This window comes from Nakamurella sp. UYEF19, from assembly GCF_040546275.1.
In the GTDB taxonomy this organism is placed as follows: Bacteria; Actinomycetota; Actinomycetes; order Mycobacteriales; family Nakamurellaceae; genus Nakamurella.
Genome location: NZ_JBEPNO010000003.1, coordinates 57672 through 115342, shown reverse-complemented (window position 1 = coordinate 115342; position 57671 = coordinate 57672). Strand labels below are relative to the sequence as shown.

45 protein-coding genes and 1 pseudogene (2 of these 46 cut by a window edge) are annotated in these 57671 nt (G+C 68.2%); 32 read left to right on the top strand and 14 right to left on the bottom strand.

Annotated elements, in window-relative coordinates; translation table 11 throughout:
• Positions 1-577: the 5' portion of a phosphatidylserine decarboxylase gene (locus ABIB25_RS06705; protein WP_354527655.1), read on the bottom strand. Its footprint begins 173 nt before the window's first position; 577 of the gene's 750 nt are visible here — the first part of the coding sequence; the start codon lies at positions 575-577; its stop codon lies off the left edge, out of view.
• A 171-nt stretch (positions 578-748) separates the two neighbouring features.
• On the opposite strand from ABIB25_RS06705, the pseudogene ABIB25_RS06700 reads away from it, so the two are divergent.
• A pseudogene (locus tag ABIB25_RS06700) lies at positions 749-841 on the top strand (SAM-dependent methyltransferase); the annotation flags it as partial.
• A gap of 177 nt (positions 842-1018) precedes the next feature.
• Here the strand turns inward: ABIB25_RS06700 and ABIB25_RS06695 are convergent.
• Positions 1019-1594 (bottom strand): TerD family protein, encoded by a 576-nt coding sequence (locus tag ABIB25_RS06695; protein ID WP_354527654.1) that lies wholly within the window; start codon positions 1592-1594, stop codon positions 1019-1021.
• A 142-nt stretch (positions 1595-1736) separates the two neighbouring features.
• Here ABIB25_RS06695 and ABIB25_RS06690 point away from each other — a divergent pair, with 142 nt between their 5' ends.
• From ABIB25_RS06690 to ABIB25_RS06680, 3 genes are all read left to right on the top strand, one after another.
• Positions 1737-2705, top strand: a complete 969-nt coding sequence (locus ABIB25_RS06690; RefSeq protein WP_354527653.1) for a cyanophycinase — start codon at positions 1737-1739, stop codon at positions 2703-2705.
• 118 nt (positions 2706-2823) lie between these two features.
• Positions 2824-5604: a cyanophycin synthetase gene (gene cphA / locus ABIB25_RS06685; RefSeq protein WP_354527652.1), complete on the top strand. Its 2781-nt coding sequence runs from the start codon at positions 2824-2826 to the stop codon at positions 5602-5604.
• Between the two features lie 3 nt (positions 5605-5607).
• Entirely contained in the window at positions 5608-7011 is a 1404-nt protein-coding gene (locus ABIB25_RS06680) for a serine hydrolase domain-containing protein (protein WP_354527651.1), read from the top strand.
• Between the two features lie 28 nt (positions 7012-7039).
• Here the strand turns inward: ABIB25_RS06680 and ABIB25_RS06675 are convergent, their stop codons facing one another.
• Both ABIB25_RS06675 and moeA read right to left on the bottom strand, forming a co-directional pair.
• Positions 7040-7297: a DUF6457 domain-containing protein gene (locus ABIB25_RS06675; protein WP_354527650.1), complete on the bottom strand. Its 258-nt coding sequence runs from the start codon at positions 7295-7297 to the stop codon at positions 7040-7042.
• 20 nt (positions 7298-7317) lie between these two features.
• Complete coding sequence (gene moeA, locus ABIB25_RS06670; protein ID WP_354527649.1) at positions 7318-8502, bottom strand: molybdopterin molybdotransferase MoeA; 1185 nt, start codon at positions 8500-8502, stop codon at positions 7318-7320.
• A 363-nt stretch (positions 8503-8865) separates the two neighbouring features.
• Between moeA and ABIB25_RS06665 the strand changes: the two genes are divergently transcribed.
• Complete coding sequence (locus ABIB25_RS06665; RefSeq protein ID WP_354527648.1) at positions 8866-10011, top strand: glycoside hydrolase family 16 protein; 1146 nt, start codon at positions 8866-8868, stop codon at positions 10009-10011.
• Between the two features lie 64 nt (positions 10012-10075).
• Here ABIB25_RS06665 and ABIB25_RS06660 read toward each other — a convergent pair whose 3' ends face one another.
• Positions 10076-11179, bottom strand: a complete 1104-nt coding sequence (locus ABIB25_RS06660) for a glycoside hydrolase family 16 protein (protein ID WP_354527647.1) — start codon at positions 11177-11179, stop codon at positions 10076-10078.
• Between the two features lie 835 nt (positions 11180-12014).
• Here ABIB25_RS06660 and ABIB25_RS06655 point away from each other — a divergent pair.
• From ABIB25_RS06655 to ABIB25_RS06630, 6 genes are read left to right on the top strand one after another with little or no spacing between them, the layout of a single operon-like run.
• Complete coding sequence (locus ABIB25_RS06655; protein WP_354527646.1) at positions 12015-12845, top strand: glycosyltransferase family 2 protein; 831 nt, start codon at positions 12015-12017, stop codon at positions 12843-12845.
• The gene (locus ABIB25_RS06650) at positions 12842-15238 is read left to right on the top strand and encodes a glycosyltransferase (protein ID WP_354527645.1); all 2397 of its coding nucleotides are present in this window, start codon (positions 12842-12844) and stop codon (positions 15236-15238) included. Before ABIB25_RS06655 ends, ABIB25_RS06650 begins: the two co-directional genes overlap by 4 nt.
• Positions 15235-16419, top strand: coding sequence for a glycosyltransferase family 4 protein (locus ABIB25_RS06645; RefSeq protein WP_354527644.1), 1185 nt, complete (start codon positions 15235-15237; stop codon positions 16417-16419). The genes ABIB25_RS06650 and ABIB25_RS06645 overlap by 4 nt, the downstream gene beginning before the upstream one ends.
• The gene (locus ABIB25_RS06640; RefSeq protein WP_354527643.1) at positions 16416-18572 is read left to right on the top strand and encodes a hypothetical protein; all 2157 of its coding nucleotides are present in this window, start codon (positions 16416-16418) and stop codon (positions 18570-18572) included. Before ABIB25_RS06645 ends, ABIB25_RS06640 begins: the two co-directional genes overlap by 4 nt.
• A complete protein-coding gene (locus ABIB25_RS06635; protein WP_354527642.1) occupies positions 18569-18874 on the top strand; it encodes a hypothetical protein in 306 nt (101 codons plus the stop codon). Before ABIB25_RS06640 ends, ABIB25_RS06635 begins: the two co-directional genes overlap by 4 nt.
• Positions 18875-18882: 8 nt before the next feature.
• Positions 18883-20391 carry a lipopolysaccharide biosynthesis protein gene (locus tag ABIB25_RS06630; RefSeq protein ID WP_354527641.1) on the top strand — a complete coding sequence of 503 codons (1509 nt, stop codon included), beginning with the start codon at positions 18883-18885 and terminating at the stop codon, positions 20389-20391.
• A gap of 25 nt (positions 20392-20416) precedes the next feature.
• Here ABIB25_RS06630 and ABIB25_RS06625 read toward each other — a convergent pair whose 3' ends face one another.
• Positions 20417-21532, bottom strand: a complete 1116-nt coding sequence (locus ABIB25_RS06625) for a glycoside hydrolase family 16 protein (protein ID WP_354527640.1) — start codon at positions 21530-21532, stop codon at positions 20417-20419.
• Positions 21533-21939: 407 nt separating this feature from the next.
• The gene (locus tag ABIB25_RS06620) at positions 21940-23787 is read right to left on the bottom strand and encodes a Mur ligase family protein (RefSeq protein ID WP_354527639.1); all 1848 of its coding nucleotides are present in this window, start codon (positions 23785-23787) and stop codon (positions 21940-21942) included.
• Between the two features lie 136 nt (positions 23788-23923).
• Here ABIB25_RS06620 and ABIB25_RS06615 point away from each other — a divergent pair, with 136 nt between their 5' ends.
• Together ABIB25_RS06615 and groL are read left to right on the top strand one after the other, a co-directional pair.
• Positions 23924-25576 carry a serine/threonine-protein kinase gene (locus tag ABIB25_RS06615; RefSeq protein WP_354527638.1) on the top strand — a complete coding sequence of 551 codons (1653 nt, stop codon included), beginning with the start codon at positions 23924-23926 and terminating at the stop codon, positions 25574-25576.
• 270 nt (positions 25577-25846) lie between these two features.
• Positions 25847-27469: a chaperonin GroEL gene (gene groL, locus ABIB25_RS06610; protein WP_354527637.1), complete on the top strand. Its 1623-nt coding sequence runs from the start codon at positions 25847-25849 to the stop codon at positions 27467-27469.
• Between the two features lie 210 nt (positions 27470-27679).
• Here the strand turns inward: groL and ABIB25_RS06605 are convergent, their stop codons facing one another.
• Positions 27680-28474, bottom strand: coding sequence for a helix-turn-helix domain-containing protein (locus ABIB25_RS06605; RefSeq protein ID WP_354527636.1), 795 nt, complete (start codon positions 28472-28474; stop codon positions 27680-27682).
• Between the two features lie 108 nt (positions 28475-28582).
• On the opposite strand from ABIB25_RS06605, the gene ABIB25_RS06600 reads away from it, so the two are divergent.
• On the top strand, positions 28583-29140 hold the full coding sequence (locus ABIB25_RS06600; RefSeq protein WP_354527635.1) for a TIGR03086 family metal-binding protein: 558 nt from the start codon (positions 28583-28585) through the stop codon (positions 29138-29140).
• 302 nt (positions 29141-29442) lie between these two features.
• Positions 29443-29679 (top strand): hypothetical protein, encoded by a 237-nt coding sequence (locus ABIB25_RS06595; protein WP_354527634.1) that lies wholly within the window; start codon positions 29443-29445, stop codon positions 29677-29679.
• Positions 29680-29752: 73 nt separating this feature from the next.
• Here the strand turns inward: ABIB25_RS06595 and ABIB25_RS06590 are convergent, their stop codons facing one another.
• Entirely contained in the window at positions 29753-30271 is a 519-nt protein-coding gene (locus ABIB25_RS06590) for a hypothetical protein (RefSeq protein WP_354527633.1), read from the bottom strand.
• Between the two features lie 107 nt (positions 30272-30378).
• Here ABIB25_RS06590 and ABIB25_RS06585 point away from each other — a divergent pair, with 107 nt between their 5' ends.
• Positions 30379-31773 carry an MFS transporter gene (locus ABIB25_RS06585; RefSeq protein WP_354527969.1) on the top strand — a complete coding sequence of 465 codons (1395 nt, stop codon included), beginning with the start codon at positions 30379-30381 and terminating at the stop codon, positions 31771-31773.
• Between the two features lie 99 nt (positions 31774-31872).
• Here the strand turns inward: ABIB25_RS06585 and ABIB25_RS06580 are convergent, their stop codons facing one another.
• Both ABIB25_RS06580 and ABIB25_RS06575 read right to left on the bottom strand, forming a co-directional pair.
• Positions 31873-33165 (bottom strand): type 1 periplasmic-binding domain-containing protein, encoded by a 1293-nt coding sequence (locus ABIB25_RS06580; RefSeq protein WP_354527632.1) that lies wholly within the window; start codon positions 33163-33165, stop codon positions 31873-31875.
• A gap of 69 nt (positions 33166-33234) precedes the next feature.
• Positions 33235-33876, bottom strand: coding sequence for a helix-turn-helix domain-containing protein (locus ABIB25_RS06575; protein WP_354527631.1), 642 nt, complete (start codon positions 33874-33876; stop codon positions 33235-33237).
• Positions 33877-34019: 143 nt separating this feature from the next.
• On the opposite strand from ABIB25_RS06575, the gene ABIB25_RS06570 reads away from it, so the two are divergent.
• The 8 genes from ABIB25_RS06570 (at position 34020) to ABIB25_RS06535 (ending at position 41925) form a co-directional block, all read left to right on the top strand.
• Positions 34020-34862 carry an ABC transporter ATP-binding protein gene (locus ABIB25_RS06570; RefSeq protein ID WP_354527630.1) on the top strand — a complete coding sequence of 281 codons (843 nt, stop codon included), beginning with the start codon at positions 34020-34022 and terminating at the stop codon, positions 34860-34862.
• Complete coding sequence (locus ABIB25_RS06565; RefSeq protein WP_354527629.1) at positions 34859-35722, top strand: ABC transporter permease; 864 nt, start codon at positions 34859-34861, stop codon at positions 35720-35722. Before ABIB25_RS06570 ends, ABIB25_RS06565 begins: the two co-directional genes overlap by 4 nt.
• 56 nt (positions 35723-35778) lie before the next feature.
• Positions 35779-37086, top strand: coding sequence for a substrate-binding domain-containing protein (locus ABIB25_RS06560; protein ID WP_354527628.1), 1308 nt, complete (start codon positions 35779-35781; stop codon positions 37084-37086).
• Positions 37087-37202: 116 nt separating this feature from the next.
• Positions 37203-37943: an SDR family NAD(P)-dependent oxidoreductase gene (locus tag ABIB25_RS06555; protein WP_354527627.1), complete on the top strand. Its 741-nt coding sequence runs from the start codon at positions 37203-37205 to the stop codon at positions 37941-37943.
• A gap of 19 nt (positions 37944-37962) precedes the next feature.
• The gene (locus tag ABIB25_RS06550; RefSeq protein WP_354527626.1) at positions 37963-39300 is read left to right on the top strand and encodes an FAD-binding oxidoreductase; all 1338 of its coding nucleotides are present in this window, start codon (positions 37963-37965) and stop codon (positions 39298-39300) included.
• A complete protein-coding gene (locus tag ABIB25_RS06545; protein ID WP_354527625.1) occupies positions 39297-40070 on the top strand; it encodes a creatininase family protein in 774 nt (257 codons plus the stop codon). Before ABIB25_RS06550 ends, ABIB25_RS06545 begins: the two co-directional genes overlap by 4 nt.
• Positions 40070-41353: an amidohydrolase family protein gene (locus ABIB25_RS06540; RefSeq protein WP_354527624.1), complete on the top strand. Its 1284-nt coding sequence runs from the start codon at positions 40070-40072 to the stop codon at positions 41351-41353. The genes ABIB25_RS06545 and ABIB25_RS06540 overlap by 1 nt, the downstream gene beginning before the upstream one ends.
• Complete coding sequence (locus ABIB25_RS06535) at positions 41350-41925, top strand: pyridoxine/pyridoxamine 5'-phosphate oxidase (protein WP_354527623.1); 576 nt, start codon at positions 41350-41352, stop codon at positions 41923-41925. Before ABIB25_RS06540 ends, ABIB25_RS06535 begins: the two co-directional genes overlap by 4 nt.
• Positions 41926-41976: 51 nt before the next feature.
• Here the strand turns inward: ABIB25_RS06535 and ABIB25_RS06530 are convergent, their stop codons facing one another.
• Both ABIB25_RS06530 and ABIB25_RS06525 read right to left on the bottom strand, forming a co-directional pair.
• Positions 41977-43158: a methylenetetrahydrofolate reductase C-terminal domain-containing protein gene (locus ABIB25_RS06530; protein ID WP_354527622.1), complete on the bottom strand. Its 1182-nt coding sequence runs from the start codon at positions 43156-43158 to the stop codon at positions 41977-41979.
• Between the two features lie 135 nt (positions 43159-43293).
• Positions 43294-44955 (bottom strand): DNA repair helicase XPB, encoded by a 1662-nt coding sequence (locus ABIB25_RS06525; protein ID WP_354527968.1) that lies wholly within the window; start codon positions 44953-44955, stop codon positions 43294-43296.
• Positions 44956-45121: 166 nt separating this feature from the next.
• On the opposite strand from ABIB25_RS06525, the gene ABIB25_RS06520 reads away from it, so the two are divergent.
• Together ABIB25_RS06520 and ABIB25_RS06515 are read left to right on the top strand one after the other, a co-directional pair.
• On the top strand, positions 45122-45925 hold the full coding sequence (locus ABIB25_RS06520; RefSeq protein WP_502919765.1) for a putative protein N(5)-glutamine methyltransferase: 804 nt from the start codon (positions 45122-45124) through the stop codon (positions 45923-45925).
• A gap of 184 nt (positions 45926-46109) precedes the next feature.
• On the top strand, positions 46110-47336 hold the full coding sequence (locus ABIB25_RS06515; protein WP_354527620.1) for an MFS transporter: 1227 nt from the start codon (positions 46110-46112) through the stop codon (positions 47334-47336).
• A 142-nt stretch (positions 47337-47478) separates the two neighbouring features.
• On the opposite strand, the gene ABIB25_RS06510 is transcribed toward ABIB25_RS06515, so the two are convergent.
• A complete protein-coding gene (locus ABIB25_RS06510; protein ID WP_354527619.1) occupies positions 47479-48921 on the bottom strand; it encodes a helix-turn-helix domain-containing protein in 1443 nt (480 codons plus the stop codon).
• 131 nt (positions 48922-49052) lie between these two features.
• Between ABIB25_RS06510 and aceA the strand changes: the two genes are divergently transcribed.
• The 6 genes from aceA to ABIB25_RS06480 form a co-directional block, all read left to right on the top strand.
• Positions 49053-50393: an isocitrate lyase gene (gene aceA / locus ABIB25_RS06505; protein ID WP_354527618.1), complete on the top strand. Its 1341-nt coding sequence runs from the start codon at positions 49053-49055 to the stop codon at positions 50391-50393.
• A 104-nt stretch (positions 50394-50497) separates the two neighbouring features.
• Complete coding sequence (gene aceB / locus ABIB25_RS06500; protein ID WP_354527617.1) at positions 50498-52168, top strand: malate synthase A; 1671 nt, start codon at positions 50498-50500, stop codon at positions 52166-52168.
• A 130-nt stretch (positions 52169-52298) separates the two neighbouring features.
• Complete coding sequence (locus tag ABIB25_RS06495; protein ID WP_354527616.1) at positions 52299-53198, top strand: LLM class F420-dependent oxidoreductase; 900 nt, start codon at positions 52299-52301, stop codon at positions 53196-53198.
• A 240-nt stretch (positions 53199-53438) separates the two neighbouring features.
• Positions 53439-54383: a DUF559 domain-containing protein gene (locus ABIB25_RS06490; RefSeq protein ID WP_354527615.1), complete on the top strand. Its 945-nt coding sequence runs from the start codon at positions 53439-53441 to the stop codon at positions 54381-54383.
• A 30-nt stretch (positions 54384-54413) separates the two neighbouring features.
• Positions 54414-56951 carry a DEAD/DEAH box helicase gene (locus ABIB25_RS06485; RefSeq protein ID WP_354527614.1) on the top strand — a complete coding sequence of 846 codons (2538 nt, stop codon included), beginning with the start codon at positions 54414-54416 and terminating at the stop codon, positions 56949-56951.
• Positions 56952-57080: 129 nt separating this feature from the next.
• Positions 57081-57671: the 5' portion of an LppU/SCO3897 family protein gene (locus ABIB25_RS06480; protein ID WP_354527613.1), read on the top strand. 222 nt of this gene lie beyond the right edge of the window; only the first 591 of its 813 coding nucleotides appear in the window; the start codon lies at positions 57081-57083; the stop codon falls past the right edge of the window.

The following is a 57671-nucleotide window of genomic DNA, read 5'->3' as shown; positions in this document are numbered from 1 at the left end:
ACACGATGCGGCGCGCGATCAGCCCGGCGATCTGCGTGACGATGACCTGCTCGCCATGGGTCGACGAGATCACCAGAGAGTTCCGCTCGTTCACCTCGGACGCCTTGTCGAGGTCGGCCGACAGGAACTTGCCCGGCCGGTAGGCGGCCTTGGTGATGACGCCGCTCACCGGGATTCGCTGGACGTGCACGTCGAAGACGGACAGGAAGATCGACACCCGGGTCAGCGTCTGGTCACCGAGACCCAGTTCGGGTGGCGGGACGGCGTCCTCGATCAGCGAGATCAACCCGTCGGCCGGCGCCACCACGAGAGCGGTGTCGAGTGGCGTGACCCGCTTCGGTGCACGGAAGAAAAGTGCACTCGCAGCCGTTCCGGTCAGGCCGATGCGACCGACCGTCGAGCCGAACCTACGCAGCCCGACGGTCCGCAGGAGGAACCGGAGCCCGAGCGAGCCGGCCAGCGCGCCGAGCACGATCGGACGTCCACCAGGGTGGATCGGTGGGACCGAACTCCGGATCAGCTGGACCAGGTGCGAGCCGCCGGCGGACTCGCCTTGGGTCGAGGAACCGGACGCCATGGGTGAACTCGCCTGCGCTCTCTGCTTCGGCACGGCCGGGGTCGCCGGACCGTGCACGGGTGTTCAAGACAGGGACACGGTATCGGAGTTGCCTGTTGATCAGCCGGTTCACCCGCAGCAACGGCCGTGACGACCGACACGACCTCGACCTATGCCCCTGAAAATCCGCTGGTCGCGGGGTTCGAACTGGAAACCCGACACGCGGACTGGGAGGGGGCGGAGTTCACCGCGCAGTCCCGGTCGCACGTGTCGGTCTATCACCTTGCCGTCGTCCCAACAGGTCGGACGGCCCGGTGGGACCGCCCGACAGGTCGGACGGCCCGGTGGGACCGCCCGACAGGTCGGACGGCCCGGTGGGACCGCCCAACAGGTCGGACGGCCCGGTGGGACCGCCCAACAGGTCGGACGGCCCGGTGGGACCGCCCCGACCGAACGGCGACCTCAGACGGTGACGCCGAAGTCCTGGGCGATCCCGGACAGGCCCGAGGCGTAGCCCTGGCCGATGGCCCTGAACTTCCACTCCGCGCCGCTGCGATACAGCTCGCCGAACACCATCGCCGTCTCCGTCGAGGCGTCCTCGGACAGGTCGTAGCGGGCCAGTTCGACGCTGTCGGCCTGGTTGACGACCCGGATGTAGGCGTTGCGGACCTGCCCGAACGACAGACCCTTGGTGTCGGCCTCGTAGATGGACACGGCCACGGTGACCTTGTCGATCTCCGGCGGAACGGCCGCGACGTTCACCGTGATGACCTCGTCGTCGCCGGAGCCCTCACCGGTCAGGTTGTCGCCGCCGTGCTCGATCGATCCGTCAGGGGAGCGCTTGTTGTTGTAGAAGACGAAATGCTCGTTGGTGAGGACCTTTCCGTCTGCACCGAGGCCGATCGCGCTGGCGTCGAGATCGAAGCTGCCCCCGTCGGTGGTCCTGGCATCCCAGCCGAGTCCCAGGGTCACCACGGTGAGGCCGGGTGCCGCCTTGGTCAGCGAGACGTTGCCGCCTTTGGTGAGATTCACGCCCATCTTCTTCTGCCCTCTTCCATCGTTCGCGGTGCGGCGGGAGGTGCCGACCGGTCAGTTCAACCACCTTGGCCGATCCGGACCCGGATCGCAGGAAAACCCAGGATTGCAATGCGCAGGCCGTCGGGCGATAGCGTGGTCTTCCATGACGCAGGTACGAGACATCCGGTCGGAATCTGGGCCGGGCATCGTCATGCCGATCGGCGGTGCCGAGGACAAGATCGGCCGGATGACGATCCTGCGCGAGGTGATCCGTCTGGCCGGTGGCCCGGCGGCCCGGATCGTGGTGATCTCGACGGCCTCCTCGCTCGGTGACGAGATCACCCACGCCTACCTCCAGCTCTTCGCCGGGCTCGGCGTCGAAGATGTCGTCGGGATCCGTCCGGAGAGTCGGCAGCAGGCGCAGGAGGAATCCCTGGTGGCAGCGATCGACCGCTGCACTGCCGTCTTCATGACTGGCGGCAACCAGACGAAACTGGCGACCGTCGTGGTGGGCACGGCGGTGGGCGATGCGATCCGGGCCGCCCACCTCCGTGGCGCCGTGGTCGCCGGCACGTCGGCCGGCGCGAGCATCTGCTCCGAGCACATGGTCTCGTTCGGCAGTGGCGGCTCGACGCCGAAGTTCCGGGTGGGTCAGGTCTCGCAGGGGCTGGGGCTGCTGGCCGGCGTGATCGTCGATCAGCACTTCACCCAGCGGAACCGCTTCGGCCGGCTCCTCGCACTGGTGGCCGCCAACCCTGGCCAGCTCGGGGTCGGCGTCGACGAGGACACGGCCGCGATCATCTCGGCCGACGGCCAGCTGGAGGTCAAGGGCCGTGGTGTCGTCACCGTCATCGACGGGGCGGAGGTGATCACCACCGCCTACACCGCCACCGGTACCCAGCCGCTGATGATGTCGGGGCTGAAACTGCACACCCTGCCGCGCGGATCGGTCTTCGATCTCGTTGGCCGCCAGCTGATCTCGGCCCCCGGCCTGACGCCGGAAGAAGGGCGTCCCGTGGTGGCCACGCTCTCCGACGTCCCCAGTGACAGTCGTCCGCGCAGCCGCCGTATCGCCGCCGAGGGCGCCCACACCACCACGGCCGAGCTCCGCCGCCGACCCGCGTCCTCCTGAACGCCCGCCGGCATCGGTTCCATCGGCGCCAGCCGGGTGCGGCCTTCTGTCTGCAGGGGCGGTACGCAATGATCAGAGAGACAGCTGCCGCACCCGGACGTACCGCGAAAGGCCCACGATGACCTCCTCCGAGTCAACTGATCAGCAGCCGTCGACCGATGCCCAGCGAGCCGTCACCATCAAGGAACTCCGGGTGTACCGGGGGCCGAACTACTACTCCTACGAGCCGTCGATCCACATGGTGGTCGACATCGGGGCGCTGGAGGACTCGCCGACCGACCTGCTCCCCGGGTTCACCGAGCAACTGATGGCGCTGCTGCCGGGTCTCCACGACCACCAGTGCTCGCGCGGCCACGACGGTGGCTTCGTCGAACGGCTGGTCGAGGGAACGTGGACGGGGCACGTCAGCGAGCACGTCGCGCTGGAGCTGCAGCGGACCGCCGGGCACGAGATCACCCGAGGCAAGACCAGATCGACGGGCGAACGGGGTGTCTACAACGTCATCTACGGATACCTGGACGAGACCGTCGCAACCCTGGCCGGCCGGCTGGCCGTCAAGCTGGTCAACCATCTGATCACCCTCGTCGACGATCTCGAGCAGACTCCGGGTCGCTCGACCATCGACACGGATTTCGAATTCAAAGCCGAGCACGAGGCGTTCCTGCGGACCAGTCAGCGGGTGGCCTTCGGGCCGTCGACCCAGGCCATCCTGGAGGAGGCCATCTCCCGCGACATCCCTTGGCAGCGGCTGAACTCCGGTTCGCTGGTGCAGCTCGGTCATGGCGTCCTGCAGCAGCGGATCAGAGCCACGATGACCTCGATGACGGGCTCCCTGGCCGTCGACATCGCCTCGGACAAGGAGCTGACCAACCGCCTGCTCGCGGCGGCCGGCCTCCCCGTTCCCACGTCGGAGGTGGTCCGCAACGACGACGACGCCGTGCGGATGGCACGTCGGATCGGTTACCCGGTGGTGCTGAAACCCCTGGACGGGAATCACGGCCGCGGCGTGGCCATCAACCTGAATTCCGAGGAGGAGGTCAGGGCGGCGTTCGTCGAGGCGTACGACCAGTCACGCCAGGGCTACGTCCTGGTCGAGTCGTTCATCACCGGCAAGGACTACCGGGTGCTCGTCATCGGCGGCAACATGGTCGCCATCGCCGAACGGGTTCCGGCCCAAGTGATCGGCGACGGCAGCAGTTCCGTGACCCAGCTGGTCGAGATCACCAACTCAGATCCGAGGCGCGGGGTCGGGCACGAGAAGGTGTTGACCCGCATCGAGGTCAACACCGCGGCGGTGGAACTGGTGCGGGCCCAGGGTTTCGAGATGGACGACGTCCCGCCCGCTGGGGAGATGGTCAAGCTGGCGCTGACCGGGAACATGTCCACCGGCGGCATCTCGATCGACCGGACCTTCGAGGCGCACCCGGACAACATCGACATCGCAGAGGAGGCAGCGCGTGTCGTCGGACTGGACATCGCCGGGATCGACTTCCTCTGCCCCGACATCACCCAGCCGGTCCGCGAGACCGGCGGCGCGATCTGCGAGGTGAACGCAGCGCCCGGCTTCCGCATGCACACCCATCCGACAATCGGTGAACCGCAGTTCGTGGCAAAGCCCGTGGTGGATCTGATGTTTCCGCCCGGGACCGCCTCCCGCATCCCGATCGTCGCCGTCACCGGGACGAATGGCAAGACCACCACCAGCCGGATGATCGCGCACATCTTCAAGGGCATCGGCCGCAAGGTGGGCATGACCTCCACCGACGGCGTCGTCATCGACGACCGGCTGGTGATCCGGTCCGACGCCTCCGGTCCGCGGTCGGCCAGGATGGTGCTGCAGAACCCGCGGGTCGACTTCGCCGTCTTCGAGGTCGCGCGCGGCGGGATCCTACGAGAAGGTCTGGGCTACACCAGGAACGACGTAGCCGTGGTGCTGAACGTGGCCCCCGACCACCTCGGGCTCCGAGGCATCAATTCGGTCGAGCAACTGGCGAAGGTGAAGCAGGTGATCGTCGAGGCGGTCCCGAAGAACGGCGCCGCGGTGCTGAACGCCGACGACGAACTGGTCGCGGCGATGCGCCGGGCCTGCTCGGGTGAGATCGTCTGGTTCTCGATCAAGCCCCACAACCGGATGATCGCCGATCACTGCCGCCGCGGTGGGAAGGCCATCATCCTGGAGAAGGGGGAGCTCGGCGATCAGCTGGTCCTGGTCCACGGTCGCCGTCGGATGCCTCTGGCCTACACGCATCTGCTGCCGGTCACCTTCGGCGGCAAGGCCATGTTCAACGTGCAGAACGCGATGGCGGCTGCGGCCGCCGCCTATTGCGCCGGTGCGCACCTGCACGACATCCGTGCTGGACTGCGGTCTTTCACCTCGTCGTTCTACCAGGCACCGGGCCGGATGAACCTGACCGAGGTCCGCGGGGTCAAGGTGATCGTCGACTACTGCCACAATGCGCCGGCGATGATCGCCCTCGGCGACTTCGTCGACCGCTTCTTCGAGGACACCACCGGCATCGAGAAGCCCCAGCGCATCGGCGTCGTCGCCACCGCGGGCGATCGTCGCGACCAGGACATGGTCGATCTCGGTTACCAGGCGGGCAAGCACTTCGATCGGATCATCGTGCGCGAGGACGAACGGCTCCGCGGCCGCAAACCCGGTGAGACGGCCGCCCTGATCGTCGAGGGCGTCCACCGCGCCCAGGCCGAGGGTGCCAGGGTGAAGGAGGTCGAGGTCGTATTGGACGAGATCGACGCCACCGCCGCCAGCATCGAGCGGGCCAACCCCGGCGATCTGGTCGTCCTCTGCGTCGATCGCGCCCGTGCCGTCTGGGACCAGCTCCAGACGATCGGCAACGTGGCCCAGGCCGGTGCTGCCGACGAGTTCATGCAGGATTGACTGATGTCCGACGACGATTTCATACCTCTTCCCGACGCCGACTCGATCGGTGAGGCGCTGGGACACTTCGACCGCTACCTACAGTTCCGGCAGCGTGACGAACGGATCCCCGGGGTACAGGCCGCGGTGTACGCGGCCGGCTCGGTCCGTTTGTCGACCGCCCACGGGCTGGCCGACATCGAGTCCGGTGTGCCGCTGGAACCCCGGCACCTGTTCCGGATCGCCTCGCACTCCAAGACGTTCACCGCGACCGCCGTCCTGCAACTGGTCGAGTCGGGCGAGCTGCGGCTGGACGACACGGCCGGTCGGTGGGTCGACTACCTTGCCGGCACCGAGGTCGGGGCGGTCACCGTCCGCGAACTGCTGTCGCATGCCTCCGGTCTGTTCCGGGACAGCCGGGACGGGGACTTCTGGCAGCTGAGCCGTCCGTTTCCCGACCGGGCGACCTTGCGGGAGCTGCTTCTTGATCCCGCGGCGTCGGTGCTGGGCCGCAACGACCGCTTCAAGTACTCCAACATCGGCTACTCGCTCCTCGGTCTGATCATCGAGCAGGTCACCGGTGTGTCGTTCGCCGAGCGGGTCAGGTCGGCGATCATCGACCGGCTGGGACTGGCCGACCTCGGACCGGAGCTCGACGCCGCCCGTGCCGCCGATTACGCGACCGGCTACAGTTCGCTGGCCTACGCGGATCGACGGGTCCCGATCGAGCACATCGATACGAAAGCCATGGCCTCCGCCACCGGTTTCTACTCCACCGCCAGCGATCTCGTGCAATACTTCGCGGCGCACTTCTTCGGTGACGAACGCCTGCTGACCGATTCAGCGAAGCGGGAGATGCAGCACCCGTGGTGGAGCGTGCGGTCCGGGGACCGGCAGTACGGTCTCGGCCTGTCCGTCGCCACCGTCGGCGAGCGGCAGCTGATCGGGCACGGCGGGGGATACCCGGGTCACATCACCAATTCGGTCGCCGACACCGGGGCCGGGTTGGCGATCTCGGTGCTGACCAATGCCATCGACGGCCCGGCCGAGTCCTTGGCCCACGCGGGCGTCAAACTTCTCGATCTCGCGGGCAGCAAGCCGCGGCCGACCGACGGGCTCGACCGCACGCGCTACTGCGGTCGGTTCGCGAGTCTCTGGGGCGCGCTCGACATCGCCGTGCTCGGCGGCCGCCTCTACCGACTGCACCTTCCCGGCGCCGATCCGGTCGAGGACGCCGCAGAGCTCGAGGTGGTCGACGGGTCCACGTTGCGGATCCAGGGCGGATCGGGGTACGGCTCCTACGGCGAACTGCTCAGCTTCACCTATTCCGGGGACGGGTCGATCTCCTCGGTCCGCGGCGAGAGTGGTTCGACATTGCTCCCGTTCGAGGGCTTCTCGCTCCCGGACCGGGTGGTCGTCGGCGGCTGACACCGAAGGCACGGGAAGCCGGCTCTGGTCAGGATTCGGGCTGATCGACCGGTGTCCGGGCCGCGACGAGGTCCTTCAAGGTGCTGACGGCCGTCGAGGGCGCCATCCCGTTGGCGATCGCCAGGCCGACCAGATAGCAGGTCAATGGAGCCGCGACCCTGGCCACGCCGTGGGCGACGTCCCTCGTCAGGTCGAGCAGATCGTCCCGCAGATCGACCGGCAGGGGAGCCGGCGGCAGGGAAAGTGCTCTGGAAGCATCGGCGATCCAATCATCCAAGGTGCTCATGTCCGAAACGGTACCGAACCTCAGCCCAGCAGCCAGACCTCGACGAGGGCCCCGGTGTCCAGGCTGGTGACGGCCGCCTCCACCACGATCATCGCGTCGGCGCCGGCCAACCACGACAGCAGATGCGAGCCGGGGCCGCCCCACGGCGCGACGGTGCCGGCCTCGGGGTCGAGAACGCCACGACGGAACTGGCGCTTGCCGGCCGGGGACTCGATCGGCGCTGCCAGCGGTAGGCGCAGGGCCGGCCGGGTCAGCTGGCGGTAGCCCATCGCGGCCCTGATCGCCGGACGCAGGAAGACCTCGAAGGACACGTACGAGCTGACCGGATTGCCCGGCAGCGTCACCATCGGGACGTTCTCGAAATGGCCTGCACCCTGGGGCATCCCGGGCTGCATGGCCACCTTGGCGAACTCGACGCCCTGGCCGGTGAGGGCGTCCTTGACCACCTCGTATGCCCCGGCGGAGACCCCGCCGGAAGTAACGACCAGGTCGATCCCCCCGACCTGCGCCCGCAGTGCGGCGCGGAAGGCGTCCACGTCGTCGGCGACGAAGTGGGCGATCGTCGCGTGGCCGCCGGCCGCGGTGATGGCCGCGGCCAGCATCGCAGAGTTCGACTCGTAGATCTGTCCGGGTCCCAACGGCAGTCCGGGCGCCACGAGTTCGGTCCCGGTGGAGAGCACCAGCACCTCCACCGGCCGGCGCACCGGCAGTTCGGCGAATCCCAGGGCCGCGGCGACGCCGATCTGCGGTCCGGCGATCACCGTCCCGGCCTTCAGCACCACCGACCCGGCGGTGACGTCCTCGCCGGCGGTCCGTACGTGCACCCCGGCCGGCGGGGCGCCGTCGATCCGGACCTGCTCGGTTCCGCCGTCGGTGCGCTCGACCTGGATGACGGTGTCCGCGCCGTCCGGCATCGGCGCGCCGGTCATGATCCGCGCCGCCGTCCCCGGTTCGAGCGGCCCGGTGTCCTGGCGGCCTGCCGGGATGTCCTGCGACACCGGCAGGGTGATCGGGAACCCGGTGAGATCCGCGGCCCGCGCGGCGTAGCCGTCCATCGCCGAGTTGGCGAACGGCGGCAGGTCGATGGTGGCCACGAGATCACGGGCGAGCACGAGCCCGGCGGCCTCGGCCAGCGGGACGTTCACCACGGGACTGGGGGACAGCAGATCGGAGACGACCCTGGCATGTTCTTCGACGGAGCGCATGCCCCTATCCTGCCCCTGGTCGCGGATGCCGGCCGGACCCCCCCGGGATGCCCGAACGGATCGTCGCGACCACCCGGCCGGCGTCGGGTGTGATGGCCGCCGCAGTCAAAAGCAGTGACATCGCGCCGCACGGCAGAGTGACCGTCCCGTCCCGGCGACTGCGGTCGTGACGCAGCGGCCAACATCTGGCCGGCCGGGTCGACACCGAAGGATGGACCGTCCTCGAACGTCTGAAATCTACTTGCTACACAGCGTTAGAATCAGCTACTTCTGGTAGTCTTAGCTGTTCAGGGCATCTTCAAGGACGATTCCGGCCTGCGCATTCCCCCCAGTTCATCATTCTTGCAGCGTCTGGAGCCCTTCGTGCCGATCCTGTCCTCCCGTGCCCGTCGGGTTGCCTGCGTCGCCCTGGCTGCCGTCACCCTGGCGATGCTCGCGCTGCCCGAGACGTCGGCTGCTGCCGGTCCGGTGCGGTACGCCGCACCGAAGCTCGCCACCTCGGTGTCGGGTCTGCTGGCCACTGCCACCGCCACCATCACCGCCTCCGTACCGGTGACGGCCTCGATGGCCGGTGTCTGTGTACGCAACAGTGCCGGTGCCGTCCGCGACTTCCCGTTCCGGGCGGTCGCACTGAAGCCGGCCGGCACGGTCCTGACAGCCACCCGTCAGCTCTACCCGGGCCGGTACACCGTGTGGGCCTGCGCCAAGGTCGACGGCGGCTGGAACGACATCGGGGCCAAGCGGACCCTGGTGGTCGCCGATCCCGGTGCGACCCGCTCGTACCCGAAGCCGGTGGCCAGGCCGGGCGCGGCCTACCCGAGCGGCGTACCGATGCCGGTGGGCAACCTCCCGGGCTGGAAGCAGGTCTTCTCCGACGACTTCACCACGCCGGTCGTACTGGGCGGCTTCCCTGGCCCCTACAAGTCGAAGTGGCTGAGCTACAACGGTTTTGCCGATACCTCGGGCAACGGTCGGTACAACCAGAAGATCATCTCGATGCACAACGGCCAGATGGATCTCTACCTGCACAGCGAGAAGGGCGTTCCCCAGGGCGCCGCCCCGGTCCCACTCGTCGGCGGCAGGTGGGGCGGTCAGAAGTACGGACGGTTCACCGTCCGCTACCGCGCCGACTGGACGCCCGGCTACGGCGCCGGGTGGTTGCTCTGGCCCGACAGCGGCCACTGGAACGACGGCGAGATCGATTTCCCGGAGGGCGGCCTGTCGCAGACCCAGGAGGCGTTCAACCACTGCGTCGGCCACGCCAGGGACAACTGCCTGGTGGTCAACACCGGTGTCACCTTCGTCGACTGGCACACCGCCACCATCGAATGGAGTCCACGCGGGGTGTTCTACATCCTCGACGGGAAGACGGTGGCCTCTGACACCCGCAACATCCCGGTCAAGGCCCTGCACTGGGTGCTGCAGACCGGGACCTCGGGGAACAAGCCGGCCGCGTCGACGACGGGACATGTGCTGATCGACTGGGTCAGCATCTACACCAGGGCCTGAAATGCGCCCCTGGGCAATCGATCTGCACGAGGCCCGGGGGTCGGTACCGCCGGCCGCCTGATCGTCAGCCGGTGTAGCCGTAGATCGTCGCCCAGTCGATGAGCACGTGTCCGGCGGTGGTGGCCTTCGGCTTCCCGCCGTTGGTCGCTGTCTGCAGGACCCAGTGCAGCAGACTCTTCGGAACGGCGTTGGTATTGGTGATCATGTTGTGGCCGTCCAGGTAGAACGTCACGCTGGTTGGCTTCCATTCGATGGTCGCGGTGTGCCAGGACGAGGCGAACAGCACCGAGGAGAACAGCCAGGCGCAGTTGTCCTGGGCGTGTCCGATGCAGTGCACGAATCCGGCGATGGTGTTGTCCAGACTTCCTTCGGGGAAGTCGATCTCGCCCTCGTTCCAGTCGTTGCTGTCTGGCCAGAGCACCCAGCCGGTACCGAAGTAGCCCAGTGAGTCTGCCTTGAAGCGGACGCTGTAGCGACCGTAGACCTGACCCTGCCAGACCCCGGTGACGAGCGGAACCGGTGCAGCACCCAGCACCACGCCGTTCTCGGTGTGCAGGTACATGTCGAGCATGCCATCGTGCGTGGAGATGATCTTCTTGGAGAACTGGGCGTTCCCGGAAGAGTCCGGGAATCCGTCGTAGGCATCCCACTTGGGTGCGTACGGGCCGGGGAACCCGCCCACGGCGACGTTGGCGTTGAAGTCCTCGGTGAAGATCTGCTTCCAACTCGGCAGGTTCCCCACCGGCATGGCCTCGCCACTGGCGGTCGAGGACACCGAGAAGGTCGACTTCGCGCTGATGTCGTTCCACTTCCCGTTGACCTTGGCGCAGGCCCAGAAGCTGTAGGTACCCGGGTTGAGGGTCCGCGACTTCACGATCGTCGTGCCGGCAGGGAGTAGATCGACGGCCGCAGCGAAGGGGAAGTCGACGTTGCCGCCGGTCGCGTTGCGAGCGCAGATGCCGGCCATGGTCGCGTTGACCTTGGTGGTGGCCTTGATCGTCACCTGGGTGGTGACGGTCCTGGCGCTGACCGAGGCAATGACCCCGGGGCTGGAGTACGGGCCGGCCGCTGCTATCGACGGGGCGGCGACCGCCAGAGAGACGACCACGGTGCCGGTCATGACGGTCGCGAGGCGACGGGTGATCCGGTGAGACGTCCAGCTGGGCATCGCAGACCATCTTTCCTGTTCCTTGGCGGGCACTGCGGGTTGGCGGGCACTGCGGGTTGGCGGGCACTGCGGGTGGACGGGCGCTGCGGGGTGTGGCGCTGCGAAGCGAATCGATGGCGGAGCGTGACGGTGATGGAGTAGGGCTCAGTGCAGTTCCTGATGCTGCCGGGGGGACGCGAGAAATTGCACTTCGGGCGTGGAACGTGGTCCTGGAACACCCGACGCTGGGACGATTCGTTGCGCGCGTCTCGCATGTGTCGGCCGCGAGGCAGGACGGTGTCACTGCAGTCTCGACCGGTGCCGAGGATGGTAGCAGCCGTGCCTCCGACCAACTCTGTCTCGCGGATCACGCCACCACCGGATATTCGCCGTTGCGGTACCGAACTCCAAAGTGCCGTCCAATGATGACCAACAAATAAAATCTTGGTGAAGATTGGTCGGTAGGGCCGATCGCCGGCGCGTGATGTCGGCCACCCGATACTCGGGCCCGCCTCAGTCGGGGCAGAGCCGTTGGGGCACCAGACCCGAACGCATCAGTTCGAGTGATCACTCGAATGGACGCAACCCCGATGCCGACCCCGATTGATCGATGACGGTGGGTCCGGGTTCCTGGGATTGCCGCAGGCCGTTCACTCGCTGGTGAGAACACAAGTCTCCTTCGTGTGAACATCTTCACGGCGATTGTGACCGTCCGTGCCCAGGGCGGTATGGTTCCGCTGTCGACGACGGAGTTGGCACCATCGCAGCCAAACTAATTCCGGCAGTCGTCCGGTAGTCGTGGATCGTAAAATTCACGGCTTCCTTCCGGATGCTCCGGAAGAAAGCACGGTCTTGAATGCCTCCGTACCGCTCGAACCGCCGACCGACCGTTTCCGTCGTAGTCCCCGCCCGTAATGAAGAGAAGAATATTCCCTTCGTCCTGGACGGCCTGCCGGAGGGAATCGACGAGGTGATCCTCGTCGATGGTAATTCGAAGGACGGGACCATCGAAGCCGCCCGTCGCGCTCGCCCCGACATCGTCGTACTCCAGCAGAGCCGCAAGGGCAAGGGCAATGCGCTGGCCGCCGGCTTCGCCGCGGCCACCGGCGACTACATCGTGATGATCGACGCGGACGGGTCCATGGACCCGGGCGAGATCCCGGCGTTCGTCAAGGCTCTCGACGATGGCGCGCACTACGCCAAGGGCACCCGGTTCGCCCTCGGTGGTGGCAGCGATGACATCAGCCTGCTGCGCGATGTGGGCAACAAGTTCCTGAACGGAACGACCAACCTGCTGTTCCGTACCGGCTACTCGGACCTCTGCTACGGATACAACGCGTTCCGGCGCGAGTGCCTGCTGGCCTTCGCCCTGCCCAACCCGCACGACACCTCCGTCGATACCCACTGGGGCGACGGGTTCGAGATCGAGACCATGATCAACGTCCGGGTCGCCAAGGCCAAGAAGCTGATCCAGGAGGTTCCGAGCTTCGAGCATCCGCGTCGCTCCGGCGAGAGCAACCTGCGGACCTTCCGGGACGGCACCCGAGTGCTCATGACGATCCTGCGCGAGCGCGCGACCCGCGTGCGTCCGGCACTTCCGGGCCACGCGGGGGTGGTCGATTTCGGTGCGCGTACCCACGCACACCAGGGCTTCGACGGACGCGGGCAGCAGTCGGAGGCAGTGTGAGGACGTCGGCCAGTGTGGCCGTCGTGATGTGTGCCTACACCGAAAAGCGTTGGCACGACGTACTCGCGGCCTATAGATCCATCCTCGAGCAGTCGGTTCCCGCTGACGAGGTGGTGATCGTCGTCGATCACAACGAAGAATTGCTGGTGCGGCTGCGTGCCGAGCTGCCGCAGGCCACGATCATCGCGAACAGCAACAAGCGTGGGTTGTCCGGTGCCCGGAACACCGGCATCGCACAATCGGTCTCGGATCTGGTGCTGTTCCTGGACGACGACGCCGTGGCCGAGCCCGACTGGGCCCGCCACATGGTCGAGCCGATGCAGGACGACCTCGTCGTCGGTGTGGGCGGGTGGGCCGTCCCGGCCTGGGACGCTCCCGGCCGGCCGTCGTGGTTCCCGGATTCCTTCCTCTGGGTGGTCGGCAGCAGCTACGAGGGTCAATCGCGGGAGGTCGGCCCCATCCGCAATCCGCTGGGCTGCTCGATGGCGTTCCGACGTAGCGCCCTTGCGACGACGGACGGTTTCTCCGACGGCATCGGACGGGTCGGCACCCACCCGTTGGGCTGCGAAGAGACCGAGCTCTCGATCCGGATCGGCCGCGCGAACCCCGGCACGACGATCATGGGACAGCCGAAAGCCGTTGTCTCGCACCGGGTGACGGATGGCCGCATGACAGTCGGATACTTCGTCAGCCGGTGCTTCTGGGAGGGCGTCTCCAAGGCGGTCGTTGCCTCGCACGTCGGCGCGGGCGCAGCCCTTGCCTCGGAACGCGTCTACACGACGCGCACCCTGCCCCGGGCGTTCTTCCGCGGTCTGGGACAGGGCCTTCGTGGTGACGCCTCCGGCCCGGCCCGTTCGGCGGCTGTCGCTCTTGGGCTCGTCGTCACCTCGGCCGGCTACCTCCGTGGCCGCCGGAGCGTGCGGTCGGGCAACACGAGCGGCGTCCACACCACACCCGTCACGGCAGCCGGGGGTACCGGCACAGCACCTGCCGCGGTCGGTGCGCCCGCTCGCGACGCGATCGTCGCCGTGTCGCCGGACACCGAGCAGGTCGCACTGTCGAGTTCCGCGGTCTGGTGCACCGAGTTCGAGATCTCCAGCGGCGACACCATGCTGGAAGTCCCCGGAGGTCGCCCCTTCCAGCGCGCCCGGATCCTCGTGCGCTCGGCCGGAGAGCCCATCCAGTTCGTGGAGCTACCACTGACCGGGGGACTCGTCAGCAGCTCCGAGATCAGGGGTGCACTCTCCGAGAGATCGACCCGCAGACTCGAGTCCGCCGCGTTGCCCGACGTCCTTTCGGCCCCCGCCGTGCCCAAGGTCCCCGCAGTGCCCAAGGTCCCCGCAGTGCCCAAGGTCCCCGCCGTGCCCAAGGTCCCCGCCGTGCCCAAGGTCCCCGCCGTGCCCAAGGTCAGTGTCGTCGTCTGCACCCGCGACCGTGCCCCCGAGCTCGGCAACTGCCTGCGCCGACTGCAGAACCTGCAGTACGCCGACCTCGAGATCGTCATCGTGGACAACGCTCCCAGCTCCGACTCCGGTCGCGTGGCCTTCGACGCGCAGGTCGGCACCGACCCCCGGTTCCGCTACGTGGTGGAGCCGATGGCCGGTCTGTCCTACGCGAGGAACCGCGGTCTGGCCGAGGCGACCGGCGATATCCTCGCCTACACCGACGACGACGTCGCGGTGGATCAGCACTGGATCACCGCACTGGTCGCCGGGTTCGCCCGCCGTGCCGACGTCGGCTGCGTGACCGGTCTGGTCTGCACCGCGACACTGGAGACACCGGCCGAGCACTACTTCGACCAGCGGGTCTCCTGGGGCGACAGCTGCGAACCGCAGTTGTTCGACCTGCGCTCGCACGCCACGGATCCGCTGTATCCCTACGCCGCAGGGCTTTTCGGCACCGGCGCCTCGATGGCGTTCGATACCCGGCTGCTCCGGGACCTCGGCGGTTTCGACGTTGCGCTCGGCGCCGGCACCAGAGCAAAAGGTGGAGAAGATCTGGACATGTTCGTCCGGGTACTCCTGGAGGACCGGGCGATCGCCTACGAGCCGGCCGCCATCGTCTGGCATCACCACCGCTCCGACCTCGACGGGCTCCGTCGCCAGATCTTCGGATACGGAACAGGACTGTCGGCCTTCATCACCAAGCACCTGCTGGACAGCGACACCCGCCCGCAGCTGCTCCGCAAGATTCCACCGGGCATCGCCAAGGCGGTGACCGTCCCCCGGGGACAGCAGAGCCGACCCGCAGTCGCGAGCCCTGCGGTGGGTTCGAAGAGGGCCCTCATCGTCCGTGAGTTCGCCGGCATGGCGATGGGACCGGCGCTCTACGCGATGGGAAGGCGCAACAACCGCGTCAAGGCCGGCGCGGCGCCGAAATCCCCGGCGTCATGAGGATCCTGGTCAATCCGGGTGTGCTGGCCCCGGTCGGGGGCGTCGAACTCAACACGTTGCAGGTGACCAGGGAGCTGCACGCCCGTGGCCACCGGATCAGCGCGCTGTACAACGAGTCCGGGGCGTTGCACTCCGACTGGGAAGCGATGACGGAGGAGTTGCGGCAGGTGCCGAGCTTCGACGCCGTCAAGTCGACCCTGCTCCGTGATGTCCCGCGTCTGCTGCCCGCCGTCAGGGCGGCCGCGGCCATGAAGCCGGACGTCGTCTACCTCAACCGGTGCGAGCAGCTGATCTGGGGCGTGCTGGCCTCCCGGCTGGCCGGGGCCCGGCTGGTCGTCCACCTGCACAACCGGCCGACGATGCCCGGCATCTCGATCTTCGGCAAGCTGACCGCCGGCTTCGCCGCCGTGTCGGCCGACATCCGCCAGGAGTGGTTGCGCGCCGGGCTGCCCAGCGAGCGCGTGAGCGTCGTGCACAACGGGATCGACCAGGCCGACTACCCGGCTGCCGGACGACCCGAGATGCTCGAGGCCAGAAATGCTCTCGGTATCGACCCCGACGAGTACGTCGTCCTCTACTACGGCAGGGCGGCACCGGAGAAGGGCGTCGACGTCCTGCTGGACGCGTGGCGGCGGACGGACCAGGTCGGTGCCCGCCTGCTGCTGGTGGCCGACGGGCTGCCCGCCGACACCGGGTACGTTCGCCGGCTTCGCGCCGACCTGCCCGCTTCGGTGACCTGGCTGCCGATGCGCAAGGACGTCCTGTCGTTGCTGAATGCGGCCGACGTCGTGGTCCTGCCCGCGCAGTGGCAGGAACCCTTCGGGCGGGTGGTGATCGAGGCGATGGCCACCGGCCGACCGGTGCTGGCTTCCCGCGTCGGCGGGATTCCCGAGATCCTCACCGGGGAGTTCGAGGACATGCTGTTCGAACCAACGGATTCCGCTGCCCTGGCCGGGAAGCTGCAGTCCCTGCGGTCCTGGCGCACCGATGATCCCGCATTGGCCTCGCGCTGCACCCAGCACGTGTTGGACCACTTCTCGCTGAAATCCTCCGTCGATCAGGTGGAGAGCATCCTGCAGACGGCCGCCGATGGCGGACGTCGGCGCCGGCCGGTGGAGGATGGGCGCGCGGCACCGGCGAACCTCGAGGCGACAGCCGGAAATGGTGGAACTGCCCGATGAGCACAGAGAGCATGGAACGGTTGTCCGACGACGCAGGACCCAGTGCCCGCAGGTCCGGGAAGGTCAGGTACCGCGATCTGCGCCCTCTGGCGGCGATCACCTCTTCCCCGCCGATGACGGCTACCTACCGCCTGATCGCCGCCGCCTACCTCGTCGTGGTGCTGCTAATTGCCGTAATCGGCGAGATCTTCTCGATCGGTGACCTGCGCACGACGGGCGTCGCCCTGTTCCTGCTGACCGGATGGGGCATCGCGCCGACCCTGCTCGTCGGGTCCATGTCGGTCTCGGCGTTCGTCCTGGCCTCCGGCGCGATCAGTTTCAGCGCTACCACCGTCGTCGGCTTCGCCATGGCCCGCACCGGCATGTGGCACCCGGGCATCGCCTTGTTGTTCGCCGTCGTCAGCGCGGTCGCGATGTTGGCCTTCGCAGTGCCCGCGGACCTGAGAAGTGTTCGCTTCATGGTGATCCGGACCACCACGCCGTTTCGGACCGGTGTCCGCTGGTGGGTGCTGACCGTCCTCGGATGCGTCCTGATGGTGGTCGATTCGTTCGACCACCGCGGCCTGCCCGAGGAGGGCGGCCTGCTCGCCAGGGTCGGTCCGCTGTGGTTCGTCGGCGCTGCGGTCCTCATCGCCGCGGTCGTCCTGGCCTGGATCACCGACGCCAGCCCGGCGTTGCCCCTGCTGACCCTGATCACGGCCGTCATCGCCGCGCAGGCCATCCTCTACGGCGCTCCCGCCGTCATGTCGGCCGGCAAGCACGTCGGTGTCCTGGAGTACATCCGGGACAACGGCCTCGGCGCCGACAGCGCCGACATCTACCAGGCCTGGCCGGGACTCTTCGCCTCGGGCGCCTGGGTCACCGACGCCGCCGGTATCGCCGATCCGATGACGCTGGCCACCTGGTTCCCCGTGGCGCTGACCGTCTACACCGCCCTTGCCATCCGCAACCTGGCCGGACGCTTTCTGCAGACCGCGGCCCAGGCCTGGACGGCAGCCGCCATCGCCACCCTCGGCGCGACGGTCAACATCGTCTACTTCTCGCCGCAGTCGGTGGGCTACACGCTCTGCCTGGTCATCGCCGCGCTGCTGATCGGTGCCCGCCCCGACTCCGCCGGCCGTCTGTGGATGCGCTACGGCTTCGTGGCCGTGCTGACGTGCGTCGTCACCATCACCCACCAGATCTCGCCGTACCTGATGGTTGCCGAGCTCACCGTGCTCGTCGTCTTCCGGCTGATCAGGCCCTGGTGGATCCCGCTCGCCGTACTGGTGCCGGCGGTCGGCTGGGCACTGCTGCACAAGTCGTCGCTCGGCGGATTCGTGTCCCTGGACGCCATCGGTCAGATCTTCACCAACATCGCCCCCCCGGTGCACGGCGGGACCACCCTGCCGCAGCCTCTGGTCACCAGGCTGGCCTTCGACATCCCGGCCGCCGTCCTGGTTGTCGTCGGCATCCTGGCGATCGTGGCGGTGCTGCGCAAACGGGACCGGACCCGGTTCGCCCTGCTGCTTGCCGGTGCCAGCTCCGGCTCCCTCTTCGCCGTGACCAACTACGGGTCGGAGGGGATCTTCCGGGTCGTCCTGTTCGCCGTGCCGTGGCTGGCCATCCTCGCCGTCATGGCCTTCGAAGGTGTCCGCACCGACCGGGCCGTCATGAAGGTGGCCGTCGGGCTCGCGTTGGTCGGCTTGTTCATGGTCAACACCTTCGGCCAGACCGGTCTTGACTGGGCGCGCGTGGTCCGGCCCGACTCGACCACTGCGATCCGCGAGTTCGAGACCACCGCCAAGAAGGGTGCGGTGCTCCTCGTCGTCGGCACCGGCAATGCCACGCCCGGCCATGTCACCGCCAGGTACAACGACGTCCAGTACGCCTCGCGGGAATCGCTGAACGACTACCCGCTCGTGACGTCGGCCTACGACCCGGTGCAGGATCTCGCGCAGCTGACGACCGAACTGCAGACCCAGGTCCCGGGTGTCCAGCACTGGGCGCTGATGTCCGACTCCGTCGGAGCCTGGGACGACCGGTACGGCATGCAGACCTACGCCGACTACCTGCGTCTCGAACAGGCGATGGCGACTTCGCCGTCCTGGACCCTGGTCTCCAGCGGTGTGACCACCAAGCTCTACCGGATGACCGGGGTCGGCGGCTCGTGACCACGGCGGTCGTCCCGTCCATACTGAACATGCCGACCTTCGTCCCCGAGGGGACAGTGGCCGACGTCGACGCCGATCCGAGGCTCATCGATCGTCGTGGCGGCGGGAGGAAGAGTCAGGAATGGTTGACCAGTACCCGTCTGCCGGTGCTCGCGGGACATCCGCGGATGCTCGCCGAACGCAGCCGCCGAACGGAGAGCCGGCCGACACCTTCCGCCCGGAAGCCGTCCGGCTCCCGGGGAGCAGCGGCCCGGGACGTCATCGACGTGTCGCTCCGAGTCGTCGGGGCAGCATCGGAGTGAGCGGGCCGGTGGCCTCGGTCCCACGGCTGGAGAAGGAGGAAGCGGCGGCCGTCCTGGCCGGGCCCGGCCGGTCCGTGACCACGCTCGACGCTCCGGACGACCAAGCTGCGGGCATGGGCCGGCTTTTCGGTCGGGACCTGATCTACGTGGTGATCTGGTCACTCCAGCTCGTGACGGCCGTGGTCGTCTCGCCGGTGCTCGCCTACATCCTGGGCCCGTCCGAGTTCGGCAGCATGGCCACGGGTATCGCGATCTACCAGGTGCTGATGGTGCTGGCCGTGATCGGTTTCGACCGGGCCATCACGCTGCAGATGGCGGACGATCCCTCCGGCCGCAGTGCCCGCTCCCTCCTGGCCGTCGGCATGGTCATCGCGGTGTCGTTCACAGTGCTGGCGGGCACCACTGCCGGCTTCTGGGGCCCGTTCGTCGGGCTGGGCTCCGAGCGGTCGCTGGTCATCGCAATCGTCCTGTGGACCGGTCCCGGTGCCGTCGTGCAGCTCTCGCTCGCGCTGCTGATGGCGCAGGACCGGTTGAAGCCGTTCGCTGCGGTGAGCTGCCTGTCCGCGCTCGGCGGTCCGGTCTTCGGCATCGCGCTGGTCTTCCGGGTGGCCAAGAATGCCAGCACCTACGCCTGGGGCGGGGTGATCAGCCAGTTCGCCGGTCTTCTGATCGCTCTGCTGCTGTGCAAACCGTTGCTGGCCGGTCTTCTCGACCGCCCGCTGATCAGAAGTGCATTCTCGCTGGGGGTTCCGATCATGCTGAGTGGGCTGTCGGTGTTCGTCCTGACGGCGAGCGACCGGGTGGTGATCTCCCGGCTGCTCGGATCGGCGGAGGTCGGGCGGTACCAGATCGCCTACACCGTCGGCTACGTGGTGGTGCTCGGGCTCTCGTCCGTCAGCCAGGCCTGGACGCCTCGGCTGGCCGCGGTCCGCGACAAGGTGTTGCGGCGCAAGCTGACCGGGCGCTCCCGCGACGAGTTGTACCGACTGTGCGTACCGATCATCCTGGGCATCACGCTGGCCGCACCGATCTTGCTGCGCATCGTTGCTCCGCCCAGTTTCGATCCGGCGTCCTTGCTGATCGTGTCGGTCCTGGTGGCCGCGGCGGCGTTCCCGGTCGCCGCCTCCGGTGCGACCAGCCGTGAACTGCTCATCCTGCGCCGCACCCGCCCGCTCGCCGTGGTGGCCTTCGTGGCCGGCGCGTTGAACGTCGGGCTGAACCTGCTGCTCGTTCCGCTGTGGGGGATCTCCGGCGCCGCGGCGTCGACTCTCGTGGCCTTCTCGGTTCAGGCCCTGCTGCAGCGTCGCGCCCTGGACGACTCGGCCGGGTGGCCTCGCACCCCGCGGCCGCTGCTGGCCCTGATCGGCCTGGCCTGCCTCATCAGCGCCGGGTCCTCGCTGCTCCCGCAGACCACCGCATGGAACCTGATCCGGCTGAGCCTGGCGATCGCCTGCCTGCCCTGGTTGCTGCTGCAGTTGCGTGCTTCTCGGAAGAACGACCTGGCCGTTCCCGCCTGACGTGCATCGCCGTCGCCGACCGGCGTCAGCCGACCCACCTGTAGACGGTGACCCAGTCGATCAGCACATGTCCGGCGGTGGTGGACTTGGGCAGCGGACCGGAGGTGGCGGTCTGCAGGATCCAGTGGAGCGCCTTCCTGGGGATGCTCCGAGTGTCGGTGCCGAGGTTGACGCCGTCGAGGATGAAGGACACCCCGGTCGGCTTCCACTCGATGCTTGCAGTGTGCCAGTTCCCCCATGACACCTTCGGGCTGACGATCAGACTGTTCGATCTGGCGTTGCCGACCATGTGGTTGAAGCCTTGCATGTTGGCGCTGAGATAGCCCTCGGGGAAGTCGATCTCGCCGTCGTTCCAGTCGCCGCTGTCCGGCCAGAGCAACCAGCCGGCGCCGTACCCGGCGAGCGGGTCGGACCTGAAGCGGACGGTGAACTTGCCGTAGATCTGGCCGCCCCATTTGCCGTTGTTGACCAGCGGAACCGGCGCAGCGCCCTGCGGCCGGCCGTTCTCGCTGTGCAGGTAGAGGTCGAGCACGCCGTCGTGCGCGGAGATGATCTTCTGGTTGTAGGTGCCGTGGCCCGAGGAGTCGTTGAAACCGTTGTAGCTCATCCACTTCCCGGTGTACGTACCGGGAAAGCCGCCCATGGCAACATTTTTCGTGAAGTCTTCGGTGAAGGTCTGTTGCCAGCCCGGCAGGTTTCCGACGGGCATGGCCTGCCCGCTGGGGGCGGAGGCGGAGGCCACGCCACCAACCGTCACGGTCTTCTTGCTGCCGATGTCGTGCCAGGTGCCGTTGACCTTCGCGCAGGCCCAGTAGGTGTAGGTCCCCGCGTTGAGGCTGCGCACCTTGACCAGTTTGACTCCCGCCGTGGTGATGGTGGTTGTCGCCAGCGGGAAGTCGACGTTTCCGCCGCTCGAGTTGCGTGCACAGATACCGGCCAGCGAGGCCGACACGGTGGCTGAGGATTTGACGGTGGCCGTCGCGGTGACGGTGGTTCCGCTGGTCGTCGCAGACAGGGCGGTCGTGGTGTACGTGGTGGTGGCGGCAAGGGCAGGAGCGGCGAACGCCAGCAGCACCACCCCGACCACTCCGGCAATCGCTGCGGTTCGGCGCGGGTGCCACGGTCGGTATCGGTGAGCCATGGGTGAGGTTCCCTCTCGTGCCTTCGGGGGACTGTGCCATCGAGGATCGGGCCATCGAACACTGTGCCACCGGGGGACTGTGTCATCGGGGGATCGGGCCATCGAGGGCGTGCCATCTGGGACTGGAACTGGGTCGGTGCACCTGTTCGGCGGGCGGGCGGGCACGACGATGGCTGCACCCAGGACCGCGTTTCGACCGCGGAACCGCTCTGATGATCAATTGTCACGGAACGATATCAGCCGTTTTTCACGGCAGGACCGACCTCGGCGATTTGCCCGATTCCGTGTGGTCGCACCGCATTCGGAGCGGCCCTCAACTCGAAGGAGGGGTCTGCGTCACACCCGCTTGCTCCAAAATTCAGCCACTGTGGGTGGGTTGAGACCACCGATGCCGAACCGTTACAGGGCTATTCAGGCACTATCTGGGAGCTTGTGCCCGAGCCTGACCGCTGAGCTGCCACCCGCTCGGCGATCTGGTCCGCAGAAGCCTCCGAACCGCCTCTCCGCAGGATCTCGGTGGCCATCTCGGCGCGCTGCTCCAGTGCGCACACCGCGATTGCCGAACCGTCGGGCAGGGCAGCGTCCAGCAACTGGATCAGGGCGGAGAGCTCGTCCGGGGTGTCAACGACGTTCAGCACTCCCGCCTCGGCCGCGCCGGAACGCCACAGTTCTTCCATCGTCCCCGGTTCCCGTCCGCGCAGGTACTTGTGCCGGCCCGCGATGATCATCTCGTCCGTTGCTGCTGCGGCCATCTCGCCCATGGCGTGGATCGCCTCGTCGGTGCGGTCACCCGCGGTACCGACCACCACGGCGAACCGGCCCCCTGGCAGGCGCAGGGCCGCCGTGACCTCGAGCAGCGATTCCAGCGACGCCTCGTTGTGTGCCAGATCCAGCACCACCGCGAGGCTGTCGAGCAGGTAGACGTTCAGCCGACCGGCATTGTGGTCGGCGCCGGCGGTGAAGGATCTCAGCCCGCACCGGACGGCCTCGAGCGTTGCGCCGACGCCGAGCGCTGCTGCCGTCGCGGCCAGGGTGTTCGAGACGTTCACCCTCGAGGTGCCGGCGAGGGTGAGCGGGACATCCTGCACGGGAAGGACTGTCGTCGGATCCAGCCCCCGGCTGAGCACCACGATGTCGCCGTCGATCACCGTGATGGCCTTGCCGCCGGCCTCCAGAGCCTCGTCCAGGTAGGGATTGTCGGGATCGGGGGAGTAGAACCAAGGACGGGCGCGCGACACCGACCGCATCTGCCGAACCAGTGGGTCGTCGGCGTTCAGCACCGTCCAGCCGCTGGCCTTGGTGATCCGGGCGACCACCGACTTGACCTCGGCGAGTTGCTCGATGGTGTGCACGCCGAGCAGCCCGAGATGGTCTGCGCTGATGTTGGTGACCACCGAGACGTCGTTGGCGGCAGTGCCGACGCCGCGGAGAAGGATGCCGCCACGGGCGGTCTCGGTCACCGCGACGTCTACCCGCGGATCGGACAGCACCCTCGCGGCGCCACCGGGGCCCGACCAGTCACCGCTCTCGACCTCGACACCGTCGATGACGATGCCGTCCGTCGACGACCATCCGGGAGTCCGACCGTCCGCCTGCATCAGGTGCGAGATGAGCCGCGTCGTGGTGGTCTTGCCGTTGGTCCCGGTCACCGCGATCACCGGAACGGCCGGGCGCAGGGGGCGCACGGTCTCGCCGGGGTCCGCGCCGACCATGGCCAGACCGACCTCGGAGATCGCCTGCTGCGGATCGACGCCGCCGCGGGTGATGCCCTCGAACGCGACGGAGATCGCATCCCCGAACCGTTCGGCGATGCCGCGGCGGCGGAACGGGAAGGCGACGACGACCGTGCGATCGTCGCCGACCCTGGCGACCGCCGGGATCCTCGTCCCGATGGCGCCGCCACCGCGCCGGACGATCGCCGCGGCCAGGGCGGCGGCCGCATCCGCCCTGGCCGGCGAATCGGCCATGCCGACCGTCGGGGTCCGCGGGACGGCGCCGGCGTGCGGTGCGTGCTGTGCGTGCGGTGCGGGCTGGTGGCCGGCTGGGGGCTGGGCCGGCTGGTGCCCGGCGTTGCTGCCAGCAGAATGACGGACGCGCAGTGCCCGCTGCCAGCCGACCACGGTGGCCGGATCGGCGTCCATCACACCGGAGGCATCCAGCGTCAGCTTCACGGTCGGACGGGAGAAGTAGAGGTTCGGACCGGTCAGCACCCGTAGTTCCAGCGGCACCGGCGGCTCGTGGTCGCGGTCGGACATGGAGCGAACCTTACGACCGGCGGGTGCGCCGGTGCCCGTCAGGTCGTCGACCGGATCGCCGCGGGCGGACCGGTCGACGGCGCCGGGTTCCGCGCTACGGTCCCGGAGCACCATGAGTGCCCTCTACTCTTGGGCTGTGTCGGTCGACCTCACCGGGCAGCGCCTGGGCCACTACCTGGTGCACGAGGTGATCGGCCGTGGCGGGATGAGCGTCGTGTACCGGGCCGTCGACCAGAGGCTGGAACGCGCCGTGGCCCTCAAGGTGATGAGCGAGAACCTCTCCGCCGATCCTGAGTTCCGCGCCCGCTTCACCGAGGAGGCGCGGGCCGCCTCGGCCATCGATCACGTCAACGTGGTCCCCCTCTACGACTTCGGCGAGGCCGGCGGTTGGCTGTTCATCGCGATGCGTCTGGTCGACGGCACGGACCTGGCCCGGGAACTGGCCACCGGGCCGATGCCAGTCCGGCGGGTATTGAATCTGCTGGGTCAGGTCGGGGCCGCGCTGGACATGCTGCACGAGCGCGGGCTCGTGCATCTCGACGTGAAGCCGGCCAATGTGCTGATCACCCGGAACGAATCGGTGGGGAACGAACACGTCTACCTGGCCGACTTCGGCCTCACCCGCCGGGGGACCACCGGCCACCGCACCGCCTCGGGTGACTTCCTCGGGTCACCCACCTATGCCTCGCCCGAACACCTGCGCGGCGACGACGTCGGTCCACGGTCGGACGAGTACTCGCTGAGCTGCATGTTGTTCACCGCGCTGGCCGGGCGTGCGCCCTTCATCGGCGACGTGCGGACCGTCATCACCGGCCATCTTTCCGGGGTGGTGCCCTCCCTGTCCGCCCTGACCACGTTGTCGCCGGCCGTCGATCGGGTGATCGCCCGTGGGCTGGCCTCGGATCCAACCCTGCGGTACGCCAGCAGTGCCGACCTGCTCAGCTCCATCCGCCGGGCCATCGCATCGATGGGCGACGAGCCGATCGCACCCGTCACGGCTGGTCCGGTTGCTTCGCCGGTGACGGTTTTCGGTTCGCCGACCAGCCCCGACCGTTCGACAAGCCGTGGTGCCCGAAGTTTTCCAGGGACCGGCACAGGTTTCAACCCGGGCGCGGCCGCGGGAGCCCCGGTCGCCGGTCGTCCGTGGGAGAGCTCTCCGGTGCCCTCCAATCCGGCGGCCCGGCAGCCTCCGCCCGGACCGACGCCCGGACCGACGCTCGGACCGAGTTGGACGCAGGTCGCTTCGCTGGCCGGCGGGCCGCCGCCGGGTCCCCAGGCGCCGGGTGGTGCGGGGTCGGGTGCACCGGGGTCGGGTGGTCCGGGGTCGGGTCCAGGTCGGGGTCCGGGTAGTCCGGGGTCGGGTGGTCCTGGGTCGTTCGGACCCTCCGGGCAGTCGGGGCAGGCCGTCCAGTACGGCAGCTACGGCCAGGTCCGGCCGGCCCAGCTCGGTCCGGACACCACTGGTCGCCGTCCGGCCAGCCATCGGATCGAACCGGCGAAGCCCCGATGGCCGTGGTTTGCCGGGGGCGGGCTTCTCGTGGTCGTGGTGGTCGCTGTCCTCCTGCTCGTGAACCGAGGAGGGGACAGCAATCCGGGGGCGCCGGTCACCACCCCCACCGTCTCCTCCAACGCGCAGGTCCCGCCACCAGGGACCCCGGTGTCCACCTCGCCGACGCAATCGACCAGTACCGCGCCGGTGGTCCCGCGCACCCTGCTGCAGCCGACCTCCGTCCCCACCGACCTGGAATCCGTCAGCGGTCTGCCCAATCCGTTCACCAGCACCGGCTGACCCGTCGGCCCCGGCGCGACCAGGTGATGGAGACACTTGCTTGCACTCGACACCCGAGAGTGCCAGTATGAAATTGGCACTCGGGGTCCCTGAGTGCCAGGTCGAAACCGATGAGTGTCCGCGGTGATCACGAGCCAGATGGCGACGGTCGAGTGGATGCGTCCGTCGCGGGCGTCGCAGAGACCACACAACATGCCAATTGCTCACCGACCCCGGCCGACGCACCACGGTGTCCGTCCGAGGCCGGCCGATCTGGAGGATCAACACCTCATGTCCAAGCTGATCGCTTTCAACGAGGAAGCGCGTCGCGGGCTCGAGCGCGGGATGAACATCCTCGCCGACGCCGTGAAGGTGACCTTGGGGCCGCGAGGCCGCAACGTCGTCCTGGAGAAGAAGTGGGGCGCGCCCACCATCACCAATGATGGCGTCTCCATTGCCAAGGAAATCGAGCTCGAGGATCCGTACGAGAAGATCGGTGCCGAGCTCGTCAAGGAAGTTGCCAAGAAGACCGACGATGTCGCCGGTGACGGCACCACCACGGCGACCGTCCTGGCACAGGCGCTCGTCCGCGAAGGCCTGCGCAACGTCGCAGCCGGTGCGAACCCGCTGGGTCTGAAGCGCGGCATCGAGAAGGCCGTCGAGGCCATCTCCGCCCAGCTGCTGGCCGACGCCAAGGAGGTCGAGACCAAGGAGCAGATCGCTGCCACCGCCTCGATCTCCGCCGCTGACCCCGTGATCGGCGAGCTCATCGCCGAGGCCATGGACAAGGTCGGCAAGGAAGGCGTCATCACCGTCGAGGAGAGCAACACCTTCGGTCTCGAGCTGGAGCTCACCGAGGGCATGCGCTTCGACAAGGGCTACGTCTCGCTGTACTTCGCGACCGACGCCGAGCGCCAGGAAGCCGTTCTGGAGGATCCCTACATCCTCCTGTACGGCTCCAAGATCTCTGCGGTCAAGGACCTGCTGCCGATCCTCGAGAAGATCATGCAGTCCGGCAAGCCGCTGCTGATCATCGCCGAGGACGTCGACGGCGAAGCCCTCGCGACCCTGGTCGTCAACAAGATCCGTGGCACCTTCAAGTCCGTGGCCGTCAAGGCTCCGGGCTTCGGTGACCGCCGCAAGGCCATGCTGCAGGACATCGCGATCCTGACCGGTGGCCAGGTCATCTCCGAGGACGTCGGGCTCAAGCTCGACTCGGTTGATGTCGCCCTTCTCGGCACCGCCCGCAAGGTCGTTGTCACGAAGGACGAGACCACCATCGTCGACGGCGGCGGCGACGCCGAGCAGATCGCCGGCCGCGTTTCCCAGATCCGTGCCGAGATCGACAAGTCCGACTCGGACTACGACCGCGAGAAGCTGCAGGAGCGGTTGGCCAAGCTGGCCGGCGGCGTTGCGGTCATCAAGGCCGGTGCCGCCACCGAGGTCGAGCTGAAGGAGCGCAAGCACCGCATCGAAGATGCCGTGCGCAACGCCAAGGCCGCCGTCGAAGAGGGCATCGTCGCGGGCGGTGGCGTCGGGCTCCTGCAGGCTGGCACCAAGGCTCTGGCCACCCTCGAGCTCGTCGGTGACGAGGCCACCGGTGCGAACATCGTTCGCGTCGCCATCGAGGCCCCGCTGAAGCAGATCGCGATCAACGCCGGTCTCGAAGGCGGAGTCGTGGCCGAGAAGGTCCGCAACCTGCCGGCCGGTCACGGTCTCGATGCGTCCACCGGTGAGTACAAGGACCTGATCGCGGCCGGGATCATCGATCCCGCCAAGGTCACCCGGTCCGCGCTGCAGAACGCTGCGTCCATCGCCGCGCTGTTCCTGACGACCGAAGCGGTCGTCGCGGACAAGCCGGAGAAGTCCTCTGCTCCGGCCGGAATGCCGGGCGGCGGGGACATGGACTTCTGAGTCCTGCTTCCGCTCCACCCGTACTATCTGTTTCGATTCGCAAGGGCGGTCCCGCTTCGGTGGGGCCGCCCTTGCGGCGTCTCAGCGGCGTGGGGCGTGCGGCGTGGGGCGTGGGTGCCGGCGTCCTGGCAAGGTGTGCCGGATCCTGGCACGGTCCGGGGGCCCTGCCAGGGTCAGGCAGTCTTTGCCAGGACGACGTGCCGCAGTCGATCAGCGGCCGGCATAGCGGGCGGGGGAGACGCCGAAGGCCCGGGTGAATTCGCGCGTCAGGTGCGCCTGGTCGCTGAAGCCCAGGTCGACCGCGACCTGGGCCCAGGACACCGACGAGCCCGTCGAGACAGCCTCCGCTGCTTCGAGCAGACGGTACCGCCGGATGACCTTCTTCGGGGACAGACCGATGTGGCCGGCGAAAAGTCTCTGCAGCGAGCGCATCTCGATACCGGTTCGAATGGCGAGGTCCTCCACCCGCCGGATTTGCCGGTCGGCGGCGATCGTGGCGGCTGCGGCTGTCGCCGATGCCGTATCCGGTGGGACCGCGCTGGGAGCCAGGGCGGTCAGGAACTCCTGGACGCGTGCCACCCGATCCGGTTCGGCCAGTGGCGCCGGACCCGGCACCGCGCGGACCTCCGCGACCACCGATGCTCCGCCCGCCCACCGATCTGCGATCGGCTCCACTCGGTCGGTCCACTCGGCGGCGGTCCCGAGAAATGGGCGGGCACCCCCCGGCCGGAACATCACTCCGACGGCCCACCCCACGCCGCTCTGCCGTTGGGTGGCGAGCCGGGTGGGGGGTCCGTACACCGCGGCGCGCTGCGGCTCGATCACCACGTTGACCGCGGGGTGCGCGAAGATCGGCTGCTCGAATTCGTTACCCGGCTCGAGATTCCAACTGACGCACCACAACCGGTCGACGTAGGGGATCAGCCGTTCGCCCGGCTCGTAGCGCTGCAGCCGAAAATGCTCGAGCCCCACCTGCGGATGGACGATGCCGCGCGTGTCGGTCATACGGGTCAAGGTAGCCGCGACACCGGCCGGAGGCCGACCCAGGGGGAGCGTCACCCCTGTCGCGTTTGTTCAAGAAACCGGCTGATCAGTCGCCGTAGCGTCGGACCCATGACGGACACGACAACGCTGGAAAGCGTGCTCACCAAGACTGCGGACGTGGTGGCCGGGGTGGGGCCGGGACAGGGCACTTCGCCCACACCGTGCGAGGACTACACCGTGGACCAACTCGTGCATCACATCGTCAGCTGGGTCAAGGTTTTCGCCAATGCTGGCGCTGGTGACCCCCAGCCCGAAGACCCCGAAGCCATCCACATCGCCGACCCGTCCGCGGAGTTCCGGGCCGCCGCCGCGAAGGCTGTGCAGGGTTACTCCCGATTGCCTGACGATGCACCGGTCACGCTGAGCTCTGGAGTCATGCCGGCCGCTGCGAGCGTGGCCATGATGACCGGCGAGTACCTGGCCCACGGCTGGGATCTCGCGATCGCGACCGGCCAGCCCGTGATATACACCGACGAGGAGGCCGAGGTGGCCAGGGTCGGCCTGGCGCCGCTGCTCTCCCCGGAGTACCGGGGTGCCGGCATGCCGTTCGGCGATGTCGTCGACGTGCCCGACGACGCATCCGGGCTGGCCCGCTTTCTCGGCTTCTCCGGACGTCACCCGCACTGACCAAGTGGTGGAATCGGGCCGACGGACAGGTGGCAGCGGAGCCGGAACGAGGACCGGATCTCTCCGTTCGCGGCATCCGGCGCGACCCTGCGACCGAGCCTAGACGGGTGACAGATCGAATCTCCTCCTGGTCCACCGAGTGGACGAACGTCAGGCGGTTGTAGGATCAGATCGACAGCACCGGCGCGACGGCCCGGACGACCGAACAGGATGTTCGTGAGCTGCGCGCGGAACTCGCCCGGCTGCAGCGGAAGGTCGCCTGGCTGGAGGACCGGTCCTCGGACACCGATGCCAAGACCAGGTTGAGCGAGTTCGACCCGGCCAGGCGGGTCCGCGAGGCTGCCCTCGTGGCACTCGACAGCCTCCCCACCGGTGGGCCGCTACCCGCTGATCTCGACTTCGGCTCACTGGCCGACGAACGCGGTTATTGGCTCGCCCCCCTGGTCCGGACGCTTCGGGCGCTGCTGGCCGGCCATCCCGGGGCGATGGAACATCCGCCTCGTGGCGGAACCCGTTTCCAGGCTGGTGATCTCGCCTAGCTGGTGCGGCCCTGCGAGGGATTGCTCGGGGTACTGCACCTGGCCCGGATGCTCTGACCGTTCTCTGGAGTCGTCAGCTCCTGACGTACTTCAGCGTGTACCCGTCGGTCCCGACCGTCAGGGTCGAGAAGTCTGTCTCGGCGGAGACCGAACCGTACAACGCGCGGCTGCCGTCGGTGACGATCGGATCGGTGGGCGGCGGTTCGGTGCCGGGAGCATAACCGCAAGACACTGCGCCGTTCTCGATGTGCTCGGCCTCGAAACCCGTCATCGTCCAGGACCAGTCGCCGTTGTTGTAGTTGCATCCGTCGAAGATGCTGATGAGCCCGGACGATTCCATCTTCAGCGTGTGATCACCGAGGCGGGCCACCGGCGCCGTCCGTCCGTCGTGGCTGACGCTGGTCAACACCCACCGGATACCGACGATGTCCTGCAGCCGGCCCGCCGTTCGCATCGGTCCGGTGATCAGCCAGGAGAGCGCGAGGACCGCGAGGATCACGAGCGTGGCGAGAGGTCCGACCAGTCGTCGCCGCAACGGTCGTCGGGTTCCGGGGCCGAGTTCGGCAGAGTCGTGGTCGAGCATTTGCGTCATCTCGGCCTCCCGCATTGGTCACCCGCTACAAAAGTAGCCCGCTGCGACGCCGGACGACAGCGATCTGGTCAGGAGCGGGTCGAATCGTTTGAAATGATCGGTCGGTGATGGAGAGCCGGCAGCGGAGCATTGCCCTGCTGGTCGCCGGGACCTACTTCATGGAACAGCTGGACGGCACCATCGTCGCCACCGCTGCGCCCAGCATGGCCAGATCTCTCGGGGTGACGTCGGCCGACATCGGCGTCACCATCACCGCCTATCTGCTGACCCTCGCGGTGCTGATCCCGCTCAGCGGCTGGATCACCCAGCGGTTCGGGGTCCGGCGCGTGTTCCTGTCCGCGATCGCCGTGTTCACCGTGGCGTCGGTGTGCTGCGCGATCAGTACCAGTGTCGTGGAGCTGACCGCCTTCCGGGTGCTCCAGGGGGTCGGCGGCGCGATGATGGTGCCGGTCGGCAGGTTGGCTGTGCTCCGCAGCACGGCCAAGTCGGACGTCATCCGGGCGATCGCGTTGTTGACCTGGCCGGCCCTGGCGGCGCCGGTCTTCGCCCCGCTGCTCGGAGGCCTTTTCACCACGTACCTGACGTGGCACTGGATCTTCCTCGTCAACGTGCCGCTGGGCGCGGTGGCCTTCCTGGTCGCACTGCGGCTGATCCCCGCGGTGGACGAGCCCCGTCCCCCCGGGCTCGACTGGGCCGGACTCGCCCTGACCTGTGCAGCGGTGGCATCGCTGGTGGTGCTGGCCGATCTCTTGGCCAGCGCGACCGTGCGGCTCGTCCCGTCCGCAGCGGTCGGCGCTCTGGCCGTGATCGCCGTCGTCTTCTCGGTACGGCACCTGCTGAGAACCGAGCACCCCCTCCTGCGACTCCGGCTGCTGCACGTCAGGACGTTCCTGATCTCGCACCGTGGTGGCTCGGTGTTCCGGGTGACGGTGAACGCCGTGCCGTTCCTGCTGCCTCTCATGTTCCAGGACGGTTTCCACTGGTCACCGGTGAAGGCCGGTGCCGTGGTCATCTTCGTCTTCGTCGGCAATCTGCTGATCAAACCGGCTACCACCACCCTGCTCATGCGGTTCGGCTTCCGCACCGTGATGCTTTGCGCCGCAACAGGTGCCGCCCTCAGCATGGCTCTCAGTGGGCTGCTGCAGCCGGGCACCCCGATCATCGTGATCTGCCTGCTGCTGGTCGTCGGCGGGATGTTCCGGTCGGTCGGATTCACCGCCTACAACACGCTGGCCTTCGCCGACATCGCCCCGCCCGACCTGCCCGGGGCGAACACGCTGTCGTCCACGGTGCAGCAGGTGGCCGTCGGGTTCGGCGTCGCTGTCGGCGCGGTGGCACTCCGGGCCGGTGATCCGATCGCCGGCTGGGTGCACCTGGAGCAGCCGGTCGGCGCGTACCGGATCGCGTTCTTCGTCATCGCGCTGCTGACCCTGGTGCCGGTGATCGAGGCCCTGCGCGCCAACCGCACCACTGGTGACGCCCTGAGGGTCGGCCGCCGCTGAGGAGCGGCATCGGGCCCCCGCGTCCTGCAAAGTGCTCGCTATAGCGAGCACTTTGCAGGACGCTACCGGCCCTGCGGGTGCTACCGGCTGCTACGGCTGCTATGGCTTCTGCGGCACGTAGTCGGCGATGCCGGGGGCGGCCTGCAGCCAGATGAGCGGACGCAGACCGGCCGGGGCCTTCGGATCGGCCAGGGCCACCGACGAGACCCGGGTGGCGGGCAGCGCGGAGCCGACCACCAGGCCGGGATCCGAGGGCCCGAACAGGGAGTCGACGGACGCGGGACCCACGGTGGTCATGGCCGCCTCCACGCCCGAGCGGGTCAGCGACCGCTCCACGCAGGCCTGGGTGAGCAGCCGACCCCAGTTCGCGGCCACGCCGAATCCGGAGAGCAGATCCGGCCCGGGATCGGTGCGGCCGGAGGCCACGAACGCCTTGGCCACCGCAGCCGCCCCCGGGTTGTCCGAGCCGTAGGCCGGAGCGGCGAGACTGACCAGGAGCCGCGGTCCGTTCGTGGTCACTGGAGCCGAAGGGTCGTACCCGTCGAGATCGGTGATGACGTCGGTGTCCGCGGGGACGCCGCGCAGGGTGGCCTGCACCTGCGACGGGGTCGCGACGACCAGCACCGCGCCGACGCCGGTCCAGGCGGTGCGATCGATCTCGCCGCCGCTCACCGTTCGAGACACCAGGGTGACGTCGTTGGCCTTCGCCCACCACTGCGCGCCCTGCAGGGCGTTGGCCGCCTCGGCGGCACCGTCGGTGACGACGCCGAGGGAGCTGCCCGCGGGCAGCTTGCCGGTCGACCGGAGGTAGGCGAGGGCGTTGATGGTCTTGATGTCCTCCGTCGGCCCGATCACCACCGGTCCCGTCTTCGTCAGCGCGGTCGAACTCCCGGTCAGGGTCAGCACCGGGATCTGGTCGGCGGACGACAACGCTGCGAGCGCCGGTGCTTCCGACTCCGCCGGCAGGGTGATCAGGCCGAGAGTGGTCCCGGCGATCCGGCCGTAGCCGGTGGTGAGGTCCTCCTGCGCACTACCCGTGCGGATGACGATCGTCCGTCCGCAAATGCCACCCGAGGTGTTGACCGCCCGTTGCCACAGCGCGACGCCGGTCGAGAAGCCCCGATCTGCCGCGGCGTCGACCAGCAGACCAAGACTGATCGTCGTCGTGGTGACCCCTGCACCGGTCAGCAGACCATTGGGCGTCACGGGAGTGGGCGTGATGCTGGTGGAGGTCGGGGAGGTGACGGTGGCCCCAGCGCTGCCGTGCACCGGCGAGGTGAGGGTCACGGTGCCCGTCGACCCCAACGCCGCGCCCGAGGTACAGCCGGCCATGGCCAGCAATGCCCCGAGACCTGCGGTCAGCAGGCTCGAATGCAAGGGGCGGTGGGGCACGCCGTCACCGTACCGGCGAGCGGCCTTCCGCGAGTCGGGCGGTGACCGTCCTGGCGCTCGACGGGGGCGTCATCCGGTCGGCGAGGAAGCTTCCTTGACGGCGAGCAGCCGGTAGCCGGCGCCGTCGATGGTCCGCCACCGGTGTGGGGTGCCGCCGCCGTAGTAGAGGGAGTCCCCGACGGTCAGTTCGAGGTGCTCTCGCTCGCCGAGATCGACCTCGATCGATCCTTCGATGATGTGCACGAACTCGTCCTCCGGGTGCTGGTAGTACTCCTCGAACTCGGTGTTCGAACCGAGGTAGACCATCGGATGGAAACGCGCCGCGCTGCCCACCAGCAGCCGGGCCGAGCCGCCAGGGGCGGGGAGCACGGTGCCCTCGTCGGCACGGACCACGGTGAAGGGCGGCCCGATCCGGTCGAGAGCCTCGTCGGTGGCCCGTGCCATCAGCTCGGACTGGCTGCTGTGCAACGCTTGTGCGATTCTTCCCAGGCTCGTCATGCTCGGTCGGGCCAGACCCCGCTCGAGCTGGCTGAGGAACGGATGGGACAGGCTGGTCATCCGTGCGAGGGCCACCAGCGTGAGGCCGTGCTGATGGCGGAGATGCCGGATCTGCCGGCCGAGGCGGGCTTCCTGGGAGCCGGTGTGGTGGTCCGGATCGGGGACGGCGGCGGGCAGATCCGTCTGTCTCGTCGCGGCGGAGTGCTCGGGCAAGGGCCAACTCCCTTCGGGACAACACCGTGTTAACAAAGCCGAACGAATCGGAGATTTGCCGGAAATGTAGCGGCTCTACGTTGTCGATGTTGATGAGATGAACATCGAGTTGTCAAGCGGACCGCCGAGCGCAGGGAGAGCAGATGACCGCCGCATCCTGGGCCAGGCTTTCCGACACCCGAACGGTATCGAGCAACGCCACACCGAGCAGCGGAGGTGTCCAGGTTTCCACCGAACGGTTCGTTGCCGACGGCGATCCCATCCTGCGGTTCTCCGACATCACCAAGACCTTTCCCGACGGGACGGTCGCGCTGACCGGGGTCGACCTGACGGTCAGCGCCGGGGAGTTCGTGACCGTCGTCGGACCGTCCGGCTGCGGCAAGTCCACACTGCTGCGCATCGCCTCCGGTCTCACCGACATCAGCAGTGGCACTTCGGATGTGCTGGCCGAGCGGATCGGCTACGTCTTCCAGGACGCCACGTTGCTGCCATGGCGGACGGTGCGCTCGAACGTCGAGCTGCTGTCCGAACTGGCCGGCGTGAAGAAGTCGACGCGTGCCGCGGATGCACAGGCCGCGATCGACCTCGTCGGTCTGGGTGGGTTCGAGAACAACCTGCCCCGCACCCTGTCCGGCGGGATGCGGATGCGGACCTCGCTGGCCAGATCGCTCACCCTCAACCCGGATCTGTTCCTGTTCGACGAGCCTTTCGGTGCCCTCGACGAGATCACCCGGGAACGTCTGAACGACGAACTGCTACGCCTGTTCGACATCCAGCGGTTCGGCGCGCTGTTCATCACCCATTCCGTCAGCGAGGCGGTGTACCTGTCGACCCGGGTGGTCGTCATGTCGGGGCGTCCCGGACGAATCGTCGACACCTTCGACGTGCCCTTCGACATGCCACGTGATCCAGACATCCGATTCACCCCGGAGTTCGCTGCCCTGTCCGGCGAGGTTTCGCACGCACTGCGGGCGGGCCACTCATGAGCACCACGACACCGGAGAAGCTCACCAAGGCCCAGAAGACGGTCAACAAGTCGTCGAGCAGAACCAGGGCCAGGAGCTCCCCGCTCAGTTGGATCGCCCCGCTCGTGGTGTTCGCCATCATCATCGGGATCTGGTACTACGTCAGCGATGTCGTTCTAGATCCGGATCTGCAGTTCCTGCTGCCGCCTCCGCACCAGATCATCACGCAGGGATTCGGCGACCCGGACATCCGCGAGGAGATCCTGGTGGCATTGGGTCGGACCACCAAGGTTGCGCTGGTCGGTCTCGCGATCTCCATCCTGATCGGGGCCGGCTGGGGAATTCTCATGTCCCTGGCCACCTGGGCGGAGCGATCCCTGTTCCCGTACGCCGTGATCCTGCAGTGCATCCCGATCCTCGCACTGGTGCCGCCGATCGGGTTCTGGTTCGGATTCGGTTTCTTCGCAAGGGTTCTGGTCTGCATCCTGATCTCCCTGTTCCCGATGGTGTCCAACACCCTCTTCGGTCTCCAGTCGGTGGAACGTGGGCAGTTAGAACTGTTCCAGCTGCAGAAGGCGGGACGGTTGACGGTGCTGCTCAAGCTGAAGCTCCCGGCCGCTCTACCGGCGATGTTCGCCGGTATGCGGATCTCCGCCGGCCTGGCCGTCGTCGGCGCCATCGTCGGCGACTTCTTCTTCCGGCAGGGCACGCCAGGCATCGGAAGCCTGTTGTCCAACTACGCATCCCGCCTCCAGGGGCCGCCATTGTTCGCAGCCATCCTGGTGGCCTCGTTCCTCGGATTCGTCATCTTCTGGGTTTTTGGCCGGCTACGGACCCTCGTCGTCGGACGCTGGTACGACCTGTCGGCCGACGGCAACTAGAAGGTCTCGTCTTGCCGACACCCCCGCACGACCCGCCCATCGAACAGGAGCCCCGCGTGAACCACCTTCCTCGCCGTACCGCCGTGGCGCTGACAGCGATCCTCGCTGCCGGCGTCGCTCTGGCGGGCTGCGGCTCGACCAGTTCCACCGCGAGCTCCGCGACGTCGAACTCGACATCGTCCAGTGCCGCGGCCCCGGTCTCCTCCGCAGCCCCCTCGAGCGCTTCGTCGTCGGGCCCGTCCAGTGCGGTCGCCTCCAGCGCCGCTTCGTCCGTTGCGCCGGAATCCGGTCCGTCGTCCTCTGCCAGCGCGACGCCGGCCACGCTGAAAGGTATTTGCCCGGACACGGTCTCGATCCAGACCGACTGGAACCCCGAGTCCGAGCACGGTGGTCTCTACCAGCTGATCGGGCCGAACCCGAGCATCGACGCCGACAAGAAGCGCGTCACCGGCGAGCTGTACTCGCAGGGCAAGGACATGGGCATCAAGTTCGAGGTCCGATCCGGCGGCCCGGCGATCGGATTCCAGACGGTCACCTCTCAGCTGTATGCCGACAAGACCTTGACCATGGGCTACGCCAACACCGACGAGGCGATCCAACTCTCCGCCAAGCAGCCCACCATTGCGGTCTTCGCCCCGCTGGAGAAGAACCCGCAGATGATCATGTGGGATCCGGCCACCTACCCGGATGTCAAGACGATCGCCGACCTCAAGGCCAAGAACGTGAAGGTCCGCTACTTCGGCGGCGCCGCCTACATGGCCTACCTGATCGGCGCCGGAGTCCTGAACGAGGCGCAGACCGACGGCAGCTACGACGGCACCCCGGCCAACTTCGTTGCGGCCCAGGGCAAGGACGCCCAGCAGGGCTTCGCCAGCGCCGAGCCCTACATCTACTCCAAGGAGGTCAAGGCCTGGGACAAGCCGGTCGACTTCCAGCTCGTGCACGACGCCGGCTACCCGATCTACGCCGCCGCCTACTCGGTCCGCACCGCCGACCTGGCCGCGATGACGCCGTGCCTCAAGCTGCTGGTCCCGATCTTCCAGCACGCCCAGGTCGACTACATCGAGAAGCCGGCCACCGCCAATACTCTCATTCTCCAGTTGGTCAAGCAGTTCAACACCGGATGGCAGTACGACCAGGGTGTCGCCGACTTCGCAGTGAAGCAGCAGCTCGACCTCGGCCTGGTCAGCAACGGAACCAACTCCACCCTGGGTGACTTCGACATGACCCGCATCCAGAAGGTGCTGGACATCGACACCCCGATCTTCACCGCCCAGAAGACACCGCCGGTCGCCGGTCTTACTCCGGCCAAGCTCGCCACCAACGAGTTCCTGGACATGTCGATCGGCCTGCCCAAGGGCTGACCGCGAACCGCCTGCCGGGCATGTCCTGCATCCCGGCAGGCGGGGCAGCCCCGGCAGGCGGGCCGGCACCGGTTCAGCAGAGAAGTGATCTGGCAACAAGTGAGGTGGTGACGAGGATGTCGGGTCGACTCGCCGGCCGGCGGGTGATCGTCACGGGTGCGGCCCGGGGCATCGGCGCCACCATCGCGGAGCGGTTCGCACAGGAGGGAGCCAAGGTCGCCGTCCTTGACCGTCTGGAGGAACTCGGCCGCGAGGTCTCCGGCCGGACGGGTGGGGTCTTCGTGCCGGTCGACCTGGCCGATCCTCAGGACACCCGGCACGGCATCGAGGCCGCGATCGATTCCCTGGACGGCGTCGACATCCTGGTCAACAACGCCGGGATCCTGAGATTTAGTGCGCTGCTGGATCTCTCGGTGGACGACTGGGAGGAGATGTTCGCGATCAACACCACGGCGATGCTCGTCACCACGCAGGTCGCCGTGCGCGCGATGATCGCGGCGGGCCGTGGCGGGAAGATCATCAACATGTCGAGCATGGCCGCCAAGGCCGGCGGTGCCGGACAGGCCCACTATGCCGCTTCGAAGGCCGCGGTTTCGGCACTGACCCGCTGCAGCGCCTTGGAATTCGGTGAGTACGGCATCACCGCGAACTGTCTGTGTCCCGGCTACGTCCTGACGGAGATGGGCGCGGACACCCGCAAGCAGGAGGACATCGACACCTGGTCGGCCCTCTCTCCGTTGCGCCGGTTGGCGCAGCCGGACGACATCGCCGGTGTCGCCCTCTTTCTCGCGAGCGCCGACGGCGACTACCTGACCGGGCAGTCGATCAACGTGACCGGCGGGATGATCATGCATTGAGCAGGAAGTGAGGAGCACGATGGACAGTACGGAAGTGATGGTGTCACCCGACCCGACGACGCGGCAGGTTCCCGACAGGTTGGAAGCTCTTGTCGATGCCCTGCGGGCCCTGCTGGGCGACGGGGCCGTGTCGACGGATCTCTCTGCGCGGGAACGGGCCTCGGTCGACGGGGCACCGATGTCGCCGATCCTGGCCGCCCAGCTGCCGCTCGGGCTGGCCGACATCGTGGTGTTCGTCAAGGATCCGGCGACCGTGCCCGAGATCATCGCGCTCGCCGTCGGTCACGGCATTCCGATCACTCCCCGCGGGAAAGGCACCGGCAACTACGGCCAGGCCATCCCGTTGCACGGAGGCGTGGTGCTCGACCTGTCAAGGGCCAGCCGGATTCTCGAGGTGGGCGACGGCTTCATCACGGCGGAGGCGGGAGCGACGTTGATCGCGATGGAGAAGGCCGCGCGCAAGACCGGCCAACAACTCTGGATGTACCCGTCGACCACCGGAAGCTCGATCGGCGGATTCCTGGCCGGCGGATCGGGTGGAACGGGATCGATCGCCCACGGCAGCAACGACTCCGGATTCGTGGTCGCGCTGGACGTCGTGCACGGGTGGACGGATCCGCAGCTGATCTCGGTCGAGGGCGAACGGGCCAGTGGCTACGTCCACGCCTACGGGGTCACCGGGATCATCCTGCGTGCGACCGTGAAACTGGAACCGGCGCAGGAGTGGTCGTCGTTGTACGCAAGTTTCGACACGTTCGCGGAGGCCCTGCCGGCGGTCCGGGACCTGGGCCGGTCGTCGCCGTCGCCGCGTCTGGTGTCCGCAGATGTTCCCTTCGTCGCGAACGTACTGCCGTCCGATCCGGAAGGCATCCCGTCGGACCGTGCGAGCCTGCGCGCGATCGTGGACCCGGATGCCGTCGACGCAGCGTCGGCTCTGATCGAAAGTCATGGCGGCCGGGTCGAAGTCGTCCGACCGGGCTTCCGCGGCAGCGTCAAACTGAGCATGCTGTCCTACAACCACCCGACCTATCATCTGCAGAAGTCCGACCCCGACCGGTACTTCCACCTGGAGGTCGGTGGGGAAGCCCTGTTCGATCGGATCGACGACGTGCACGCCGTGTTCCCGGGGTCGATGCTGCACATCGAGGCCGCCCACACCGTGCCGATCGGCATGCTGAACGCCCTGTACGAGAGTCCGGAGCAGGTCGCCGCCGGCATCACCCGCCTGCAGGAGATCGGCGTTGGCGTGCACAGCCCGCACCAGTACTACGTCGACTACAAGGTGGATTCCGCCAGGGCGCTGGCCGCGGTCAACGATCCGGCCGGACTGCTCAACCCCGGCAAGCTGGTGACATGAGAAACCTCGCCGAGATGTCGTCGGCAGCAGCAACTGCGGCCCTGTCCCGCGACTCGGTGATCGTCCTGCCGACCGGTGCGATCGAACACCACGGGCCGCACCTGCCGCTGGCCACCGACCACCTGGTCGCCGAGGCCGTGGCAATCGCCGCAGTGGACGAGGCCGCCGCGGCCGGCGTCGACGTGTGGCGTCTGCCCGGACTGGCCTACACCAAATCCGACGAGCACCACTGGGCGTCCGGCACCGTCTGGCTGAGGTGGGAGACGATGATGGCCACTCTGGTGGACATCGGCCGCAGCGTGGCGACGACACCCGCGCGGCGCCTCGCGTTCCTCAACGGACATGGCGGCATGAGCGCCCTCCTGCAGGTCGCCAGCCGGGAGATCCGGCGGCAGTTCGGCCTCCAGACCTTCGTCCTGCATGCGGCGGTACCACCCGACCAGGGAGGCCCGTCCGCGACCGGGGAACTCGGGCTAGGGGTCCACGGAGGCCTGGCCGAGACCTCGCTCATCCTGCACCTGCGACCGGAACTCGTCGACATGTCGACTGCGGTCCGTAGTGTGCCGGAGCATCTGACCCGTTACCAGCACGTCGGTTTCGGCAAGTCGGTCAGCTTCGGGTGGCTGAGCGACGACTTCGGGCCGAGCGGGGTGATCGGTGACCCGACGGGTGCGACCGCGGAACTCGGTGCCGACCTGTTCGGGAGTGCTGTTTCGCACTGCTCGGCGGCGCTGGCCGAGATCGCCGTCTTCGACCCGGCCGGTCCGTGATGGCCGCCCCGACACCGCCCGATCTGCTCGAGGCCCTGCTGGCCGGTTCGGTGGCGGTGCAGGTCCTGCACAACGGTACGTTGGCCGACGGATCGACGTGCGACCTCCGGCTGCAGGACGGCGTGGTGGTGGAAGTCGCTGCGCCACAGTCACTCTCGGTTTCCGACGGTTCGCTCGACCTGACAGGCTATGTGATCACCGCCGCCGGGGCCGAGGCCCACGCCCACCTGGACAAGGCGTTGAGTGTCGGCGCGAGCGCTCCGCCCTCGAACGCTCCGGAGGCCGGTTACGGCAACCTGCACCACGCCATCGAGCAGTGGCGTCTGATCTCGGCCGGCGCGGACGAGGAGAACTACCACCGACGCGCGAAGGCGGCCGCCCTCGAGCTGCTGAGCAACGGCGTCACCGCCGTGCGGTCCCACTGCAACCTGATCGACGGGGACCACCCGTTCGTCGGGCTACGGGCGCTGGTGCGGGTCCGCGAAGAATTGCGCGACGTGATGGACATCGAGATCGCCATCCTGCCGGCCCCGTGGTCGCCGACCGCGGACATCGCGGGAGCGATGGACGCGGGAGCCGACATCGTCGGTGGCTGTCCGCACCTGTCGGAAGATCCGGAGGCCGAGCTCGACCGGCTGGTGGAGCTGGCCCACCGCTTCGGCGTCGGCATCGACATCCACGCGGACGAGCAGCTGACGCCGACCATGCTCTCGGTGAGATCCCTTGCCCATCATGTGATGTCCAAGCCCATTCCGGGGACCGTCACCGCTGGACACTGCGTCAGCCTCGGGGTTCTCGAGGAGCCGATGCTGGCCGAGGTCGTCGCGGAGCTGGCGGCTGCCGGTGTCGGTGTCGTGACGCTGCCGATCACCAATCTCTATCTTCAGGGCTGGGAGCATCCGGTCGCCACCCCCCGCGGGCTGACCGCGGTGCGGGCGTTGCTGGATGGTGGGGTGACCCTGGCAGCCGGCGGCGACAACATCCGCGACCCGTTCAATCCGGTCGGCCGTGCCGACCCACTCGAGACGGCATCGTTGCTGGTGGTCGCGGGCCATCTGACGGTGGAGGAGTCGATGCAGGCGGTCACCGTCGGCGGTCGCCGGGTGATGGGTCTGCCGGAGGCCGGGCCCACCGTCGGGCTGGTGGCAGACCTCCTGGCCTGCAAGGGAACATCGCTCGCCGATGTGGTGGCGCGCGGTCCGGGTGACCGGGTCGTGCTGCATGCCGGGCGCGTTGTTTCCACCTCGGTCAGCCGCACCGTCGTAGCCGGACGGTCGGCATGACCGACGATCCCCTCGGCGTCCTCGCCGGGATGTTGCCGGGCGAGCCCGGTGTCGACGGGTACTTCCCGACCATGGCCCTGTCCACCGTCGACGAACAGGGCGATCCTGACGTCCGGACCGTGCTGCTGAGCACGTTGTCCACGCAGGGCTTGGCGTTCCACACGGACGCCCGGTCCAACAAGGTGGCGCAGCTGGCCGATCGTCCCAGAGTCGCCTTGATGATCAACCTGCCGGAGCAGGCTCGCCAGATCGTCGTTCGCGGAGAAGCATTGCGGCAGAACGCTTCCGATGCCGCCGATGCATTCCGGTCGCGCCCGCGGTACCTGCAGTTGCTGGCGTGGCGCAATACTGCCGAGTTGGCGGTGCTGGACGAGCCGGAGCGCCGGCGGAGGTGGGCCGAGTTCGCGCATTCGCATCCGGAGGGCAGCCTGACGGCGCCGCCGGAGTGGGTGGGCTTCACGGTGCGTCCGAGCGGGATCACGTTCTGGCAGGGGCATTCTGATCAACCGAGCAAGCGGATCGTCCACACCCGTTCTGATGCCGTCTGGACGATGGCCGTCCTGCCTGGTTGATCCCGGTCTGGTTGATCCCGGCCGCTGCCTGTTCAACCGGCCGCTGCCTGATCATCTTCGCAGCGCTGCACCGATCTCGGCGAGCGCGGCAGCGAAATGCACCTCGCTGCCGTGTGCCGGGCCACCGGACAGATTTACTCCGGCAACGTGCGGCACGGCGAGCATCTGCTCGGAGAGTTCGACGGCCGCGCTGATCCCCTCGGAGTAGGGATCATCAGCGGCGAGAATCCGATCCAGATAACCGGGCGGCAGGACCAGGCTGGTGAACGACCGGAGCAGGGCGGCACTTCCGGCATCCACCACCACCGGGACGCACGCGATGAAGTGGGCCGGGCGCGAATCCTCCGGAACCGCTTCGACGAAACTGCGCACCGCCGAGGCGGGCCCACAATGGTTGACGAAGCAGACATCCGCTCCGGCGCGGACCTTCTCGGCCAGCCGTGCGGGACGCAGGGCCGCCGGCGGGGACGCCGGAGATTCGGCGACGGACACCAGATGCCCGAGAGTCCGCGCCAGCGCCGCCAGCCGGGTGGAGTCGAGGTCGAAGACCGGGGCCGCGTCGGGTCGGTGCCCGACGGCGGTGTGATCTCCCGTGACACAATGCACGCCGGCGACGGAAGTCGCTGCCAGCGCGGCCATCTCACCCTCCAGCGCGACGCGGTTCCGGTCCCGGCAGTTGATCCCCGACCACACCGGTAGGCCGACGGACTGGATGAGATGGGCGCGATAGGCGGGAGGGAACTGCACCCGCGCGTCCCCGGAGTCACCGACCAGGACGCCGTCCACGCTGCCGAGAAGGGTGGTGGCGCAGCCCAGCAGCGAGTCGGTGTCCATCGCCCTGGCGGGGAAGTCCGCAATCACCACGCCGCCCTGCGCGAGGCGCGCGGACATCGCCGCCGCTCCGGCGGTCAGCCCCTGCCGGACTGCCGGCCCGCGCCCCGCCGCCGGCCCGGTCGGCCCGCGCCCCGCCGCCGGCCCGGTCGGCCCGCGCCCCGCCGCCGGCCCGGTCGGCCCACGCCCCGCCGCCGGCCCGGTCGGGCCCAACGGGGGACCGGCTGCCGACGGCCCGAAAAGATTGTCCAACAGGGGATTCCAGCGCGGGAGGTCGTGGCCGAGAAAGACGCACCGTTGGCCGGCGACCTCGCAGGTGCCGTCGGGGCCGACTCCACCACAGGGCCCGTAGACCATGTGCTTCGGACACCCGGCGACGGACTCGACCAGTGGCTCGGCCATCTCCGCTTCCCCTCGTCGACCCTGTCGTCCCGTAGTTCACACCGACCGTGGCATGCAATCCCACCTGGCCTACATCCAACCACCGGTCAACCGGCCTGCGACAGGGTGGCGCTCGCCGGTTTGTACCGAGAAGCGTTACTCCCCGCCGGGAACCGCCGGGCCGAGCAGGTCGTCCGCGTCCATGATCCGGTAGGCGTATCCCTGTTCGGCCAGGAAACGCTGGCGGTGGGCTGCGTAGTCGGTGTCGAGCGTGTCCCGCGACACGACGGAGTAGAAATGTGCCTGCCGCCCATCACCTTTTGGGCGAAGCAGTCGGCCGAGGCGCTGGGCCTCCTCCTGCCGCGAACCGAAGGTTCCGGACACCTGGACGGCGATCGTCGCCTCGGGGAGGTCGATGGAGAAGTTGGCGACCTTGGACACCACCAGGGTGGTGAGCTCGCCGGACCGGAACGCGTCGAACAGTCGCTCGCGTTCGACGTTCTTGGTGGAGCCCTGGATGATCGGCGCCTCCAGCGCGGCACCCAGCTCCTCGAGTTGGTCCAGGTACGCACCGATGACCAACGTCGGCTCACCCTTGTGCTTGTCCAGGATCGCTTTTACCACCGGCATCTTTGTTCGGGCGGTGGCGGCGATCTTGTACCGCTCCTCCGGTTCGGCCACGGCGTAGGCGAGCCGTTCGGCGTCCGTGAGCGTGACCCGGACCTCGATGCACTCGGCGGGCGCGATCCAGCCCTGTGATTCGATGTCCTTCCACGGTGCATCGAACCGCTTGGGTCCGATCAACGAGAAGACGTCGCCCTCGCGGCCGTCCTCGCGCACCAGGGTGGCCGTCAGGCCGAGCCGGCGCCGGGACTGCAGGTCGGCCGTCATCCGGAACACCGGTGCCGGCAACAGGTGCACCTCGTCGTAGATCACCAGGCCCCAGTCACGGGAGTCGAACAGATCCAGATGCCGGTACACCCCACCGGATTTGCGCGTCATCACCTGATAGGTGGCGATGGTGACCGGCCGGATCTCCTTGCGCTCACCGGAGTACTCGCCGATCTCCTCCTCGGTCAGGGTGGTGCGGGCCAGCAGTTCTCGCCGCCACTGCCGTCCAGAGACGGTGTTGGTGACCAGGATCAGCGTGGTGGCACCGGCTTTTGCCATCGCAGCTGCGCCCACCAGGGTCTTGCCGGCGCCACAGGGTAGGACGACGACCCCGGAACCACCGGCCCAGAAGCCCTCGACCGCGTCGGACTGGTAGCCGCGCAGCGTCCAGTTCGCGTTGTCCAGTTCGATGGGGTGCGCTTCGCCGTCGACATATCCGGCCTCGTCCTCGGCCGGCCACCCGACTTTGAGCAGCACCTGCTTGAGCCGTCCCCGCTCCGACGGGTGGACGAGCACTGTGTCGTCGTCGATCAGGGCCCCCAGCATCGGGGCGACCTTCTTGTTCCGCAGGATCTCGGCGAGCACGGCCTTGTCGCGGCTCACCATGATGAGCCCGTGGGTCGGGTGGGTCTGCAGGACGAGCCGGCCGTAGCGGGCCATGGTGTCGACCACGTCGACCAACAGGGCCTGCGGGACCGGGAAGCGCGACCAGCGGACGAGCGCGTCGACCACCTGTTCGGCGTCGTGCCCGGCAGCACGGGCGTTCCACAGCGCAAGCGGGGTGATGCGGTAGGTGTGGATGTGCTCGGGCGACCGCTCCAGCTCGGCGAAGGGTGCGATGTTCGCCCTGGCGGCCGGGGCGTCGGGGTGCCCGATCTCCAGCAGCAGCGTCTTGTCGGACTGGACGATCAACGGTCCGTCGGTCACGTAGGTCCTCATGGGTCGTAGGTCGGCCCGGGGTGTGGGCCGCTCAGATGAGCCCCGCCGCCCGGAGGAAGCCGGGGGCGGTGCAACCTGTCCAGTGTGCGCCAGATCTGGACGAAGCGGTCGCCCTGCCCGGCCACGGGAAGTGTGACCTGTCCGGTGGGGGAGCCTGGTGTCCGCTGACGGTCCCGCCCCGGCCCCGCAGACCGCCCAGGTCGTCGACCGGCTCCGCGGCGCCGGCTGCGTCTTCGCGGAGGAGGAGGCGGACCTGTTGATCTCCGGATCGACTTCGGACGCGAACCTGCAGCAGATGATCGACCGCCGGGTGGCGGGGCTGCCGTTGGAGGTGATCCTCGGATGGGCCGCGTTCTGCGGTCTGCGCATCGTGATCGAGCCGGGCGTCTTCGTGCCGCGACGTCGGACCGAGATGCTGGTCGAACAGGCCGTGGCGTTGGGGCGGCGTCTGCCGGCCGGGACTCGTCCGGTCGTCCTGGATCTCTGTTGTGGATCCGGAGCGATGGGGGTGGCGGTCGCCGCCGCGCTGGGGTCCGTGGAGCTGGTCGCGGCCGACATCGATCCGGCGGCAGTCCACTGCGCAGAGCGAAATGTGTTCGACGGACGGGTGTTCCAGGGCGACCTCTTCGAACCGTTGCCGGCGGATCTACGTGGACGGATCGACCTGCTGGTGGCGAATGCGCCCTACGTCCCGACGAACGCCATCGCCCTGATGCCACCGGAAGCCCGTCTGCACGAGCCGCAGGGCGCGCTCGACGGCGGATCGGACGGGCTGCGGATCCAGGCCAGGGTCATCGCGGCCGCCCCGGTCTGGCTCGCCCGCGGCGGGCATCTCCTGGTCGAAGCGAGCCAGGAGCAGGCGCCGGTCAGCATGGCGATGATGGCGGCGGCCGGTCTGCGGACGCGCCTGGTCGAGAACGAGGAGGTCGGATCCACGGTGGTGATCGGTACGAGGTGATCGGTACGAGGTGATCGGTACGCGGTGGCCGGTGCGCTGGTGACCAATTCCACCACCTTCACCTGACGATAGTGCGGCACGTGGGCGGTTCTACCGGCGAACAGTCGCTACGATGAGTCCAGCACAGGGTTTTGTGGCGCCGGGGGTGGGATGGTGCCCGCAGTCGAGTACTCGGAGTTCCCCTGTGTCTGCCGCACCCCTGATGGCCCCGCCATCCACCGGTCCCTCCTTCCGCACGGTGGTCGCCCAGTACCGCCGTCTGCCCCAGCTGTCCGGCACGGCGTTCCTGCCACTGGCCTTCCTGGCCCGCCTACCGATCTCGATGACGCAGATCGGGACCGTCGTCCTGGTGTCGTCCAGTTTCAACTCCATCGGCGCCGGCGGTGTCGCCGCCGGATTCCTGGCCGCGGGTTCGGCCGTCGGCGGTCCGGCCGTCGGTCGGCTCGCCGATCACCTCGGCCAGCGCGGCGTGATGCTGACCGCCTCCCTGCTCAATGCCGCTGCCACGCTTGCGCTGGTCGCACTGGTCGTCGGACACGCGCCGTTGGCCGTCATCTACGGGATGGCTGCCATGTCCGGCGCATCCACTCCGCAGATCGGGCCGATGGTGCGGGCGCGCTGGGTCAGGTTGACCAGAGGTGGCCCGCGGCTCGGCTATGCGATGTCCTACGAGGGCGCGGCGGACGAGACCGCCTACGTGCTCGGACCGGCCGCGGTCAGCCTGATGACGGCACTGGCCTCGCCCGCCGTGGCCATGGTGGCTGCGGCCGTCCTGGTCGGGGTCTTCGGGTCAGCCGTGGCGCTGCACCCGACCGCCAAGTCGGCGCCGGCCGGCCCACGCTCCATCGCACCCTCTCGATTCAATCCGAGAATCGTTGCGCTGATGGGCGGGAGCGCCGCCATCGGGTGCTTCTTCGGTGGGATGCAGACTGGCGTCGCCGGCATGGCGGCCCGGGCCGGCGTCGCCGGGGCGGCCGGTGGCATCTACGCGACCATGGGGATCGGCAGTGCGATCGCAGGGCTCGCCTGTGCGGCGATCCCGGCCCGGTTCGCACTGGGCAATCGACTCGCGTTCTTCGCCGCGGCCCTGGTGGTGCTCGCGACACCGCTCCTGTTCCTGAGCGGCCTCCCGGCGATGATCGCCGTCATGGTGCCGCTCGGATGCGCCGTCGGGCCGTACATCATCACGTTGTTCTCGATGGCCGAGCGCGAGGTCAGTGCCCCACGCGCAGCCGGCGTCATGACGCTGCTGTCCAGCGGGTTGGTCGTCGGATATGCCGTCGGATCGGGGATCGGTGGCCACCTGGTCGACTCGGTGTCCCCGGCCGCTGCGTTCGCCGTGTCGGCGGCCGCGATGGTCGCCGGTACCGCGGTCGCGCTTGGCCTCCGGGTTCTGCCCTCACGCGCCTGACGGCCGCGGCGCTCCTGACCACTTCCGCGCCTGACGACCACCCCTACCCCGGCGCATACCGTTGTAGCCAGAACTGGCCCTCAGCAAATCATTTCGGGCATATCGACGCGCGCCGGGCAGTTCGGTATGCGCAGTGGCAGCGTCAGGAGGAGTGGCGTTCCAGGAAGTTCAGCACCTCGGTTTCGTCCACGCCCGGGAAGACGCCGGGCGGCATCGCGGCCAGCAGGTGCGAGTGCACCCTCGCGCTCGGCCAGACCTGGCCTACCCATCGCCCGGCGAGTTCTGCCGGTGGCTGCGAGCAGCACGACGGGTCGGGACACTTCGACCGGGACCGCTCGACCGTCTCCCGCCCGCGCATCCACTTCGCATTCGCATACGGCATCCCAACGCTGACCGAGAAATCGCCCGCGCTCGTGCGGTCCACCACGGCGGTGCACCAGTAGGTGCCGGAACCGGTGTCGGTGTACTGGCGGTACGCGGCTGAGACGTCGGCCTGCTCGAACACCACCCGCGCGGTCCAGTACTTGCACACCCGCTGGCCCTCGATGGCTCCCACCGGGTCGGTCGGGAAGTGCACCCCGTCGTTCTCGTAGGCCTTGTAGATCACCCCGGACGAGGAAATCCGCATGAAGTGCACGGGCAGGTCGAAGTGCTCGGTCGCGAGATTGGTGAACCGGTGCGCAGCCGTCTCGTACGACACGGCGTAGGCATCACGGAGGTCCTCGATGGCGATGTCCTTCGCCGCCTTGGCGGTCGCCAGCATGGGCACGGCTGTCCGTTGAGGGATCAGCAGCGCGGCGGCGAAGTAGTTGATCTCCACCCGCTGAGTCAGGAACTCGCCGTAGTCCGCCGGCACCCGATGGCCAAGGACCACGTGTCCGAGAGCCTGGAGGGCCAGGGTGCGGGAGTCGTGCTGCCCCATCTGCGGGTGCGGCAGATACACCCTGCGGTGCGCCAGATCGGTGACGGTGCGGGTGGACGAGGGCAGGTCGCCGGTGTGCACGAGCTCGAAACCGAGGTGCGCGGCGATCTTGTCGACGCCCGTCCGGCTGATCGGGCCGGCTACGTAACGGGTAGCGGTGAGCAGATCGTCGGCAATCTTCTCGATCTCGCCGAAGTAGTTGTTCTGCTCGCGCATCCGGTCGCGTAGATCGGCATTGGCCCGCCGGGCCTGCTCCGGCGTCGCGGCCCGTTCGGCCTGGACGTCGGCCAGCGCCCGGTGCATCCCGACGAGGGCCTCGAGTGCCTCCGTCGGGAGCCTGGGACCGGGGCGAACCGCCGGCACGCCCAGCGCCTTGAAGGAGTCGGCCCGCTGGGCCCGCTCCAGTTCGATCTCCAGCGCCGCCCGCCGGCTGGGGGCCTTCGAGGCGAGCAGATCAGCCAGATCGGACCCCATCGCGGAGGCCAGCGCGGTCAGTACCGACAGCTTGGGTTCGCGCTTGCCGTTCTCGATCAACGAGATCGCCGACGCCGACAACCCGGCGGCCGCACCGGCCTCGTCCAGCGTCAAACCCTTGGTCCGGCGCAGGTGTCGCAGGCGCCGTCCGATCGTCAGTAGGTCGGTGTTGTCGCCCTGGTTCGCCATCTCTGCACAATATCGTAAGAATCGCGTTTCTTGACGTCACAATTTCTTGTTGGGCTCTTGTTCTTGACCACAAAGTAGGTCTCAGGCCCAACGACGGGCAGAGAATTACCCGCGATCCGAGAGGAACCACGATGACCGCCAGTCCCATCACCGAGGCCACTTCCACTGCTGCGCAAGCAGTTCCGTCGTCAACCAAGGGCAGCCGCCATGACGCGGTGGCGCTCCTGGAGCACGAATGGGCCACTGCAGAGCGCTGGGCCGGCATCAAGCGCACCTACACCGCCGCCGACGTGGTCAACCTTCGCGGGAGCGTCGTCGAGGAGCACACGCTGGCCCGCCTCGGCGCGGAGAAGCTCTGGAACCTGTTGCAGAACACCACCTTCACCAGGGCGCTCGGCGCGATGACGGGCAACCAGGCCGTGCAGATGGTGCGCGGCGGCCTGGAGTCGATCTATCTGTCCGGCTGGCAGGTCGCCGCCGACGCCAACCTGGCCGGCCAGACCTACCCCGACCAGAGCCTGTACCCGGCAAACTCGGTGCCGGCCGTCGTCCGTCGCATCAACAACGCGCTGATGCGGGCCGACCAGATCGACCACTCCACCGGCAAGGACGACATCGACTACCTGGTGCCGATCGTCGCCGACGCGGAGGCCGGTTTCGGCGGACCGCTGAACGCGTTCGAGCTGATGAAGTCCATGATCGCCTCGGGTGCGGCCGGTGTGCACTGGGAGGACCAGCTGGCATCGGAGAAGAAGTGCGGCCACCTCGGCGGCAAGGTGCTGATCCCGACGGCGCAGCACATCCGCACGCTCAACGCCGCCCGGCTCGCGGCTGATCTGTACGGCATGCCGACGCTGATCGTGGCCCGCACCGACGCACTGGCCGCCGATCTGCTGACCAGCGACGTCGACCCGATCGACGCGCCGTTCACCACCGGCGAGCGCACCAGCGAGGGCTTCTTCCGGGTGCGCAACGGGATCGAGCCGGTGCTCGCCAGGGCCAAGGCGTACGCGCCGTACAGCGACCTGATCTGGGTGGAGACCGGTACCCCGGATCTCGGGCTGGCCCGGGAATTCGCCACCGAGCTCCACCGCGAGTTCCCCGGTAAGAAGCTGGCCTACAACTGCTCGCCGTCGTTCAACTGGAAAGCGGCGCTCAGCGACAGCGAGATCGCCTCCTTCCAGGACGAACTCGGCGACCTCGGCTACGCCTTCCAGTTCATCACGCTGGCCGGGTTCCACGCGCTGAACCACTCGATGTTCCATCTGGCCAACGGTTATGCCCAGCAGGGGATGTCCGCCTACGTCGAATTGCAGGAAGCCGAGTTCGCTGCCGAGGGTGACGGTTACACGGCGGTCAAGCACCAGGCGGAGGTCGGCACCGGTTACTTCGACAAGGTCTCCACGGCCATCAACCCGGACAGCGGAACGCTCGCCCTGGCCGGTTCCACCGAAGCCCAGCAATTCCACTGATCAGCGATCTCTCCTCGAAGGACGAAAGGACCATCTCTCATGAACCACATCACCCTGTGCGGGGCGCAGGTCACGAACCACATCACCCTGGGCGGGCCGCAGACATGACGTCGACCATCGCCCGGACCCCGGCTGTCCGCGGGCCGCAGATCCCTCGCGGAGAGGAGATCCTCACGCCGGAAGCCCTTGCCTTCGTGGCCACCTTGGACGGCGCGTTCGCCGGCCGCCGCGCCGAACTGCTGGCCGAGCGTCGATCCCGCGCGAAGCGCATCTCGGCCGGTGAGACGCCCGGCTTCCTCGGCTCGTCCCGGTCGGTCCGCGCCGACCCCGGCTGGCAGGTGGCCGCGCCCGGTCCCGGTCTGACCAAGCGCCAGGTCGAGATCACCGGTCCACCCACCCGCAAGATGGCCGTCAATGCGCTGAACTCCGGCGCCGACGTCTGGATGGCGGACCTCGAGGACTCGACGGCTCCGAGCTGGGAGAACATCGTCTCGGCGCAGCTCAACCTGTTCGACGCGCTGCGCGGGGCGCTTTCGTTCACCGAAGGTGGCAAGCACTACGAGGTCGGCGCCGACCACCCGACCGTGATGATGCGTCCGCGTGGCTGGCATCTCTGCGAGAAGCACCTGACGATCGACGGGCGTCCGCTGCCCGCGTCGCTCGTCGACTTCGGGCTGTACTTCTGGCACAACGCCAGGACGCTGATCGAGTCGGGTGCCGGACCCTACTTCTACCTCCCGAAGCTGGAGTCCCAGCTGGAGGCACGCCTCTGGAACGACGTCTTCGTGATGGCCCAGGATCTGCTCGGCATCCCGCAGGGCACCATCCGCGCCACGGTCCTGATCGAGACGCTGCCGGCGGCGTTCGAGATGGAGGAGATCCTCTACGAACTCCGCGATCACAGTGCCGGCCTGAACGCCGGTCGCTGGGACTACATCTTCTCCTACATCAGGACTTTCGCCCACCGGGGGCCGGACTTCGTGCTGCCGGACCGCACCCAGATCACCATGACCACGCCATTCATGCGGGCCTACACCGAACTGCTGGTCGCCACCTGTCACCGGCGGGGAGCCCACGCCATCGGGGGCATGGCGGCGTTCGTGCCGAACAAGCAGGACGAGAACGCCACCAAGCTCGCCCTGGCGAAGGTCCGGTCGGACAAGCAGCGCGAGGCGGCGGATGGTTTCGACGGCTCGTGGGTGGCCCATCCGGGCCTGATCCCGGTCGCCAGAACCGCTTTCGGCGAGGTGCTGGGAGAACGTGCGCACCAGATCGCCAGGCAACGGCCGGAGGTCAGGGTGCAGGCGGCCGACCTGCTGGCCATCGGCACCGCCCACGGCGAGGTCACGATGGAGGGTCTGCTCACCAACATCTCGGTAGCCCTGCGCTACCTGGCTGCGTGGGTGGGCGGCACGGGTGCGGTCACCATCGAGAACCTGATGGAGGACGCGGCAACGGTGGAGATCTCGCGGGCCCAGGTCTGGCAGTGGATCCACAACGACGTGGCGCTGGCCGAGGGTCCGAGGGTGACCGCGGAACTCGTCCGCCGGCTGGTGCGCGACGAACTCGCGCGCCTGGGCCGCGACGCCGATTCGCAGGCGCAGCAACGCCTCGAGGCTGCCAGGGACATCTTCGAGTATGCCTCGCTCGGCGACACGATGCCCGGGTTCTTCACGCAGTACGCCTATGTGAAGTACCTGCTGGAATCCGGGCTGCGGATGACGGGTCCGCTGCGGCCCGAGGATCTGCGGATGTCCGAACGCGTCGAAGGCTGAGCGTGGAACTCCGGTAGGACGTTGCACATGCGACGTCCTACCGGGGTCAGCGAGGTCCCCGTGGGGCGTTTGGCACCCAGGTGGCGCCAACAAGTCTATCAGGCCAGCGGAAGCTCGCTATGTTCGAGGCATGTCGAACATCAGGAACGTGGATCTGACGGCCCTGCGGACCCGGCTCGGCCGGGTGGGAGTCTGGCTGGGGGCGCTCGAATCGCTACCGGCGCGCGCCGCCCGCGACGCGGCCGGCCAGATCGAGGCGATGGGCTACCCCACCCTGTGGATCGCCGAGAACCGGAAGGAGGCCTTCGCGCAGGCCTCAATCCTGCTGAGTGCCTCCGAGCACCTCACGGTCGCCACCGGGATCGCCAATGTCTGGGCCCGAGAACCGGATACGGCTGTCTCCGGCGCCAACACCCTGGGCGAGGCCTTCCCCGATCGGTTCGTGCTGGGCCTCGGGATCGGGCACGCCAAGTTCGTCGAGCGCTACGACAAGCCGTTGGCGACCATGCGGACCTACCTCGACCGCATGCATGAGTCCGCCGACGCGGGTGGCTCACCCGTGAATCCCGTGCCGTGGTTGGTCGCCGCGCTGCGGCCCAAGATGCTCGAACTCGCCGCCGCCCGCACGCAGGGCAGTCATCCGTACTTCGTGCCGGTGGAGCACACCGCTTTCGCTCGTGAGGCTCTCGGCCCGGCGCCGGTGCTCGCACCCGAGGTGGCTGTGGTGCTCGATCCCGATCCCTCCACCGCCCGGGCCACCGCGCGGGCCTACATGAAGATGTACCTCGACCTGCCGAACTACACGGGCAACCTGCTGACCTTCGGTTTCACCGAGGACGATCTGTCCGACGGCGGCAGCGACAGGCTGGTCGACGCGATAGTCCCCTGGGGCGATGTCGAGACCATTCGGTCCAGGGTCCACGAACACCTCGATGCCGGCGCAGACCACGTGTGCATCCAGCCCCTGACCGGCGGGCCTGGTGTCGGCCTCCGCGAACTCCAGAAGCTTGCCCCCGCATTGCTCGGCTGACGGCGAGCTCTGTTTCGTCCGAGGCGCAAGAGCCGAGGCGCTGAGATCGCCGCTGCCGGTCCCGAAGAGGGGTCCGAGGGTGACGGGGAAGATCTCAGGGACTCGGTGGCCAGGCGGCCGAGGCCGAAAGTGTCGATAGCGAAGGTCTGGGTCGTTCGACTTCGAACGACCAGGACCTTCGTTATCTGCCTTTGTGGACAACCTCGGCGGGTCACTTCCCGCATCAGCCACGCTGGCGTCGTGTACACACGCAAACCGGTACCACCAGGGCTCATCCGCCTGGCCGGCGCCCAGGCGGGTGTGGTTTCGCGGCCGCAGGTGATCGGGTTCGGACTACCGGACAACGTGGTGGATCGGTTGATAGTGCAAGGCATCTGGGGACGGCTGGAGTCCGGGATCTACCTGGTTCCCGACGTCGAGCCGAGCTGGTTGGCGATGGTTTGGGCGGGTCTGATGATCGGTGGAGCCGATGCCCGGGCTGCCGGCCCGACGGCCGCGGCACTCCAGGGTCTGACCGACGAGCGGACCTTGCCCTTGGACGTGCTCGTGCCGGTAGGCACCCGCCTTGCCGCCCGGGAGTGGGTCGTGTTCCGCCAGGAACGGGCTGGCGTCCGATCGATCTCCACTCGTTCCGAACCGCCGTGCACCCGGGTCGAGGACACTGTTCTCGACCTGTGCGCCGCTGGATCGCCGGCTGCCTGCGTCGAATGGATCACCAGCGCGATCCAGCGGCGCCTGACCACGGCTGATGCGCTGTCCCGGGCGATGCAGCGTCGCGCACGCATGCGGCACCGCAAGGTGATGATCGGCGTGATCGCCGATGCTGCATCGGGTGTCCACAGCTCGCTGGAGCATTCCTACCTGCACCAGGTGGAGCTGGCCCACTCGTTGGCGGAAGGCCGCCGACAACGAGGGCGTCCGGGCGGCGCTGGATTCATCGACGTGACGTACGAGAAGTTTGCGCTGGTGGTGGAGCTGGATGGGCGGATCGGCCACGTGGGCGAAGGAAAGTTACGCGACAGTCGCCGGGACAACCACCACACCGCAAAGGGTATGCGGACGTTGCGATACGGCTGGCACGAGGTCACCCAGGAGCCCTGCGCAGTAGCGATGGAGGTGGCCGAGGTACTACTTCAACAGGGTTGGACCGGGTATCCGACCAGGTGTCCGAGCTGTCTGGGGTGACTGCCCCCGCAACCGTGAAAAGCTCTGGGCATGACGACCGGCGCAGCGAGCACCCAACAGGTGCTGACCCCACCGGCCGAGACCGACCCCGGATCGCTCTTCGACCGCTTCTCCGAGTGGGCGGTCGAGCAGGGCATCGTGCTGTACCCGCACCAGGAAGAGGCGCTCCTGGAGATCGTCTCCGACGCCAACGTGATCGTCGCGACGCCGACCGGATCCGGCAAGAGCCTGGTGGCCACCGCTGCCCTCTTCACCGGGCTCGCCACCGGGCGCCGCGCCTACTACACGGCGCCGATCAAAGCGCTGGTCTCGGAGAAGTTCTTCGACCTCACCGACATCTTCGGGCCCGCCAACGTCGGCATGATCACCGGCGACTCCTCGGTGAACGCCTCCGCCCCGATCATCTGCTGCACAGCGGAGATCCTGGCCTCGGTGGCATTGCGCGGCGGGGCGGACTCCGATCCCGGCATCGTGGTGATGGACGAGTTCCACTACTACGGCGACCGGCAGCGAGGCTGGGCCTGGCAGGTGCCGCTGCTGGAGCTTCCGCACGCGCAGTTCATCCTGATGTCCGCCACCCTGGGGGACGTCCGGTTCTTCGCCCGAGATCTGACCGAACGCAACGGGCGGCCCACCACCCTGATCGACGGCGTCGAACGCCCGGTGCCACTGCACTTCTCGTACGTCGTGGTGCCGCTGCAGGAAACGCTGGAGGACCTGCTGGCGACCGGGCGGGCCCCGGTGTACATCGTGCACTTCACCCAGCAGGCCGCCCTCGAGCGCGCGCAGGCGCTCACCAGCATCACCGTCGCCACCCGGGCCGAGCGGGACCAGATCGCCGAACTCATCGGTGACTTCCGGTTCTCGCCCGGCTTCGGCCGGACGCTGGCCCGGCTGGTCCGGCACGGTATCGGCGTGCACCACGCCGGCATGCTGCCGAAGTATCGGCGGCTGGTCGAGAAGCTGGCCCAGTCGGGACTTCTCAAGGTCATCTGCGGGACGGACACCCTGGGCGTCGGCATCAACGTGCCGATCCGGACGGTGTTGTTCACCGGTCTCGCGAAGTACGACGGGCATCGCACCCGGGTGCTCTCGGCCCGGGAGTTCCACCAGATCGCCGGGCGGGCCGGCCGGGCCGGGTTCGACGTCGCCGGCGACGTGGTGGTGCTCGCGCCGGAGCACGTCATCGAGAACTTCAAGACCGCGGCCAAGGCGGCGCTCGATCCGAAGAAGAAAAAGGTTGCGAAGCGAAAGGCGCCCGACGGGTTCGTCGGCTGGAGCGAGGCCACCTACGACCGGCTGGTGTCCGCCGATCCGGAACCGCTGAGCTCGCACTTCCGGGTCAGCCACTCGATGCTGCTCGGCGTGCTGTCCCGGCCCGGCGACGCCTTCAATGGCTTGCGCCGGCTGATCGAGACCAGCCACGATCCCCGCAACCGTCAGCTCCAGCACATGCTCAGGGCGCTGGCGATCGGCAAGGCCCTGCTGGCGGCCGGGATCGTCATCAAGCTCGACGTCCCCGATGACGCGGGACGCCGGTACCACATGACGGCCGACCTCCAGCTGGACTTCGCGCTGGACCAGCCCCTGTCACCGCTGGCTCTCGCCGCCCTTGATCTGCTCGACAAGGAGTCTCCGGAGTACGCACTCGACGTCGTGTCATTGATCGAGGCGACCCTCGAAGGCCCCGGCCCGGTGCTGTCGGCGCAGCGGTTCAAGGCCAGGGGCGAGGCAGTGCAGGCGATGAAGTCCGACGGCATCGAGTACGAGGAACGGATGGCGCTGCTGGAGGACGTCGACTACCCGAAACCGCTGGCAGACCTGGTGGAGGTGGCTTTCGAGTCGTATCGGGCCGGCCACCCGTGGGTCACCGAGTACCACCCCGAGCCGAAGTCGGTGGTCCGCGACCTGTACCAGCGGGCCATGAACTTCTCCGAGTACATCGCCTTCTACCAGCTCCAACGCTCGGAGGGTGTGGTGCTCCGGTACCTGGCCGACGCCTATCGGGCGATGCGCCGCACCGTCCCGCAGGACGCTCGCACCGAGGAGCTCTCCGATCTGATCTCCTGGCTCGGCGAACTCGTCCGCGGTGTGGACTCGAGCCTGCTCGACGAGTGGGAAGCGTTGGCGCATCCAGAGCCCGACGAACTAGGAGGAGACGGCGACCTGCGACCGCCGACCGCCTCCCGCGGGGTCACGGCCAACGTCCGGGCCTTTACGATCATGGTGCGCAATGCGCTGTTCCGCCGGGTCGAACTCGTCTCGCTCGGCCGCTTCGACACGCTCGGGGAGATGGATGGCGACGGTGGCTGGGATGCCGAGCGCTGGCGCGAGGCCATCGAGCCCTACTGGGACGAATACGCCGATCTTGCGGTCGGCGCAACGGCGCGGTCCGCAGCACTGATCACCATCGCCCACGGAGCGGAGCACTGGACCGTGCGCCAGACCTTCGACGATCCAGCTGGCGACCGAGACTGGGGGATCAGTGCGGACATCGACGTCGAGGCTTCCGACGAGGTCGGCGAGCCGGTCCTGCGTGTCGTCGACGTGGGTCCACTGTTCGGCTGACCCGGGCCAACCTGACCATCCGTTGACCTGCCGACCTGCCGACCTGCCGACCTGCAGAACCGCCCGACCGCGGGTGCCGGTGGGGTGACCGTGAACGGGCCGACCACGGGCACATGGCACGCTGGAGACATGTCTGCCCCTGACGAACCCGGTAGCTGGCGTGCCGTGGAGATCGGGCCGGGCGGCATTCCCGCCGAGCGGATCTCACCCCGGGGTCCCGGCGCACCGCCATCGGCGTCGGTGCCACCCCAGCCGTGGGATGCGGCAGCAGGCCGGCCCCGAGATGTGTCGGTCCCGCCCTGGGGCCCGGCGTCCGACCGGCTGTCGCACTCACCGAGAACCCCGCCGTGGGACCCGCCAAGGGCAGGCGAACAGCTGTGGCAGCAGTGGTCGCAGCCGCACGAGCCGGACCGGGCGCGACCGTGGTTCGTCAGGCCGTTGGTGCTCAGACTCGTCGGCGGTCTGGCGGCGGTCGCCCTGGTCATCGGACTCGCTGTGTGGGCCAAAGCCAATGGGCCGCTCAGCTCCGCCGGCAACGTGTCCCGGATCGCGGTCGGCGACTGCCTGGAGGCCAGCGGCCAGCGCATCACCGGGGAGGTTCCGTGCGGCGGTGGCGCCGCTGACTTCTCCGTCGTCGGACGCTATCCGGACACCTCCGACGCGTCCAACTGCAGCGCTACCCCGTCGGACGTGGCCGTCGTCGGATCCGGGCCGGCCGTG

Bases quoted from the DNA above. Each gene is read 5' to 3' on its own strand.
- ABIB25_RS06565 (WP_354527629.1), top strand. From the start codon at position 34,859: ATGAGCACCACGACACCGGAGAAGCTCACCAAGGCCCAGAAGACGGTC.
- ABIB25_RS06625 (WP_354527640.1), bottom strand. From the start codon at position 21,532: ATGGCTCACCGATACCGACCGTGGCACCCGCGCCGAACCGCAGCGATT.
- ABIB25_RS06540 (WP_354527624.1), top strand. From the start codon at position 40,070: ATGGCCGCCCCGACACCGCCCGATCTGCTCGAGGCCCTGCTGGCCGGT.
- ABIB25_RS06485 (WP_354527614.1), top strand. From the start codon at position 54,414: ATGACGACCGGCGCAGCGAGCACCCAACAGGTGCTGACCCCACCGGCC.
- cphA (WP_354527652.1), top strand. From the start codon at position 2,824: ATGACCTCCTCCGAGTCAACTGATCAGCAGCCGTCGACCGATGCCCAG.
- ABIB25_RS06640 (WP_354527643.1), top strand. From the start codon at position 16,416: ATGAGCACAGAGAGCATGGAACGGTTGTCCGACGACGCAGGACCCAGT.
- aceB (WP_354527617.1), top strand. From the start codon at position 50,498: ATGACGTCGACCATCGCCCGGACCCCGGCTGTCCGCGGGCCGCAGATC.
- ABIB25_RS06550 (WP_354527626.1), top strand. From the start codon at position 37,963: ATGGACAGTACGGAAGTGATGGTGTCACCCGACCCGACGACGCGGCAG.
- ABIB25_RS06620 (WP_354527639.1), bottom strand. From the start codon at position 23,787: ATGTCCGACCGCGACCACGAGCCGCCGGTGCCGCTGGAACTACGGGTG.
- ABIB25_RS06570 (WP_354527630.1), top strand. From the start codon at position 34,020: ATGACCGCCGCATCCTGGGCCAGGCTTTCCGACACCCGAACGGTATCG.
- ABIB25_RS06675 (WP_354527650.1), bottom strand. From the start codon at position 7,297: ATGAGCACCTTGGATGATTGGATCGCCGATGCTTCCAGAGCACTTTCC.
- ABIB25_RS06680 (WP_354527651.1), top strand. From the start codon at position 5,608: ATGTCCGACGACGATTTCATACCTCTTCCCGACGCCGACTCGATCGGT.
- ABIB25_RS06535 (WP_354527623.1), top strand. From the start codon at position 41,350: ATGACCGACGATCCCCTCGGCGTCCTCGCCGGGATGTTGCCGGGCGAG.
- ABIB25_RS06655 (WP_354527646.1), top strand. From the start codon at position 12,015: ATGCCTCCGTACCGCTCGAACCGCCGACCGACCGTTTCCGTCGTAGTC.
- ABIB25_RS06605 (WP_354527636.1), bottom strand. From the start codon at position 28,474: ATGACCGACACGCGCGGCATCGTCCATCCGCAGGTGGGGCTCGAGCAT.
- ABIB25_RS06695 (WP_354527654.1), bottom strand. From the start codon at position 1,594: ATGGGCGTGAATCTCACCAAAGGCGGCAACGTCTCGCTGACCAAGGCG.
- ABIB25_RS06555 (WP_354527627.1), top strand. From the start codon at position 37,203: ATGTCGGGTCGACTCGCCGGCCGGCGGGTGATCGTCACGGGTGCGGCC.
- ABIB25_RS06660 (WP_354527647.1), bottom strand. From the start codon at position 11,179: ATGCCCAGCTGGACGTCTCACCGGATCACCCGTCGCCTCGCGACCGTC.
- ABIB25_RS06510 (WP_354527619.1), bottom strand. From the start codon at position 48,921: ATGGCGAACCAGGGCGACAACACCGACCTACTGACGATCGGACGGCGC.
- ABIB25_RS06590 (WP_354527633.1), bottom strand. From the start codon at position 30,271: ATGACGCAAATGCTCGACCACGACTCTGCCGAACTCGGCCCCGGAACC.
- ABIB25_RS06645 (WP_354527644.1), top strand. From the start codon at position 15,235: ATGAGGATCCTGGTCAATCCGGGTGTGCTGGCCCCGGTCGGGGGCGTC.
- ABIB25_RS06690 (WP_354527653.1), top strand. From the start codon at position 1,737: ATGACGCAGGTACGAGACATCCGGTCGGAATCTGGGCCGGGCATCGTC.
- moeA (WP_354527649.1), bottom strand. From the start codon at position 8,502: ATGCGCTCCGTCGAAGAACATGCCAGGGTCGTCTCCGATCTGCTGTCC.
- ABIB25_RS06495 (WP_354527616.1), top strand. From the start codon at position 52,299: ATGTCGAACATCAGGAACGTGGATCTGACGGCCCTGCGGACCCGGCTC.
- groL (WP_354527637.1), top strand. From the start codon at position 25,847: ATGTCCAAGCTGATCGCTTTCAACGAGGAAGCGCGTCGCGGGCTCGAG.
- ABIB25_RS06530 (WP_354527622.1), bottom strand. From the start codon at position 43,158: ATGGCCGAGCCACTGGTCGAGTCCGTCGCCGGGTGTCCGAAGCACATG.
- ABIB25_RS06585 (WP_354527969.1), top strand. From the start codon at position 30,379: ATGGAGAGCCGGCAGCGGAGCATTGCCCTGCTGGTCGCCGGGACCTAC.
- aceA (WP_354527618.1), top strand. From the start codon at position 49,053: ATGACCGCCAGTCCCATCACCGAGGCCACTTCCACTGCTGCGCAAGCA.
- ABIB25_RS06600 (WP_354527635.1), top strand. From the start codon at position 28,583: ATGACGGACACGACAACGCTGGAAAGCGTGCTCACCAAGACTGCGGAC.
- ABIB25_RS06545 (WP_354527625.1), top strand. From the start codon at position 39,297: ATGAGAAACCTCGCCGAGATGTCGTCGGCAGCAGCAACTGCGGCCCTG.